We start from the raw sequence: 57,671 nt of genomic DNA, 5'->3' as shown, positions 1-57,671 counted from the left end.
ATATTATCGGCGTCTATTAAAACCGCAAGGCGGAGATCTTTTGTATTTTCCATCTGTTACTTGTTGATAATGTTTCAAAAGGTAGTTATAATGTGGGAATTTGAAAATTTGAAAATGTGGGAGTGTGGAATAGTGAGTAGTGAATTGCTTCGGGTTTTTTAGTTTACAGTTTATTGTTTGTGATTTACGGTTGGCATTTCCCTTCGAATTTCGAGCTTTAAGCTTCGGATTTAATATTTGAAATTTATTTGGTTCTTGTTATTTGCTATTTGTTGCTTTTGTATTCTCTTCGGATTTCCGGCTTCTGAATTTTTAATTTGCAGTTTATTGTTTGTGGTTTACGGTTGGCATTTCCCTTCGAATTTCGAGTTTTAAGCTTCGGATTTAATATTTGAAATTTATTTGGTTCTTGTTATTTGCTATTTGTTGCTTTTGTATTCTCTTCGGATTTCCGGCTTCTGAATTTTTAATTTGCAGTTTATTGTTTGTGGTTTACGGTTGGCATTTCCCTTCGAATTTCGAGTTTTAAGCTTCGGATTTAATATTTGAAATTTATTTGGTTCTTGTTATTTGCTATTTGTTGCTTTTGTATTCTCTTCGGATTTCCGGCTTCTGAATTTTTAATTTGCAGTTTATTGTTTGTGGTTTACGGTTGGCATTTCCCTTCGAATTTCGAGTTTTAAGCTTCGGATTTAATATTTGAAATTTATTTGGTTCTTGTTATTTGCTATTTGTTGCTTTTGTATTCTCTTCGGATTTCCGGCTTCTGAATTTTTAATTTGCAGTTTATTGTTTGTGGTTTACGGTTGGCATTTCCCTTCGAATTTCGAGTTTTAAGCTTCGGATTTAATATTTGAAATTTATTTGGTTCTTGTGATTTGCTATTTGGTGCTTTTGCATTCCCATGTATTTTCTTCTTTTTCTCCCTGATATACAATAATTTCTAACTTTAGGCATTGTTACAAAAACGGAAGGATTGAAAAACCGGCTGCTATTGATATTGTTGTGCTTACTGGGTATACAATTGGGAATTGCCCAACAAAATCCTTCGCTGTCGAACCTGCGTAAAAAAGTGCTGCCGCTTACGTCAGATACGCTTTATTTAGATACATTAAGCATTGTTCCGGGAACCTTCTCTGTTTCGGGTGTGGATAGCAGTGATTATATCCTGGATATTTTTAATGCATGGCTTCTGTGGAAGAAAAAGCCGGTAGCCGATAGTGTATCGCTTTCTTACAGGGTATTTCCGGGTAAATTAAATACCGTATACCGGCGTATGCGGTTCGATAGTATCAGCAATAACTTCCTGGCATCGCCGGCAACCATACAGGATGCCGGCGCCCTTCAAAATTCCATCTTTGATTTTGGTAACGTAACCTATAACGGAAGCTTTGGCAGAGGGCTCTCTTTCGGTAACCAGCAGGATGTGGTGCTTAACTCTACGCTTAACCTGCAAATGAACGGATACCTTGCAGACAGCATACAGATTGCCGCTGCCATAACCGACAGTAATATTCCTATTCAGCCGGATGGTAATACCCAAAATCTGAATGAGTTTGACAGGGTCTTTATCCAGTTTAAAAAAGGAGGCTGGCATTTTGATATCGGCGATATAGATATCCGGCAGCAGCAAAGCTATTTTCTCAACTATTACTCCCGTTTGCAGGGCGCGGCTTTTGAGCGGGAGAGCAGGATCAGCTCTTCGGTAACCAATCGCCTGTTGCTAAGCGGCGCCATTGCAAAAGGCAAGTACACCCGTAATATTTTTAATGGTATGGAAGGCAACCAGGGACCCTATCGTTTGCAGGGACCCAATAATGAGTTGTTCTTTATTGTGCTGGCCGGCACGGAGCGGGTATATATAGACGGGGAACTGATGCAGCGGGGAGAAGACCAGGATTATGTGATCAATTACAATACCGCAGAGCTAACGTTTACCCCTAAGCAAATGATCACCAAGGATAAGCGTATACAGGTAGAGTTTGGCTATGCCGACCGGAATTACCTCAATTCCCAATTGTATGTTTTTGATGAAGCCGCGATAGGCGAAAAATTAAAGGTAAGAGTGGCGGCCTATTCCAACGGCGATGCTAAAAACTCTCCCATCAATCAAACACTCGACCCGCGGCAGAAACAGTTTTTGGCCGATATCGGTGACAGTGTGCACCAGGCGTTGTATCCTTCGCAGGTATTGGATACCTTTTCGGTGAATAAAATATTGTATAAAAAGATTGATACCGTTTTTAATAGCACGATACATGATTCTGTGTATGTATATTCCGTTACACCGGATGATGCTCTTTATAACCTGGCATTTACGGAAGTAGGGCAGGGAATGGGTGATTACGTGCCGGATGAAACCAGTGCCGCCAATGGAAAGCTGTTTAAATGGGTGGCGCCCGATGCCAATAACAACAGGCAGGGCAGGTATGAGCCTGTACTCTTGCTGGTGGCGCCCAAAAAGCAGCAACTGTTAAGCATTGGCGCAGATTATATGATCTCTGCACATACGCAGGTGAGTACGGAAATGGCAGTGAGCAGCTATAATATCAACAGCTTTTCATCGAAAGATAAAAGCGACGACAAAGGCTTTGCCGCTAAACTGGTGGTAAACGACAACAGACCGTTGAAGAAAAGTGCAAAAGGGCTGACGTTGCTCAGCCGGTTAAGTTATGAATGGGTGCAGGACAGGTTCAAACCTGTTGAGCGATTGCGGAGCGTGGAGTTTTACCGGGGATGGGGCTTGCCTTTGAATAATGTGGCGGCTGCAACCGAAAATCTTTTTCATGCCGGCATTGAGCTTAACAGTAAAAAAGGGAACGCGCTGCGCTATCAGTTTGAAAATTACAACAGGGGTGATGGATATAACGGTGTGCGGAACAACATCCTGCACCGGGCTGATTATGGTAACTGGCATTTTAATAACCAGTTAGATGTTACTTACTTTAACCAGCCGGAACAAAAAGGCTATTATGTAAAACCCGTTTTTGATGTGGCAAGAGATTTTCCAAAAATGGGCAACTACCGGGTTGGAGGTGGGTATACGGCGGAGAGGAATGATGTGCGCTACAAACAGTTTGATTCCTTACATACGAATAGCTTTTCTTATGAAATATGGCAGGCCTATCTTAAATCTCCTGTAGATAAGCCTAATAAATGCGGGGTAACTTATTATACCCGGAGCGACAGGTACCCCTACCAGGCGAAACTGGTATCATCCGACAGAAGCAGCAATATTAATGCGTATACCGAACTGCTCAAAAATGAAAAGCACCAGTTAAAGGTAAACCTTACCTACAGGAAATTAGATGTAATTGACAGCAAGGTTACTTCGCAGAAACCGGAAGAAACGGTGCTGGGCAGGGCAGAATATTTTATCAATGAGTTTAAAGGGCTGATCAATGGTAGCACATTATACGAGATAGGAACAGGGCAGGAACAGAAAAGAGACTTTACCTATGTGGAAGTACCCCCCGGGCAGGGTGAATACACATGGAATGATTATAACAGCAATGGCATTCCGGAACTAAATGAATTTGAATTATCACAGTTTCGCGACCAGGCAAAATACATCCGCATATTTACGCCAACCAATGACTTCATTAAGGCCAACTACCTGCAGTTTAATTATAGCATTGTTGTTAACCCGCGTTCGGTGATTGATGCGGCCAAAGCAAACAGGTTTCAGAAATTTATAGCACGGTTCTATTTTCAGAGCTCATTGCAGATATATAAAAAAGAAAACTCGGGCAGGCTGCAATTCAATCCTTTTGCAGTGCCATTGTCCGATACTTCTTTAATTGTGCTGAACCAGGTATTCAGTAATTCTTTTTCGTTTAACCGTTTCAGCAGTGTATGGGGCATGGATGTTAATAATATCCGCAACAGCAATAAGGCCTTTCTTACCTATGGCTATGAAAGCCGTCAGGGGAACGACTGGAATATAAAAGGGCGGTGGAATATCACCCGGTCTTTTTTGCTGGAACTGTTTGGTAAGAAAGCGCAAAACAAGCTGGTAACGCCAAATTTCGATAACAGGAATTACCATATTGAATCGCAGGGGATAGAACCACGCCTGTCTTTTATACGAGGCACTAATTTCCGGATAGCTATGGGATACCGGTACGACGACAAGCGCAATACGGACTCAACACAGGCGGCAACGATCAACTCTTTAACCAGCGAAGTAAAGTACAATGTACTGTCTAACAGTTCCGTTACAGCCAAATTTACCTATAGCCAGATTAAATACACCGATCCCGGAAACGCCAATATACCCAATACCAGTGTTTCCTATATTATGCTGGATGCGTTGTTGCCCGGTAAAAATTTTTTATGGACCGTTGATTTTACCAAACGGCTTACTTCCTATCTCGAGCTTAACTTCCAGTATGAGGGTAGAAAGGCCGGCACTTCAAACACCGTGCATATCGGGCGGGCTTCATTAAGGGCCCTGTTTTAAACGAAAAACCGGAAGCATGGCTGCTCCCGGTTTTTTTATTTCGTTTACTAAGATTATTATCCGAAAATACCACCTTTTTTAAGTGTAACGGCGCCTTCGCCAATTTTGAAACCATTCTGGTATACTTCTACCTTATAGGTTCCCGGCTTGTATTTGTCGGCTTGCTTCAGATCAAAGCTTACGTTCTTACGTTTGCCCTGTTCGTAATCAATAGATACTTTATTGGTAAATTCTTTGTCACCGTCTTCCCTTGTTGTAACAGAGCCCGATCCCAGCCCGTCTTCCTTAACCACCTGTCCTTCGGGGTTGGAAACAATAATATAAAGATCTTTAGTCCCTGTAAGCGCCAGGCGGTTTTCTACATCAAAGGAAACCCTGAACTTATCGGCTTTTTTAGCTTTAGAGGTTTCAGATTCTTTACCGCTTTTCTTTTCGTTAATAGCGGCGAGATGGAAATTAGCAGCGTTTAATGTAGAGCCCACATCAACTTTGCCGCTCAGGTCTTTATTTTCAGTTAACGCGGTATTCAGTGTATCCGTTAACTGCTGTTTTTCAGTAGTCAGTTGTTGTTTGTCGGCTGTTAGCTGCTGGTTTTCACCCTGCAGCCGCTCAATCTCTAATACGTATTCTTCAATTTTACCGTTCAGCTGGTTGATCAGCTTACGCGCTTCAGCCAGGTCGGCAGCACTTGCGTTTTGTTTGTTGATCAATGTTTTGATCCTGCTTCGCATACTGGTTACATCCTTATCACGTGTTTTAACCAGGCTGTCGAGCTTTGTATTTTCGGAAGTCATCTTATCCAAGCGAATCTCGGCAGCCTGGTAATCCGTTAAAAGCTGGTTTCTTACCGAGTCTAAAGAAGCATATTGAACATCCTTTTGTTGAATTACTTCCTTGGTTTTACTTTTATCATAAATAATGTAGCCCCAGGTTCCTAATAAAGCGGCAATTAATACGCCGTATATTATACCGCGGTTATCTTTTTTAGGTGGTTGAGACTGGCTTGAAGCTGAGGGATAGTTTGACGCGCTCATAATGGTTTATTTTTTTTGATTTTAAACAAATTTAGAGATATGATACATCAGATAAACTTAACAAATTTACTGGTTATTGATATAGAAACGGTTCCCGGAGCTCCTGATTTTCAACTGTTACCGGAAAAATGGAAGGAGCTCTGGCAGGACAAGATTTCCAAAACCATGCCAGAAAATATTTTGCCCGGTGAATCTTACCTTCAAAAGGCGGGTATTCTGGCTGAATTTGGTAAAATAATTTGCATTTCCACGGGATTTTTTTATAACGATGCAAATGGTAATTTATGTTTTAAGCTGAAGTCTTTTAGCGGAGATGATGAAGCGGAGATACTACGCAATTTTGTAGATCTGCTGAACACCTTTCGCGATAAAAGAGGCAATTTTGCCATTGCAGGGCATAATCTCAAAGAATTTGACATTCCTTATATCTGCCGGCGGATGCTGATACTGAACATACCCCTGCCCGAATACCTGCAGTTGAGTGGTAAAAAGCCGTGGGAAACCAACATGGCCGATACCATGGAACTATGGAAATTTGGCGATTACAAAAATTATGTATCCCTTAAGTTACTTGCCGCTGTTTTGGGTATCGACACGCCCAAGGATGATATTGACGGCAGTATGGTAAAAGATGTATATTATGAAGAAAAGAACCTGCCGCGTATTGTAACTTATTGCCAGAAAGATGTGGTAACCGTTGCCAATATTATATTGCGGTTTAAACATCTGCCTTACCTGGAGAAAGAAAATATTATGATCGTAGAATAAACATCCGTATGGGCTTCCGGTTAGTGCGGCAGCTTATTAACTTACCACCATGAGTGTTGAAAAAATTATTACAGACTGGAAACAAAAAAAATTTGGACCGGTATACTGGTTAGAAGGAGAAGAGAGCTTTTATATTGATCAGTTGGTTGAATATGCGGAACATCATATACTGTCGGAAGCCGAAGCGGGATTTAATCTTTCTGTATTTTACGGCAGGGATGCCAACTGGGCCGACCTGATCAACGCCTGCCGGCGATACCCCATGTTTTCGGATAAGCAGGTGGTGATATTAAAAGAAGCCCAGCAGATGCGGGATATTGATAAGTTAGAAGGATATATTGAGCATCCATTATCATCTACCGTGCTGGTGGTAGCGCATAAAGAAAAGAAGCTGGATGGCCGAAGTAAGCTGTCGAGGCTGTTAAAGCAGCACGCGGTAGTGCTGAGCACTAAAAAGCTCTACGAAAACCAATTGCCGGAATGGGTCAATGAACAGGTACAGAAAAAAGGATTTACTATTTCACGTAAGGCAGTAATGCTGCTGGTGGAACATATTGGTAACGATATGAGCCGCATTAATAATGAGGTTGATAAATTACTGCTCAACCTGGGGAGCCGTAAATCCATTACCGAGGAAGATATTGAACAGTATGTAGGGGTAAGTAAAGAGTATAATGTTTTTGAATTACAGGAGGCACTGCAACGGAAAGACGCGGCAAAAGCCATCCGGATCATTCAGTATTTTGGATCCAATCCCAAAGCTGCTCCCATACAAATGATATTGCCTGCCCTGTACGGTTTTTTCAGTAAGGTATACCTGTTGTTTGGCGTGCCGTCGCAGGATGAAAAAACGGCAGCTGCGGCTACCGGCATCAACACTTATTTTATTAAGGATTACATGCTTACGGCAAAAAATTATGGTTATGCAGGCATTGAGCAGGCGTTGTTATTGCTGCATGAGTACAATCTCAGGAGCGTTGGCGTACATGATGCGGGCACAGAAGACGCTTCGCTGATGAAGGAAATGGTATGGAAGATCATGCAATAACGGAGCCGTCTCAAAAGTAGCTTTTTGCCGCAAAGTCACTAAGCCACGAAGAAAATAAAACGGGAAGATCGGGATTTTGAGTATCAGTGGCGTATCTTCTATGCCTGTCCCTTTTGAGACAGCCTCATTATTGAGGCTGCCGTGAATATCTGTAATGATTAATTTAACGTTCGGGCGGTGGCGGAGGCAGGGTTATTTTACTTTCTGGATGTGCTTTACCGTTATGGCAGGTGATGCAGGTCAATGCCGCTGCATGTCCATCTCCCCCGTAATCGAAGTATTTTTTATTGATCTTTGCGGTCATGCGCATCATATCGCGTGCAACATTTTTTTCGGGTTTATCGTCGCTGGAAAAGTCGAGCTTCTTTGCATCCGTTTTAGAGGGCGCGTGGCAATGGTTGCATTTAACGCCTAATGAAACATTAAACCCTTTCATGATCTTCTCCAGTTCTTCATGGCTGATGTCTTTGGGAAGCACTTTCAGGTTGGGTTTGGGCTTTTTATCCTGAACGGTTGTAGCGGCAACACCTACCAGAAGGATACAAATCAAAGATATGCCCGCTAAAAGTTTCTTTTTGTGCAATTGATACATAGCGATAGATTTTCCTGTTAAAGTAAAATTTTCTTTCTTATGTACCAATTTTATTTTTGTAGTTTGAAAACGTTGAGTTGATAGTTTATGGTTTGGAAGTTTATGGTTTATAGTTAAGTTGCAGGTTACACTTACTACCAACATTTCCTTTGCACATACTTAAATGTTAGTACAATGATGAAAGAAAAAATACTGGTTATAGGCGCATCGGGACAGATAGGTGTGGAGCTAACGCTGGCCTTGCGCAGGATATATGGCAATGCGCAGGTAGTTGCATCCGACCTGAGAGAAGAGAATGATTTGCTGAAGGGCACCGGGCCTTATGTTTCACTTGATGTAATGAATAAAGAAATGCTGCACGTGCAGGTGATCAGGCAAAATATTACCCAGATCTATTTGCTGGCCGCCATCCTGTCGGCAACCGGCGAAAAAAACCCGGGACTGGCCTGGCATTTGAATACGCAAAGCCTGCTGAACGTACTGGATATTGCACGGGAAGAGCAACTGCAAAAGGTATATTGGCCAAGCAGCATCGCCGTATTCGGGCCTACTTCCCCACGGCAAAACTGTCCGCAGCAAACCATAATAGAACCTATCACGGTATACGGTATAAGCAAATACGCGGGAGAGTTCTGGTGTAATTATTACAACCGGCGTTTTGGCGTAGACGTAAGAAGCCTGCGTTACCCGGGACTGATCAGCTACAAATCTTCACCGGGCGGTGGCACTACCGATTACGCCGTGGAAATTTTTAATGAAGCGCTGGAAGAAAAAAGGTATACCAGCTTTTTATCTGCCGGCACCTATCTTCCCATGATGTATATGCCTGATGCCATCAGGGCCACTATTGAATTAATGGAATCCCCTGCCGATAAAATTTCCATCCGTACCTCCTACAATCTTGCTGCCATAAGCTTTTCGCCTGCTGAAATTGCGGCGGAAATAAAAAAACATATACCCGGTTTTGCTATTACCTATAAACCGGATTACAGGCAGGCCATTGCCGATAGCTGGCCGCAAAGCATTGACGATAGTGTTGCCCGCAGGGATTGGGGCTGGAAGCACGAATATGACCTGCCGGGCATAACCGCCGATATGCTGCTTAGTCTGCAGCATAAGTAGTGATTTGGCTATCAGCTTCCGGCGATGGGCAGTCAGTCGGGTATGAGCCTCTGGTTTCATTGCTCATATACTAACAACAAACTTGTACCCTGCCCCCTGCAACTGAAAGCCTCTTAAAGTTTTGTATTTTTGTGTTTTATACAACCAACTTTATGAAACAAACAATATTGGCGCTAACCCTGTTAATAAGCGGTTTATATGCTGTGGCGCAACAAAAAAATAAGCTTTCCGCCGGGCAATGGCGCGGTGAACTGGAAAGGGCAGACGGCAATAATATTGTATTCAATTTTGAGGTAACCGGAAATGCGGGTAAGCAAATGCTGTATATCCGCAATGCTGCAGAACGGTTAGCCGTTAACGATATAACTATAGTAAAGGATTCTGTGTTTATTAAGCTTCCCTTTTTTGATTCACAATTCAGAGCTGTTTTTATTAATGATAACCAGATCAAAGGGGTTTGGATAAAACGGCTGGCAGACCGCAACACGGTAATGCCTTTTGTTGCGGTAAATGAAGGCAAAAAGGGTTACCGGTTTAAAACAGCCAGTAAAAAACCGGCTGCGGATATTACAGGGCGCTGGGCAACTGCTTTTTCTGATCCGGGTAATGAACGCGTGGTAAAAGCAGTAGGCGTTTTTAACCAGAAGGGAACGGTATTAACAGGTTCATTTCTTACCCCATCGGGCGATTACCGTTATCTTGAAGGTGTGGTAGATGGCGACTCGCTTAAGCTTTCCGGCTTCGATGGTGGGTATGCACTTTATTTTACGGCGAAGATTGATGATGCACAAACGATCAGCGGGGGTAAATATTTTTCCAGCGTGGGTGCTGTGCCCAGGATTTGGGAAGCGCAAAAAGATGCGGCAGCCCGGTTGCCGGACAACCTTTCCGCAACGCGGCTCAGGCCCGGTGCATCTCCCAAATTAAACTTCACTTTTAATGATGTGGATGGAAAGCCGGTGTCTGTTAATGAGCAAAGGTTTAAAGATAAGGTAGTGATCGTACAGATTTTGGGATCGTGGTGCCCCAACTGTATGGATGAAACTGTTTTTATGAATGAAATATATGAGAAGTATAAATCAAGGGGGGTAGAGATACTGGGGCTGGCTTACGAAAGAACAGCCGATTTTACCCGTTCGCAGCAAAGCGTACGAAATTTTGTGAAACGGTTGGAGGTGGAATACCCGGTACTTATTACTCCTGTTGCTGTAAGCGATCCGCAACGTGCCGAAAAGACATTGCCACAGTTAGAAAGCATACCCGCTTTTCCTACCACTATTTTTGTAGACAGGAAAGGGGAGATTCAAAAAATACATGCAGGGTTTAACGGTCCCGGAACAGGGGCTGATTATGAAAAGCAGAAAAAAGAATATATAGCGATCATTGAAGATTTGCTGGCACAACAGTAAAACCCGTGCTATTGGCTCACGCTGTATATAAGAATGCATATCACCATTGTGATGAGCAGCACAATAAGCGGATAATACTTTTCCCAGTAATGTTGCCGCCTGGCTGTTTTTACAAAATCCGTTATCCTTTTTATACTGGTATCATCTGTGCCGGCTATCATTTTTAAGGAAGCGGCAACTGTACCAATATGTTTAAAAGATAATGCCGAAGAAGCGGACAACAACTGAGTGGTCAGCTTTTGGTTTAAGATTTCGTCTTTATGATCCAGGAGCATGCTGATATTGGATTCAGAAAGTATTTTTTTTACCCGGAGGAATATGGCTTCCTTATTCATTCTGAATATATCCATAGCTGCAATCTGCTTGTTGAGCTGGATGCTTTCGTTTAAAATGGTTAAAGGCGTATGCTCCCAGGCAATATTGATATCGGTGTGCGGAAAATGTAATTTCCATTCATAATGATACTTTGCTCTTTTGGAAGGATGCGATAACGTTTCGTACGCTTCCTGCAGTTCCCGGAACCGCAGTGTGGCAAACTCATTGCCTGCATTCATATCGGGATGATACTGCAATGCAAGCTTTCTGAATTCTTTTTTAATAGCATCCAGGCCCGTATTGGGAGAAACACCTAAGGTTCTATAATGATTCTTAAAAGCCATGCCCGGGTGTGCAAATTTCCCAAAAACAAATTACAGTGCCTAAAAAAAATCGGACAGGTATTGTAATTCTCTGTACAACAAAAGCCCTCAAGGTTTTAATATGACACGAATACAAGAAATGAATGTACCAAAATACAGTAAATAGGGTTTTGGTGATTTTGCCACAAAGGCACAAGGTCACAAAGGAAAACTTCATTAAAAGCTATTGTGGGCAGCATACCCTGGCGCTTAGCATTTGCCGGTGTTACTTCGTGTACAACGGCAAGGGTGTACAAACCCCGTTGAGGCAAAATATGCAGCCCCGACCAGGAAATCTTTGCTCTACGGGTCGAAATTTTTTAATTTTGACAAATCATGTCAAAATACAATCGTTCTAAATGAACAGCTTAGGCGGCACAATACGGAAATTTAGAAAGGATGAAAAGCTTCCCTTGCGAACAGTTGCTGCTTCCCTTGGCATTGACCAGGCCGTACTGAGCAGAATTGAAAGAGGACAACGCAGGCTAACAAGGGAACAGGTAGTGAAACTGGCTGAGTATTTTAAGATTAAAGAAAATGATTTGCTGGTTGCCTGGCTTAGTGACAAATTGGTGTATGAAGTGGAGGACGAAGACATGGCCTTGAAGGCTTTACAGGTTGCAGAAGAAAAAGTAAATTATATAACAAAACCTAAAGTAAGCAAAAACAGTATTATTGGCGCAATAAGATCTGTTTTAAAAAAGGATGGGCGGGTAACCCGTGCGTGGCTGTTTGGTTCCTATGCACGGGGAGAAGAAAAGTTAAACAGCGATATAGACATTATGATAGAATTGAACAACAAAAAAAAATATTCCATGTTTGACATACTTGATATTTCTTTTTTGCTTGAAAACGAGATTAATAAAAAAGTAGATGTGGTAGAAAAAGGATATTTAAAGGACTTTGCTTTACAGACTGCAACCACTGACCTGATTAAGATTTATGGATAAGCCAACACCAGCAGAAAGAGTTGAGTACATACTGGAAGCCATAAAACTGATTAAAGAATTTGTGGCAGGCATGAATGAAACAGCTTTTTTAAATGACATTAAAATTCAAAGTGCTGTACAGTACCAGTTTTTAATTATTGGGGAAGCGATCAGGTATATTGACGATATCATTTTAGCAAAATATGCTTACCCCTGGCATATACCACGCTCATTCAGGAACTTTATCATACACGTATATCATGGGGTAAAAATGGAAAGGATTTATTTTGCCACGCAGGATTTGGATGAATTGGAGAAGCAAATCAATCTTATTTTAAAAAATGAATTTAAATAAACCAATATGAGTAAGTTAGGCACAAAGAACAAGCCGGCCGTTGTTAAAGTACAAACAGAAGAAAGGGCAATGGAAATTATGGCGCTCTGCAATGCAAAAGGGTGGCAGGTAGTTGTTGGTATTGAGCCTGATGAAGCTGAAAATATTAATGACATTAAAAAATTAGGGATGGACAAAAAAAAGGCATTTAGCTTTAGTTCATTGCCATCAAGAAATGCGCCCTGTCCGTGCGGTAGTAGTAAACAATATAAACGTTGTTGCGGAAATTAAACATTTAAATCATGCCGGGGATCTTTATTACAAGCCTTTGTGAGCAGCAGGCCCTGACGTCTGGCATTCCCCGGCCGGTTATCACAAACCCCGCACTTTAAAAAGAATGTAGTGTTGAGTTAATTGTACTATGTGATATTGTTCTTTCCGGGAGGTGAGAGGAGAGAAGTGAGAGTGGATGGTGAATAGTTTATTGTTTCACGAAGTGAGAGGTGAAAAGTTGAACCCTACATCTGAAGCCTGTGACCTGCAACTTCCAACCTGCAACCTTTCACAACCTGATACATCATATTATGGCTAACTTAACAGTAGTTTAAACAATTCACCACATTCAGTTTGTTTACAATTACTAAACAGCTATTTTTACGGCATGAAAGATGCATACAACCGTACGGAAGGCGATATTAATTTGTCTGCTTCCCGCAATGCCTGGTATAAGGTGATCGCGCATGCTGAAACACAAAACTACCTGGCCGAAGACGCGCAATATTTCCTGCACCAGGCTATGTCAACCCCCTGCTTAGACGTGCTGCGATCCTGCGAAGGGATTTATATTACCGATCTTACCGGCAAATCCTATATGGACTTTCATGGCAATAATGTGCACCAGGTAGGTTACCGCAATCCGTTTGTAACGGAAAGGGTAAAGGCACAGATGGATATATTGCCGTTTAGCCCCCGCCGTTATACCAATGTTCCGGCTATTGAGCTGGCTAAAAAGCTGGCCTCCCTTTTTCCCGGCGATCTGAACCGCGTGCTGCTGGCGCCGGGCGGCACTTCCGCCATTGGCATGGCGCTGAAATTAGCACGCATCGTTACCGGTAAACATAAGGTGGTATCGTTGTGGGATTCTTTTCATGGCGCTTCTTTAGACGCTATTTCCGCTGGCGGTGAGCAGGTATTCCGCAAGGGCATGGGGCCACTCATGCCGGGCGTGGAAAGAATACCGCCGCCTACTTCTTACCGCGGTGTTTTTAGCGACGACGGTAATGACCTGGTGTACGCCAATTATCTTGAATATGTAATAGAAAAAGAAGGCGATATCGGCGCTTTTATAGTGGAAACCATACGCAATACCGATGTGCAGATACCTTCAAAAGCCTATTGGAAAAAAGTAAGGGAAATATGCACCCGCCATGGTGTATTGCTTATTTTGGATGAAATACCCATTGCTTTTGGCCGAACGGGTACCATGTTCGCCTTTGAGCATTACGATATAGAACCGGATATTGTTTGTTTGGGAAAAGGGCTGGGAGCGGGTATTATGCCTTTAGCGGCTATGGTTACCCGTGATGCATACAATATTGCCACTGATGTGTCACTTGGTCATTACACACACGAAAAAAGCCCCCTGGGCAGCGTGGCCGCTACGGCCATGCTGGAGTTCATTGAAAAGGAAGGGATACTTGCCAAAGTAAATGCCGATGCTTTGTTTATGAAGGATGAATTAGAAGCGCTCAAGCAAAAGCATGCCTTAATAGGCGATGTACGGGGTATAGGATTGTTATGGGGCATAGAGCTGGTAAAGAACCGGCAAACCAAAGAAAAGGCGATGGAAGAAGCGGAAATGATTTTATATGAATGTTTGGCCAACGGGCTGAGCTTTAAGGTTTCCCAGGGCAATGTGCTGCAGCTTTCGCCCCCGTTAACCATAACGCGGCAGCAGCTTAAAACGGCTGTTGGTATTGTAGACGCGGCTATTGCAAAAGCGATGGGTAAATAAAATACAGGCAGCAGGTAATTTGCTTGAATATATAGGGGACTGCTCAATAACTGCCATATCTATTCAGTACAACAAAAGCTTGCAGGGTTTTAATAGTCACGAATTCACGAATGAATGTGCCAAAATATATTAAGTATTCGTGCATTAGTGGCTGGTTTATTGCCCTGGTACTTGTCTCACGTATCATCCAAAGTAGCGAAAGCGTATAGCAGCATTTTTGTATTTCCTGTTGCGATCCTGTGCTTCTGTTGTGCCTATGTGGTTTAATAACATAGTCGCGCCAGGGGATTCGGGTTGTTAAATGCTGTTATCAGGTATCCTGTTGTTTTTTCTTTCAATCTCAACCAGCAGGGCATTCTTCATTTCGTTGTTGCTGAATGTGCCGTCTTTTATTTGCCGCAGTTCCTTTCCTGAAAAGCTTTCTACCCGGTCCCTGTCAAAATCATCTAAAAATACATCGCTCACATTCCATGCGCTGAGCCTGCCGCGGTAAAAGAAAACAGTGCCGTCCTGCATGCGGGCTATTTTAAAATAACGAACAGCTTTGCTGCCCGCGCTGTTGGTATACCTGATCTTATAAATATCGCCCGTTTGCGGCTGGTTAAATAATAATTGTATGCCCAAAACTCTTTCCCGGTTAACCTGCCGGATATAAAAGAAAAGAAACAATACGATCAAACCTGTAGTTATCAGTATATTTTTTCCGTAACGCATGGTATATTGTTGAATAGAATGGATTGTTTTATTGACTGTTTGCGGCATTTCTATATAAAAACTTCGGCTATCATGCATCTGGCGCTTCCTCCGCCATGGGTTTCAATGCTATTTAACGGGGCATGCAAGATAGCATTGTATTTTTCAAGTTCCTTTATTTGCCCGGGAGATAAGGATTGGTATGCCTGCGATGACATCACTAAAAATGTTTTCCCCTTCCTGTTGGTTACCTGCAGCATATTACCCGCAAAATGTTTCATTTGCGTTATGGTAATGGGAATTGCCTTTTTTCCGGACATTTTAATAGCTGAAATTACGTTCTTTCTTTCTTTAGCATCCGCAATGCTTTCTAAGCAAAGAACAACATATTGTTTGGCCACGCACATCATTACATTGGTATGGTAAATGGGCCTCCCCTTATCATCAAATGCATTAAACGCCACCGGCATAAATTTCAGAGAACGGCAAAATGCATCCAGCACTTCAATAGTTGTTCTTGGGGAAAGACAGGCATACGCTATTTTAAAACGCCGGTCCAGCACCATGCTGCCTGTGCCTTCTAAAAATTGGTTATGCTTTTCGTGCTGCGTAAGGTCAACGATTTTGGCAACGTTGAATTTCTTTTTTAGTGTTGCTATCAGCTCCGGCTTCCGCTCCTGCCTGCGGTTAGGCGCAAACATCGGGTAAAGGCACATTACTCCTCCTTCATGGAAAGATATCCAGTTATTGGGAAATATAGAATCGGGCGTATAGGGCAGGGGCGTATCATTGATAACGGTAACATCCATGCCGTTAGTAGTAAGTAGCTGTACAAAATCTTCAAATTCCTTCAATACTTTTTCCTGTATATCCGCGTCTTCACCCGCAACCTGGAAAGCATTATTCACCGCAGTTTCCGGGTTAAAACTAAAATTAACCGGCCTTATCATTAAGAGTTGTGATGTAGTTTGCATTTTGTTGATGCTTAATTAATACACTTATGCCTCACACCTTATACCTATGCCTTCCACCTCACACCTTATACCCTATACCTCACACCTCAAACCCCCTACCTTCCACCCACCCCTCACTCCTCAATTTCATCCCTCAGCAGCGGCATGCTCATACAGTGAAATCCTCCTCTTGCCCTTGATAATTCTGCTGAAGGAATTAATATTAAAGTGTCTTTTACCTTATCCGGTATAATGGTGCCGTTTTCTAAAGCATCCACCATTTCCTTCGCTTCTGTTACGGCAAAGCCGTGCCGGCGGAAGGCTTCAGTGGTTTTATCGTTGCGGTCGTACCCCAGCACAACACCCTCTTTAAGCGCCAGCAGGTTACAGGAATCCGTCCACTGCTCGCGGCTGTCGTAAGGAAATTCATTATTGCCCGAATAAATGAACTGCACTTTATCCTTACATTTCAGGTCGTTGGTGCTGATATCGGTAAGCAGGTCTTCAAGGTTATCCATATAAACCGGTTTGCCGGTATTGTTTTTATGGAATTGTATAATGCGTAACAGATCATCTTTTTTAGACGCGTCGAGGATCCTTTGCACAGGATCAGCAGCTTCCCGGCGGATGGCTGCTTTTGAAAAGTTGCCCAGCAATACCCATACATTTCTTTTTACCTGGGTAAACACCGTATCAATATGCATGTAATCTCTTTTCCGCGGAATTTTTATTACGCTTATTTTATTTACTAATTGTTTATCAAATAAAATGCCGATCACCTGGTGTGCGGCTTCCATGCTGGTGCGTTCGCTAACGCCTACCAGCAGGTGGTTAGGGCTTACCACCATTACATCGCCACCTTCAAGCGTTACCTTTTTGTCTTCGCCATCGCGTGGCATCAGAAAATGACGGCGGGTATCGGCCAGCTCAATGATGTTTTGCCGGTAGCCCGAAAAAAGCGGGTGGTTATAAAAGATGTATTTTGCCAGCAGCGCTTCCCGTATCCGGGCCTTTTTGGCGGGCTTGTTCAGCAGTATATGATCTTTGATCACAATGCCGATATCTCTCGTAAAAATAAAATTGGGTATTGGTGGAAATATCATGGTTTTGCCGGGCAGGCTACCGGTGATGAATACTTTAGCCAGTGCAGCCGACGGCAGTTGCGCCAGTTCTTTTTGCAGGAGGTAAGAACAATTTTCAACTGCGCATACCGACGCCGTTAGCTTTTCTTTTATACCGGTATCATTAAGGATATCCGCCAGCAGGTTTTGTAATTCCACTACTTTTTCCGAACGAAAAAAATCCGGATGTTCGGGTTTATAAAAACTCCTGTTGTTTTGGGGGTCATCTGCCTGCTTTAATTTTCCTTTGATCTTCGCGGGATCAAGAAAATACAAAAGCAGCTTGGTATAATAATCATATTCCTTTCGCCGGATGGTATCTAAGTGCACGATGTCTTCAAAAAGCCAGTCCTGCGCTTTGGAAGGAACCACTTTCCCCAGCCCGCTGTCCGGCGTATGCACCAGTACGCTGCGCAGCGTGCCTATTTCGGAAGTTATCCTGAGCGGGTTAAAATGATGGGTATCCATAACACATGTAATTTACCTTTTTTAAGCGGAGCGTAAAAGCTGTATTATCTTTATTGGTAGGGTTGGGGTTTATTTAACGGATCGTTTAAACTAAGGGGAATAATATTTGTCATAGTTCCAACGGTAACAATACCCCGTATTCGTTCGTTCACTTAAAAAACTCGTTTATGAAAAGATTTTTTTTACTTTCAGCGCTACCGCTTCTTATTTTCTCTTCCTGTAAAAAAGAAGTTACGCAGGTGCAGCAGGTAGACCAGGCTTTTTCGGCCGTATATGATATTGCGCCGGGTGATTGGACGACTACCAATAGTGGTTTAAGCTATTCCGCGGAGCTGGATGTTCCCGAACTGGATAATGCTATTTACCAGGACGGGGCGGTATTGGTTTATCTTTCTTTTTCGGGTACTTCTTACTATGAAGCGCTGCCCCAGGTATTTGATGGTATTACGTATGGCGCCATTCATGGAAACGGGTATATCAGCATTGACATAAGCGCTTTATCCGGTAACCCTGTTGATCCGCCCGGGCAGTCAGTTTCGGCAAAAATCATTCTCATTGATGCCACCAGGCTGGCATTGCGCAGGGATGTAAACCTGAGCGATATGCAGGCGGTTGAAAAAGCCTTTAATATCCGTTAGGTTGCATCGTTGTTCCGTTGTTGCGGTAAAGAATCTTCTGCAGGGTTTGCCATTCATTATTGAGGTAAAATTCTGACTTTCTTTTCAGGTATTTTGTTTTTTGTTAAGATTTGCAATGTACCTTTGCAAAAAAATTAAATATCATGAAAATTATTAAGTATGCACTTATTGCCGGTGTGGTGAGCCTGGCAGCATGTGGCGGTGGAGACGAATCCTCAAAAGCAACTGATCAACCTGCTGCAGAAGAACAAAAAGCGGAAGCACCTGCTGCGGAAGGCGTAACGCTTGAAATTACAGGAGATGATGTAATGAAATTTGATAAAGCGGAGCTCAGAGCAAAAGCTGGTCAGAAAGTTACCCTTACCCTGCATCATTCCGGTAAATTAGCTAAAGAAGCGATGGGACATAATGTTGTAATTTTAAAAGCAGGTACAGACGTAGCAGCGTTTGCCGCTAAGGCCGTGGAAGCAAAAGCCAATGATTATTTCCCTGAATCGGAAGCTGCCAGTGTAATTGCGCACACCAAAATTATTGGCGGTGGCGAAAGTGTTACCATTGAGTTTACTGCTCCTGAAGCAGGAACCTATCCTTTTATCTGTAGTTTCCCCGGTCACTACGGATTTATGAAAGGCGATTTCATTGTAGAATAATTTTTCTGCAATTGATAATAACTTTATTGAAATGATCTTTAAACCCGGTCTCCGGGTGATACAAACCCACTGATACACGCAGTGGGTTTTGTTTTGCCCAATGGTTTACTTCTTCTTTTCACGTAATTTTGACCATCGGCGGCAATTTGAACTTTCTTACCGAAGGTAAATGCACCGCTACCGCACCTCGTTTATTCATAATTCTTATTCATATGTCAGATAAAACGTTTCCCTACACCGGCTTTAGTTCACTGGCTATACATGCAGGTCATCAGCAGGATCCCAATTACGCCCATCTTACCCCTATATATGCTACTTCTACTTTCGTATACGACGATGCGGAACAGGGTATGCGCCGTTTCAGCGGCAAAGAGCCGGGGTATATCTACACCCGCTGGGGAAACCCTACCTTTCGTGAAGCGGAGGAAAAGATCGCTGCAATGGAAACCTTCGGGCTTACAGATGAACATGGCGCTCCCATCGTTTTAAAAGCCTACCTGCAGTCGTCCGGGATGGCGGCCATCAGCACTTTAATGATGAGCACATTGAAAGCCGGAGATAAGGTATTGTCGCATTATTCGCTTTACGGGGGAACGCAGGAACAAATGAATACTTTATTGCCTGCTTTTGGTGTTGACGCTGTTATCGCCGATCTGCGCGACCTTAATATTGCAGAAGATATGCTGAAACAGCATCCTGCCATCAAATTGATATATCTTGAAACGCCCGCCAATCCTACCATTCAATGTGTAGATATTGAAGCATTAACCAGGCTGGGCAAACAATACGGAAAGATCATTGCCTGCGATAATACTTTTGCCACGCCCTACCTGCAGCAGCCTTTTAAGTATGGTGTTGATTTTGTGATTCATTCCACCACCAAATTCCTCAACGGGCATGGCACTGCCATTGGCGGCATATTCATGAGCCGGGATGTTTCTTTTATGAAAGGCAGGGCATACAAAATATATAAAGCGCTGGGGGGCAGCAGCAGTCCTTTCGACGCGTTTTTACTGGTGAACGGTATGAAAACCTTAGAAGTGCGGATGGAAAGGCATTGCAGCAATGCCGAAAAAGTGGCGGCGCTGCTGAATACACATAAAGCGGTGGCTTCGGTAAATTATAACGGGCTGGCATCACATCCCGACTATGCGGTAACCAAAAAGCAAATGCGTCATCCCGGCGCCATGATGAGCTTTGAGCTGAAAGGCGGGTTGCAGGCCGGTATCAATTTTATGAATAAGCTGCAGTTGTGTACCCGCACGGTGTCGCTCGGCACCTGCGATACCCTGTTATCGCATCCGGCCTCTATGACGCATTACAGTGTTCCCAAAGAACAAAGGGAACGGTATGGTATAACCGATGGTTTGATCCGCATGAGCGTGGGCATGGAAAATATAGCGGATATCCTTAGCGACCTGGATCAGGCTTTGAAATAATTTCCTTTTATATTTATTATTAAGTGTCGTAATTTATTGTTACAAAACCTCCTGCAATGAAAAAACTGGTATCGCTTTCTTTACTGCTGCTTTTTTCCGTATTTGCCTTTGCGCAAAAAAACAAAATACAGCCTGATAAACGGCTTGCCGGATTAGATACGGCGCTCGAAAAGCTGCTGAAAGACTGGAAGGCTGCGGGTTTTGCCGTGGCTGTTGTAGAAAAGAACAAAGTGATCTACAGCAGGGGATTTGGCTACCGCGATTATGCCGCTAAAAAGCCGGTAACGCCCAATACGCTTTTCGCCATAGGCTCCTGTACCAAGGCTTTTACCGCTTCATTGCTGGGTATGCTTGAGAAAGATGGAAAATTATCTCTTGATAAAAAGGCAACAGGATATTTACCGGCGCTGCATTTTTTTAATGCCGGCATGGATGAAAAGATCACCGTAAGGGATATGATGAGCCATCGTACGGGGTTACCCCGTCATGATTATTCGTGGTACCTGTTTCCAGCCGCTTCACGCGACAGTTTGTTACAGCGCATACAATACCAGGAGCCCAATACGGGCATAAGGGAAGCATGGCAGTACAATAACTTCATGTTTCTTACACAGGGTATGATCGCCGAAAAAATAAGCGGTAAATCGTGGGAAGAAAATATAAAAGAAAAAATATTTACACCCCTTGGTATGAGCCGCTCCAACCTGAGCACAAATGATATGGAGAAAGATGAAGATGCTTCCTTAGGATATGGACTGAAAAAGGACAGCAGCATTAAAAAGCTCAGCTATTTTAATATAGACGGCATGGGCCCCGCAGGCAGCATTAACAGCAGCGTTACGGAAATGGCCAACTGGGTAATGACATGGATAAACAACGGACAATTTAATGGTAAGGAAGTGCTGCCCGGGTCTTATATCAGAGAAGCCATCAGCGCTCAAATGGCTATGGGTGGAGGGATACCGGAAAAAGAAAGCCCGGACATTTATTTTTCGAATTACGGATTAGCATGGTTTCTCAGTTCCTATCGCGGACATTACCGCGTAGAACATGGAGGTAATATTGACGGGTTTTCTGCAAGCACCAGCTTCTTTCCTTCCGACAGTATCGGCATTATTGTGCTTACCAATCAAAATGCCTCTGCTATACCTTCCGCCGCACGTAACCTGATTGCAGACCGGATGCTGAAGTTGCCATACAGAAACTGGAGCAGCGAACTTAAGCTGGCAGTTGCCAAAGCGACCCTGCAGGCAAAGGAAGCGGAAAAGAATAAAACATCTAACCGTGTTCCGGGTACTCAACCTTCTCATACGCTTACGGGTTATGAAGGCATCTTTAATAACCCGGGTTATGGCGATATTGAAATATATTCAAAAAAAGATTCGCTGTTTGCCCGAACCAATAAAGACTCCATGTGGCTGAGACATTATCATTACGATGTATTTGAAGTAAAAGGCTTTGATAAGGAAGAGGGATTGGATACCTCTTCCGGCGGAACCGTGTTAAATTTCAGGACCGGTGACGATGGTAAGATCGGAAGCCTGGGCATAACCATGGAACCTTCCCTGAAACCAATAGAATTTGTATATAAGCCCAAACCCAAAGCGTTGAGCAAAGAAGAGCTGCAAAAGTATGTGGGTGAATATGAGCTGGGGGGTATGACAACAAAGGTTTACCTGAAGGGAGAAACCTTATTTGTATTTGTTCCCGGTCAGCCCGAATATGAAACCATTGCACTGGGCAATGATACTTTTAAGCTGAAAGCGCTGGAAGGGTTTAGTGTGCGGTTTGATGTAGCGAACGATAAAGTGACAGGCATAAATTTTATTCAGCCCAACGGTACTTTTAAAGCGAAGCGGAAATAGGGGGAGAGGTGAATAGTGAGAAAGGTTTGTCGTTTCACCTTTATCATTTCACGAAGTAAACGTGAAGAGAGCGGTAACTCAGGCAAGCTATTAATCTAATCAATTCAGAATGAGCATAACGATCAGGCCGGCCGTAAGAGAAGATTGTACCAGGCTGATGGAGCTGGTGCGTGAGCTGGCGGAATTTGAAAAGGCGCCACACGAAGTAACGGTTGACCCTGTGCATTTTGCTGAAAGCGGGTTTGGGGAAAATCCTGTATGGTGGGCATTTGTTGCTGAAGTTCCTTCAGGCACTAACGGGGCAAAAGAAATTGTAGCTTTTGCATTGTATTATATTCGGTACTCTACCTGGAAGGGCCAGCGCATGTACTTAGAAGATATTATTGTTACCAAAGCCTGGCGGGGCAGGGGAATTGGAAAATTATTGCTGGATCGCCTGGTAGAAGAAGCCCGTGCTAAAAAATTTACCGGCATGATGTGGCAGGTATTAGACTGGAACGAACCTGCTATACAGTTCTATAAAAAATACAATGCGCAGTTTGATGCGGGATGGGTAAACTGCAACGTTAATTTCTAAAGGTTAACCAACGTTAATTTTGGGAAAACAAATGTTAAGTGCGGGGTTTTGAGCAACCGGGTGTTCAGTAAATACGTAATTTCAGTATGTACTGTGCTGCTATACATTCGCTGTTTCAAACTTCAATAACAGAAATATGGAATTGAAAAACATTGCTTTGTTCTTTTTTTCAGCGGTTGTATTATCAACTGTTGGCTGTAAGAAGGAAAATAATAACGGTGATGCAGGTAATACAACGGAGAACAGGGTTAAAGATACTGCCTGGAGCTATGCAAAGGATCTCTACCTGTGGCATCAAAACCTTCCTTCTGATTTTAACGCAAGGTCTTACGCCGATCCCGACGCTATTATGAAAGCGCTCCGCCCCTATAGCGCAGAACCCGGTTTCGCTGATCCCGTAGACCGGTGGAGCTTTGCCATAAAAAAAGCAGAATGGGATGATGTAAGCTTGGGCATCAGCGGTGATTTTGGACTGGGTATATTTTTTATGTCGGAGAACGACCTGCGGGTTTCTTATGTAGAACCGGCATCTCCTGCAGCCGCCGCGGGTATAGAAAGGAGCTGGCAGATAATGTCGGTTAACAATAATACCACCGTTAACACTGATGATGCCACTATATCGCGTATTTCCACAGCCGTATTTAACAGCTCTTCCGCAAGCTTCACTTTTAAAAAGCCCGATGGAACAGACGTTGATATTACACTTACCGCTGCAACCCACCAGGATGACCCCATTATTTTAGATACGGTATACAGCAATGGCGGCAATAAAACAGGATACTTCGTTTTTAATTCTTTTTTGGGCAACATTGACAATATCAAAAGCCGCCTGGGGAATATTTTTAATGCATTTTCAGCCGCCGGTATTAACGATATGATCGTAGACCTGCGGTATAACGGAGGCGGGTATGTAGCGCTTCAGAATGAGCTGGCTAACTATTTAGTGCCTTCATCAGGCAATAACGGCATTATGCTGCAGGAAAAATTTAATAATAACTATAGCGCTCTTTTTGATACCACCATCAACTATCAAAAAAAGGGAGCGCTTAACCTTAACCGTATTTTTTTCATTATCACTAAAAACACAGCTTCTGCAAGCGAACTGTTGATTAACAGTCTTAAGCCCTATGTGGATGTGAAGCTGATCGGCAGGGCGAGTCACGGAAAGCCCGTAGGTTATTTTAATATCGGAGTAGGCGACTGGTATATTTTCCCGGTTTCCTTCAGGAGCGTAAATAAGAACGGTGAAGGAAATTATTTCAATGGACTGCAGCCCGACGTTACTGTAGATGACGGACTGGATAAACCATGGGGCGATATCAATGAAAGCTGCCTGGCAAGCGCCCTGCATTATATCAATGAGGGGGCCTTTTCGCGTATTTCGGCCCGGGCGCAACAGGATATCAGGCTGGAAAACGGAAATACCGCGCTGGATATAAAACGGTTTAAGGGAGCGGTGGAGGAGAGGAGTAGAACGTGGTAATTTGAAAATGTGAAAATGTGAAAATGTGGTAATGGGATGATGGGAAGAGAGACATGGGGAAAAGTTGTAGTAAATGAGTAGTCAATAGTGAATGCCTTATACCTTACTCCTCATACCCTATACCTTACCCCTCATACCTCATTTCATAAATGCAAAATACACGGCGCCCATCAGGCATATGAAGCTCAGCAGGTATTTCCAGTGCATGGGTTCGCGCAGGTATAATAAAGCGAAGGCAACGAATACTACCAGGGTAATGGCTTCCTGGATAATTTTTAGCTGGAAGGCGCTAAAGCCGCTAACATATCCCAAACGATTAGCCGGCACCTGCAGGCAATACTCAAAAAAAGCAATTCCCCAGCTCACTGCAATGGCTTTCCACAATGGAACATTTTGATGCTTTAAATGTCCGTACCATGCAATGGTCATGAAGATGTTAGAGAACAGCAACAATACAATGGTGCGCATATAACAAAATGCTTGTAAACGGGAATTGTGGTGCTGGTTAGTGCCCTTCAACCTCAACCTTGTAACCTGTAACCTGAAACCTGTAACCTCTATCTTACTCTACTTTTGAAATCTTAAGCAGGTTAGTAGGCAAATGAAGATGAACGGGCAGGCTGCCGGTATTTACTATAGTATCCCCGGTTTTTAAAAAGCCTCTTGTTTTTAAAATTTGTATCTGGTCAAAAATGATCTGGTCTATACTTTCTTCCTCATCATAAAAAAATGGTCTTACCCCCCAGCTCAGGCTAAGCTGGTTAAGCAATGTTTTTTCTTTGGTGAAGATGTATAATGGCGATTTCGGCCGGTAGCTGCTTACCACAAAAGCGGTGTACCCGCTTTGGGTCATTGCCAGCAGGGCGTCTGCATTTACATCCTTGGCAATTTTACAGGCGTTATAACAGATGGCATCGCTGTGAAAAGACGGCGAATGCGGCTGCGGCTTCAGATCTTCCTCGCGGTTATAGCGGTATTCTTTTTTTTCTACTTCCAGGATAATTTTACGCATGGTTTGCACTACCAGCACCGGGTGCTGTCCCATAGCCGTTTCACCGCTCAGCATTACCGCATCGGCGCCCTCCAGCACGGCATTGGCTACATCGGTAGCTTCGCTGCGGTTGGGTTTAATACGATCCATCATGCTTTCCATCATTTGCGTAGCCACAATAACCGGCTTTCCGCGGTGAAGGCATTTGCGGATAATATCTTTTTGGATAAGGGGAACCTGTTCAACGGGCATTTCAACACCCAGGTCGCCACGGGCGATCATAATGCCGTCCGATTCCAGAATGATCTCGCGCAGGTTAACAATGGCTTCAGGCATCTCAATTTTAGCCATCACCTTGCATTTGCTTTTGTTTTCCTGCAGTATATCTCTTAATATTTTAAGATCATCTACTTTTCTTACAAAGGAAAGCGCGATCCAGTCTACCGCATGCTCAATCATAAAATCCAGGTCGGCAAGGTCCTTTTCGGTAAGTGCCGGCAATGAAATTTTAGTGTCGGGCAGGTTAACGCCTTTTTTGGAAGATAAAATACCCGGCATGGTAACCACTACTTTCACATCTCCTTTTTCAGTAACCTCCGTTACCTGCACCTCTAATTTACCGTCGTCTATTAAAATTTTGTTACCCGCTTCCACATCATTGGCCAGGTTGGGGTAGGAAACGTAAATTTTTTCCCTGGTACCAATACATTTTTCGTTCGTGAAAGTAAGGATGTCGCCAACATTTACGGGCATAGAGCCGTTTTCAATTTCGCCTACCCTGAGCTTTGGACCCTGCAGGTCGCCAAGTATACAAATATTGTATGGTTCTTCTGTATTGATCCTTCGGATATAATTAATGATAGCCAGCTTGTCGGCATGCGCGCCATGCGAAAAATTCAGGCGAAATACATTTACGCCTGCCTTTACCAGATCCAGCAGCTTATCGTAGGTATCGCAGGCCGGTCCAACAGTGGCAACAATTTTTGTGCGGTGAAAAGTGTGTTCAATACCTGCCTGTTTGTCCATCTCTTCGTGCAGGTATTTGGTAATATTTTTTGACATACTATGGTAATGATTTTATTTTTGTTTAAGGTACGGGGTACAATATGATAAGACACAGGCCCGCAACCGTATAGCGCCTAAGGCATTTATCTTCAACCCGTGGCGCCTGCCGCTACGAAGCCAGTATCTTCACAATTTTAAGCCAGTCGTAATCTATGGTTTGTTCCGCTTTTACAGCCTGCTCTAAAGGGGTATAATGTAATTGATTGTTTATTATACCAATCATCGTGTTAATATCTTTGCCGGTCATCAAACACTCCACTGCTGCATAACCCATGCGGCTGGCAATCAGCCTGTCGAGACAGGAAGGCGAGCCGCCACGCTGGATATGTCCGAGTATACAAACTTTAATATCGGCGTTTGGCATTTTTTCTTTTAACACTTTGGCTATTTCATTGGCTCCTCCCAGTTCGCTGCCTTCTGCCACTACCAGCAGGTTTACTAATTTCTTTCTCTTTTCTTTTTCCTGGAGAGAGTCAATGACTTCATTGATGTCGGTTATCCGTTCGGGGATCAGGATGTTTTCGGCGCCGGTAGCAATACCGCTATGCAAAGCAATATAGCCCGAGTCTCTGCCCATTACTTCTATAATAAATAGCCGGTCGTGGGCATCGGCAGTATCCCGTATTTTGTCTATAGCTTCTACGGCGGTATTTACGGCGGTATCAAAACCTATGGTAAAATCGGTTCCGGCAATATCTTTATCTATGGTTCCGGGTAAACCGATACAGGGAATGTCAAATTCGCTGGAAAATATTTGTGCGCCCCTGAAAGAGCCGTCGCCGCCTATGATCACCAGTCCGTTAATGCCCAGATTTTTTAGATTTTCGTATGCTTTTTTTCTGCCTGCGGCTTCAAAAAATTCCTTACACCTTGCGGTTTTCAGGATGGTGCCCCCTCTTTGTATAATGTTGGCAACGCTGCGGGATTCCAGCTTAAAAATATCATTTTCTATCATCCCCGCAAACCCGCGCATAATGCCAAACATATCTAATCCGTAATATAAGCCGGTACGCACTACTGCCCGTATGGCTGCATTCATACCCGGGGCGTCTCCTCCTGAAGTCAGTACCCCGATTTTAGAAACTTTCTTTTCCATTCGTTTAAACCTTGTCTGAAATGATTAAGATCATTCAAAGGGCAAGTACAGTTATTAAAATTTTTTCTATATCTGTTTTATAGAAGCGTCAAAAGTACATAATTACAATCATTTCCCAATTTTAGATTGAAGGTTTAATGATTTTGTACATTCGGGGCTTATACGCCTTAAAATGAAGATTTTAGTTACCGGTGCCAACGGACTTTTAGGACAAAATGCAGTGCAGCAACTTACAACCGCAGGGCATGAAGTAACAGCTACCGGCAGGGGAGCATGCAGGCTGCCGGCGGCGGATAAGCCTTACCGGTATGCAGCTATTGATATTACAGACAAAGAAAGTGTGTTAACGCAGGTAGCCGCCATTCGGCCGGATGTGATCATTCATGCCGCGGCTATGGCACAACCCGATGCCTGCGAGCTTAATAAGGAAGCGTGCTATAACACGAATGTAAATGCAACCCGCTATTTTACAGATGCGGCAGCTGCCGTAAATGCAAAGCTGGTATATATTTCCACCGATTTTGTGTTCAGCGGTGATGATGGTCCTTATCGTGAAACAGATTTGCCTGCTCCTGTTAATTATTATGGAGAAACCAAATGGGAAGCGGAGCAAATTGTACAGCAAAGCGGCATCAGCCGGGCTATTGTGCGCACCGTGCTGGTATACGGAAACATATTAGCAGGCACAAGGAGCAATATCGTAACCTGGGTGAAAGAAAACCTCGAAAAAGGAAATCCGATAAAAGTGGTAAGCGACCAGGTACGTACGCCCACCTATATAGGCGACCTTGTTAGCGGTATACAATTGATCATAGAAAAAAATGCCGGCGGCATATATCATATCTCCGGCAGGGAAGTGCTTACCCCTTACGATATGGCGGTGCAGGTTGCCGGTTATTTTGGACTGAACAAGGCGCTGATGGAAAAGGTAGACGCCGCAGTATTTACGCAACCGGCGCGGCGTCCGTTAAAAACAGGTTTTATTATTCACAAAGCGGAAAAGGAACTGGGCTACAGCCCTATAAGCTTCATGGAGGGCATTCGCAATATGTTTCCCTAACTGTCAATACGCAAAAAGTCTCCGGCCATATTGAATTCCAGCTCTAACCCATTATCTAAGCTTACCTGTTGATTTTTGTTGTCGAGCTCCCAGCCGGTAATAACATTGCCGGAATAATTTGCTGAAACATAATCAATAATTTTGGAAGGAATGACGGAGTCGGGCAGCTTAGCAATGCCATCAATGTCGGTGATCTGTTTTTTTCTATTGAATTCCAGGCTGATGTTCCCTTCAAGTATAACATCGTAGGTTAATTCCAGTCCATCCCTGTCTTTTACAGATTGTATGATTGGGTTTGCAGGAAAATGCGTTGTAATAAACGTCTTTATTTCAGCAGGCAGGTCATTTTCCTTAACCATTGTTTCTTTTTCGCAGCTTGCAAAAGTGAAAATCGCCAGTATGATGGCAAGGTTTATTTTTCTCATCTATATTGATTTGTGCTTATCCCCGGTGTGTAGCATTTTCAGGAACAAACGCGTTTAATAAAATATTTTTAAGTAACTGCCGGTAAGCAGCAATGAACCGGCAGGCTGAAAGGGCATATTCCCCTTTTAATCTGCCTGCTGCTTCAATACCGTTCCTTTCTCATCAAAATGCACTTTCAATTCTTCTTTTAATGATTGTAATTCTACGCTATACTGTATTGTATTACCTGTTGTTATCTTTTTTACATCGTCAACCCGGTACCCGTTAAAATCATTTTTAATGACTGACCGGATAGCTGCGGGCAGTTTTCTTTTAGTAACATCCTCCTTATGTTTTAACAGCTTGCCCGAATTATCATAGCATGCCTCATGATCTTTAGACAACTTCATTTCAAACTCCGCGCAATACTGGTTGTTTTTTATTTCCCACTCCACATCGTAGGCTTTGGGAAATGTTTGTTTGAAATGGTTTAATACCACCGAGGGTACCTGGCTTTGCGGAATGTTTTGCGCGAAACCGGCGCCATGCGCCAGTAACAAACTGAAAGCAATAATGAATATGTTCCTTTTCATGTGCATCATTTTTATATTATTACACAAAGGAACAACCTGATTTTGGAAAGAATCGGGAATCTGTTAACGTGAAGATCCGGGATATGAAACATCACCCGTTCTTGAACCGGACCTCGAAGCAATGGTTGTTGTTATAATGGTAAGAAAGTCCGAAATCATATAATTTACAAATGGCTTTAACAACCGCTAAGCCAAGCCCTGTGCTGGTTTGTTCGGTGGCGTCTTTATAGAAACGGTTAAAGATCTTCTCGGGGTTCAATGCCTTTTCATTTCCCGTGTTGCTTATCTTACATGTTGTTTGCGTGATATCAATAGTAATAAGCCCATTCGGTATATTATGGAAGACGGCATTTTTGATAAGATTCGCGATAAGGATAGACGCCAGGGCCGAATCCATTTCAACTTCCGCCTGTCCGGCCTCGTGAAGGGATAGCTTGATATTTTTGTACGCAATAAAATCCTCCAGGTCGCTTATGCACTGGTGAACCGTTTGGTTAATGGAAATAGTTTGGTTACCCGCGTATTGCCTGTTTTCAATTTTGGTTAATAACAGCAATGATTTGTTAAGACGTGCCAGCCGCTCAATCATTTGAAGCACCTGCGCAATATCTGCAGCATGCGTATCTTTTATGTCATCTTTTTCAAGCAACAGCTCCAGCTTGCCGGCGGCAATGGCAAGCGGAGTTTGCAGTTCGTGCGCCGCGTTTTCTGTAAACTGCTTTTGATTAGCGTACGTTTCCAGTGAGTGCAGCGTCAAGGTGTTTACAGCGTTTTTCAGTTCTTTAAACTCTTTAATATTTGTTTTAATATCGGGGGGCTTTTCATTGCTGTCGAGCCGGAAACTTTTTAGCTGCAGCAATATTTCATAAAACGGTTTCCATAATTTCCGGAGTGCTATTTTATTAATGAGGATTATACCTGCGAGCATAATGAGGTAAAGCCATACTACCGACCAGAAGAGATCTTCTATCAGGTCATCTTCTTCCACCATGGAAGAAATAACCTGCAGCCGGTAAAACTTCCCGTTTAGCTCAAAAGCGGTGGAAAGCATACGTACGGGTTCCATGTCTTCTTCACCCTGCATATACAAAGCGGTGTCGGTATAGGTATCTTTTATGGTAATAGCAGATACTTTTGCCAATTCCTGTATGGCGTAATTGCTCTCGTTAAAGGTATTTTTTTGCAGTACAGTGGAATCTGCTGCTACCCTTTGAATAATCAATAATTTGGAATTGTCTAACCCGTCGTCTATGCTGTCGCTGATCTCGTCCAGCATATTGATATAGAAAACAACAGACCAGATACTCACGATAACAAGGAGTGGAACAGACAGGTAGATAAGCGATTGGTTGAGCAGCCTCATTGTTCAACCAGTTTATACCCGATACCATAAATGGATTGTATTTCTATTGCAGCGTTTGATGATTGCAGTTTTTTGCGGAGATTCTTGATCTGGTAGTAGATAAAATCTAAATTATCTGCCTGGTCGGTATTGTCTCCCCACACATGCTCTGCCAAAGCGGTTTTTGTGATCAGCCTGTTTTTGTTGGAAAGGAAATAAGTCAGAATGTCGAACTCTTTACGGTTCAGGGCAAACACGTTGCCGTTAACGGCAAACAGCCGCTCGTTCAGATCTAATGATACGTTAGCGGTTTCAATTATATTTTTTCCGCCCGGCGTCTTTCTTCTCAGCACTGCCTTTATGCGGGCATTGAGCTCCGTAATGTGAAAGGGCTTTGTAAGGTAATCATCCGCTCCTGCGGCCAAGCCTTTTACCTTGTCGTCCAAGGAATCTTTGGCGGAGATGATAATTACATTTTCTGTTTTGCCTGAAGCCTTTAGTTCTGCCAAAATATCCAGCCCGCTGCCGCCGGGCAGCATGATGTCTAATAGAATACAGTCGTATTCATACAATGAGATTTTCTCAAACGCGCTGTTAAAATTACCGGCAGACTCCACCAGGAAATGCTCCTTTTCTAATGAAAGGGTAATGGCTTCGAGCAATTCTTTTTCATCCTCGATGATCAAAATTTTCATTGTTACCAAAATTACAGATGAATTTTGGAAATAAACGGGAATAACAAGGTCTGCAGTTGCGCTATTGTTTATCTGAATGGGATCCTGTATAGTAGATTGTTAGTGACTAAGCCAGGGCGCTTTTGCTGGCGATTTGCGCGTTTTTTAAAAAGTGGGGAATGCAAAAAACTTCTGTTCCTGTGACGCTCTGGCGGAGACATATAAAAAAAATACAGCATTTCACTACAGAGCAAAAAAAATTGGCCCCTGTAAAAACAGGGGCCGCAACCAAAACTAACTGCTTATGAGAAAATTGACTGTAATAAAATGTTGTTATTATATAGACGCATGGGAGGCAAAATTGTACTACGTTATATTGTTAATTAATTATTAAAGCTTGCCGGTAGGGTGCGGATAGCGTGTTATAAAATTTCAAAAAACCTCTTAATAATGCCGCAGATGTGCAGATTTATTTGAGAAAAGAGTTTTGTTGTCAGATATGGTTCGCCAGGGTCACATTTATGCTACATCAATCCTGTCCGGCCATATATCAGGCAGTTCTCCGCTGAAACCCATTTCTGGAATTGTATCAATTTGTATCATTTCTTCTTCTGATAATTCAAAATCGAATAGGTTGATATTTTCTTTTATCCTTTTCAAAGTGGTTGATTTCGGAATTACAACCACGTTGTGCTGAATTACCCAACGCAGGCAAATTTGAGAAACAGATTTATTATGCTTTTCTGCAATTTTTTCTAAAAGTTCATTTCCAAACACTTTGCCCCTTGCCAGTGGCGACCATGATTCCACTGTAATACCTTGTTTTTTACAAAATTCGGCTAATTCGGGTTGCCAGTATCCAGGGTGGAACTCAATCTGATTAATAGCGGGAATTGTATTTGTTGTTTGAAGAAGTGCTTCAATATGTTCACGCCAAAAATTACTTACGCCAATAGACTTAATCAGTCCGTCTGCTTGTAATTCTTCCATTGCACGCCAGGTGTCAGCATTGGTTTTTTCCCAATTTTCATAATTTTTTGCATTCGCCGGCCAGTGTATTAAGTACAGATCAATATAATCCAGTCCAAGTTTGTTTAGAGATTTATAAAATGCTGCTTTTGTTTGATTGTAACCCAAATTTTCTCTCCATACTTTAGTGGTTACAATAATATCTTTACGGTCAACGTCACTCATTTTTATTCCTTTTCCAACAGATTCTTCATTTTCATATTTTGCTGCGGTATCAATTAGGCGGTAGCCATTAGCCAGGGCGTCCATAACAGATTGAACGCCATCTTGCTCATTTGATTTGTAGGTTCCAAAACCAATAATTGGAATCTTATTTCCGTCATTTAAAATCAGTTCTTTCATATATGGTTCATTTAGTTTTTCAAAATGTTTACTAACGGGGCATGGCTTTTTTACAGGCGGGGAAATAGCATTTTGTCTGCCCGGGCCGTGCAGCAGGTTTACTTTTTGTTGAATTTACATACAAAAGCTGATAGATTATTCATCAAGCCGGAGCTTAAGCCGATAGTGGAGAATAACCTGTTTCCCATTCATTGCTATATCCTTTAATTGGAGATTGATGGTGCTTTTTCTGTTGTGCTGGGGTTTGCGTAAAAAGCCATTGCGGGCAGCTATGCGACCCTGGCGCCTGGACTTCACTCTAAAGATGGGTGCTGATTTTTGTTCGTAAAAAAAGCCGCAGATGCGCAGATTTAATTTGAGAAAAAAACTTTGTTGTTAGATAGTAGTGTGCCGGGGCTCATAACATACGCAATAGCCCGACTGTGAAGACCCCATCGCGGCAAAAGCACTTTAGCTTCGCTTGTTCAAATGATTCTTTTTCTATTGTTTAAGTCGTCCAATTTTGATTAGCGCTTCTTCCAGTTCAACTGGCCTGTTCGTGCCAATTAGTAATTTTTTATTGTTGTCAAATTCTAATTGCAGCCCTTTATTACCTGAAACATTAAACGCGGCGCCTTTTCCCGGTAATCCTGTTCGTAAGCCCCAGCCACCATATTCGGTAATTGCCGAATATGACCTGATGTATGATTTATTCAATTTGTTCCAGACGTAATGTTTGAAAGACAAATGAAAAGGAAAAAACCTGACATAAATCCCATCTGTTTTAATTTGTGTTTTAAGCCGGAAATTGAGGAACAATAAAGTCAACAAAAAAGTTAGCCCGGTTACAATTAAAAGGCCGGTGTTACTCATGGGTTTGTTGCCAAATTGCTGTCCGCCAATTACCTGCTTACATACCCCCAAAATAAAAAGCCCGTTAATGCCAAACAAGATTAGCCAAAGCCACCACTGCTTAAAACGTTGCCTTTCAGAAAACAAGACTTCATTGTCCATACAAGTGCTATTTTGAATAGGCTAAACAATAGATATAAGCTACAGTAATTACTTAAAACACTCACCACTGACTACTCACTACTCACCACCTCATACCACTCTCCCCATAACCGGGTCCGTAATGCTTATCCTGCCTGTTTCCACCCTGCCGGCATATCTTTTTTCAAAATGGGTTTGCCCTTTTACCTTCACACTCAGGTCGTACCAGCCGGAGCTTTTCGAAAGATCAATGATAATGCTTGCCTGCGCACCCGGACTGATGATCTTCGTTTGTGCCTTGCCTTTATAAGCATTGTCTGTTATTGCTACGGTTAGTTTTTGTTTGCCTGTGTTCCTGAGCTTTATTTCAGCATTCCCGGTAAGCGTTTTTTTGGCGGCGGCTGCACGCTGGTATTCAAAGGCCACATCTAATGCCGGATCGTTGCCGTTGCCCGTAAACTCCCGGAAGAAGCCATTGGGTCCGTATACCTGCAGGTGATAGTTTTCATTGGCGGGCAATGTCCATGCGTCAATGAGCTGGTCGCCTGCTTTTACGGCATAGTTGCGGGGTGGAGCGTCTTTTCCGGGAATATATACATAAAATGGCGAGCCGGCAGCCGATGCGCCAAATACTTCGTTCCCCGCCTCAAATTTTATTTTGAAAGTTTGCCTGTCATCGCTGAGCTTCCCGTCTGCATACAACTGGTAGGGCAGGGGTGAAGCGGGCCTTGTTCCTTTTTCCTGCTGCGGCATCCAGGGTGAGGCGTAAGGATCTTTATTGATTTGTTCTATTTCGGAAGCGCTGAGATTTTTAAACCCGGAAGGCAGCGCTTTAAACTGCGCTTTATGAATGCTTTCTAAGAAAGGAATCCTTTCTACGGGCTTTGGCGCCGGTATAGCTTCTCCGTTGTAGGGTCTGAATACGGAGGTAATATCTCCGCATACCGTACGGCGCCATTCGGTAAGATTGCTGGTTTCTATTTTCTTACCGGTTTTTTTAGTCAGAAAATGTTCCAGGAACTGTATGGGCGATGTAAGATCAAATACTTCCGAATTCACGAACCCGCCCCGGCTCCAGGGCGAGGCCACTACCATGGGTACGCGAAAACCCAAACCAATAGGACCTTCGCGGTCGCCCTTGCTTTTGGCTTTGTCTTTCATCCATTGCTGGCTTTCGTTGAGGTATTCGGTCTTGGGATCTATGCCTTTGGATACCAGCCCGCTGTTTTCTTTATAGGGATCGGGCGCCGCAAATGGCGGCACGTGATCAAAATAGCCGTCATTCTCATCATAGTTAAGAATGAAGATGGTTTTTTTCCATACTTCCGGGTTTTGGGTCAGAATGTCTATCACCTCGCTTAAATACCAGGCGCCATACCAGGGCGCGCCGGGATGATCGGAAAAATTGCAGGGAGCTACCACCCACGATACCATCGGAAGATTACCAGACTGAACATCCTTTCTGAACTGATGCAGCACATCGCTTTTGGGTATTTGCATTTTCCTTTCTGTGCCGCCGTCGCTATAGGTAATGCTGGTGAGCTTACGGTAGTCAGGATCAGTTCTGTTATCGGTGAATGCTTTTTCATGCAGGTGCTTATGCCATTGCGATAGTTTGTTGTATTCCTCAAGATTATATTTCTCCCTGTCTTTTTTTACCGATGTAAAGAGTTCCTGCTTCTTCGTAAGTTCTTTTTCCAGGTCCGTTTTTTCTTTGCTTCCTTCGGTTAGGCCTTTCAGTTGCACTTCCATTTCCTTTAGGATGCCCGGCAGCGTTTTCTCCATTTTTTCGAGGTAACGCATATGTCCAAACGAAAACTTCACATTATACTGGCTGAACCACTCAATAGGGTTGTTGGTAAAATTTGCCAGCCAGTCGTCTTCCTCTCCTTCAAACCCCGTTTGAATACTGATCTCGTTCTGGTATATTCTCCACGGGATATTATTTTCTTCCAGGTACTCAGGAAAGGTTTTCCATGACGCTTCCCTTCCATAAGTGATATCCGAATTGTATACATGTGCCTTTACGTTTTCGTCGTGCTTCTCCCTTATGGTACCCGTCCAGAAATACGTCCGGTTGGGTGTGGTACCCGTTAATGACGAACAAAAATGCTGATCGCAAACGGTAAAGGCATCGGCAAGAGCATAATAGAAGGGGATATCTTCACGGGTAAAATGTCCCATGGTTAATGGCATGTGCATAACTGCTTTACGTCCCGATTTTTTTGAGTCAAGCCATTTGTCGTGTTTTCCTTCATTGCGGGCGTCGGTCATATCGCTCCAGCCGTGAGGCAGTGAGCCCAGCCAGGTGATGCTGCTTTCTTTGAGGTTTAAACGAAAGGGCGCGTAGGTTTCACCGGCTGCATTAGATTGCAGCCAGACTTTATTTTTGTTGGGCAATGGAACAGCGCGGGGATCATTAAAGCCCCGAACACCCTGCAGCGTTCCGTAGCAGTGGTCAAAGGAGCGGTTCTCCTGCATCAGGAAAACAACATGTTCCGCATCAAGATAAGTAGATCCTGCCTCGGGATTAATAGCGAATGCTTTTTGAATGGAAGGCGGTAACCCGCTGAATACGCCGGCGCCGCCGGATAATAATGCCGCTTTTTTAATAAAATCTCTCCTGGTATCCATGATGTAGAAGGGTTTAAAATTTGAAGGATAAATATAGGAAATACGGAGGGAATGCAAAGCATCAAAAACCAAATCGCAAGAACCAAACTTGCCTACCGGCCGGCAGGCCTGTCCGCCAGGGCGGATAAATTTCAAATATTAAATCCGAAGGGAGAAAGTTCGAAATTCGAAATGAAATCCCAACGTTAAACCACAAATAACAAAATTCGAAGACGGAATTTCGAAATTCGAAGCGGAGTAATAGCCCATTCGGGGGAATATAATCCGTCTCCGTTATTGGGAGATTACTTCGACCCTTAAAAAATATTACGCATCATTCAAATCAGTTTAGGGCCTCGTAATGACGTTCAAGTCCGAAGCCAGAAACCCGAAATTCGAAATGAAATCCCAACAGTAAACCACAAATAACAAAATTCGAAGACGGAATTTCGAAATTCGAAGCGGAGTAATAGCCCATTCGGGGGAATATAATCCGTCTCCGTTATTGGGAGATTACTTCGACCCTTAAAAAATATTACGCATCATTCAAATCAGTTTAGGGTCTCGTAATGACGTTCAAGTCCGAAGCCAGAAACCCGAAATTCGAAGCGCAATGCAACCATAAACTACAAACCATAAACCACAAATCATAAAATCCGGGAGGAGCACTCAGCCCATCGTTATATACTCACACCTCACACCTTCTCTACCATATCTTCGCTCTTACACTATCTGCCCGGTACATTTTATCGCCGGGTTGCACATCAAATGCAGCATAAAATTCCGGCATACTGGAAACGGAGCCATTTGCCCTGAACCTTTCAGGAGAATGCGGATCAAGCAGTAACCGCTCCTTCACGGATTCATCCCTGTATTTTGAACGCCACACATTGGCGAAAGATAAAAAGAAACGCTGATCCGGGGTAAGCCCGTCAACTTTTTCATCACTTTTACCCTGTGGTGTATTTTTAAACGCTTCATACGCGATCATCACTCCACCTATATCAGCAATATTTTCACCCAGGGTTAATTCACCGTTTACGTGTAAACTATCCAGTACAGTGTATGCGTTATACTGGTCAACCACCACTTTCGCCTTACGTTTAAATTGTTCGGCATCATTTTTCGTCCACCAGTCGTGCAGGTTGCCATCTGCATCATACTGCCTGCCCTGGTCATCAAAGCCATGCGTCATTTCATGCCCTATAACCGCACCTATAGCGCCATAGTTAATAGCATCATCGGCCGCATTATTAAAAAAGGGCGGTTGAAGGATTCCTGCGGGGAATACAATTTCATTAAACGATGGATTATAGTACGCGTTAACTTCGGAAGCATTCATAAACCATTCGGTTTTGTCAACAGGTTTATCCACCTTGGCCAATTCCTGTTGAAAGGCATATGTTTTTAACTGCCTGATATTATTAAAATGATCGGCTCTTTCAATCTGCACGCCGGCATAATCTTTCCACTTATCAGGATAGCCTATCTTTTTTACAAAACTATTCAGCTTAAGCAACGCCTTCTGCCTGGTGCTGTCGCTCATCCAGTCTAAGTGCTTTATCCTGCTTTCATATACGTGCTGCAGATTGTTCACTAAGCTGAGCATCCTTTCTTTAGCTTCGGCCGGAAAATACTTCTGCACATATACCCGGCCCAGGAGATCGCCCGCCAGGTTACTTACTATGCCCGTGGCTTTTTTCCAGCGTACGGGTTTTTCCTGTATACCTCTTAAGGTTTTAGCGTAAAACGAAAATTTCAGGTCTTCGAAAGGAGCGCCTAACGGGGCTTCTTCTATAACTTTCAGCTTCAGTTTATTTTTCCACACCTGCAGTGGCGTAGCTTTCAATTGCCGGCTCAGTTCCCTGAAGTAGCCGGGCTGTCCTACCAGTACCGTATCCGTATTGGCGCCAAGGTCTGCAATAAATACCGTCCAGTTAATTTCAGGTGTTAATGCACTGAGCTCTTTTACTGCAAACTTGTTATAGTTTTTTACAGGATCCCTCAATTCAACCGGTGTAGCGTGTGCATTTGCCAGCGCGGTTTCGAGCGCAAGAATGGCGGAAGCATCTTTTGCTGCAGATACGCTATCCGCACCTATAGCTTTAAACATATCAGCCACATAACGCACAAATTCATTGCGGATTTGTTTGCTTCCCTCATCATCTTTCAAATAATAATCCCTGCCCGGAAGCGATAAGCCATCCTGGTGAAACTGCAATTTATTAACCGCTGCATCCCTGTCATCCGCCGCCACATAAACGCCAAAGATATTTTCATCCCCCAGGGTATATTCATACGCACATTCCTTAACCAGTGCGGCTATAGAAGCTATTCCGTCAATACGCTTCAAATCATCCCCAACAGGCACATACCCCTTCTGATCTATAGCTGCCGAGTCCATGGCGCCGGCATATAAATCACCCATCATTTGTTCGGGCGATCCTTTTTCAAAACCATTGCCTGCAGCAAGCTCCTCCAGCATGGCCTGTAGCTTTTTCCTATTGTCTTCATATAACACATGCGGGGTGCTCCATCCGGACTGGTCTGCCGGGATAACCGTATTTTGATACCACTTGCCATTCGCATACGAAAAGAAATCCTCGCCCGGCTTTATCATAGAATCCATTCCGGCAAAATCAATAAACGGACCGCCTTTTACCGGTGAGGTATTGTTTTTGCATGATGATAAACTCATCATGATCAACAGGGACGAAATGCCCCATGACAGTTGTTTGGAAATACGCATATAAATTGATTTGTTTTTTTATGGAAGCACTTAAAGAAAAGACAATTATATTATAAATGCAATACCATGCGTTACAAAATTATACAACAAATTAATCAACGCTCCAGGCTCCTGGAGCCAAACAGCAGGCTCCCGATCCTGACCATATTGCTACCTTCTTCTATTGCGATATGATAATCACCACTCATGCCCATGGAAAGAGTAGTAAGTGGTAAGTGGTAAGTGGCAAGTGAGCACAATTGATCGTATAGTGATCTCAGGTAGTTAAATTCCGTTCTGATAGTTTCCCTGTCATCTGTTAATGATGCCATGCCCATCAATCCTTTTACCGCTATATTGTTTAATCCCGAAAGGTTACCTGTAATTTCTTTCAGTTCAGCTTCATCCAGCCCGAATTTTGTTTCCTCGCGGGCGATGTGCACCTGCAGCAATACGGGAATGGTTCTGCCGTATTTAAACCCTTGTTTGCTAATCTCCACCAGGAGCTTCCGGCTGTCTGCACCATGTATCAAATGAACAAAGGGCGCGATCTCCTTTACTTTATTGCGCTGGAGGTGACCGATAAAATGCCAGCGGATATCAGCGGGTAGTTGCTTTTGCTTTTCCACGAGCTCCTGCACATAATTTTCGCCAAAATCGCGCTGCCCCAGGTTGTATAAAGTTTGTATATCGCTAACGGGTTTGGTTTTAGATACAGCAACCAGCGTTACTTTTTTACTATCCAGCTCCTGTTGTATACTTTGATATGCTTCAATATTTACCGCCATGACTTTCTTATTGCTTTATCCCTTAATCCTTGTACCCTGCAACCTCACACCCCATACCTTACACCTCATCCCTCATACCTCACACCTCATCCCTTACACCTTACACCTCATCCCTCACACCCCACCCTCCCTCACTTCAATATCCCTCTTCCTATTACTATTCTTTGCACTTCGCTGGTGCCTTCGTATATCTGAGTAATTTTAGCATCCCGCATCAGGCGTTCCACGTGATACTCCTTTACATAACCATAGCCTCCATGAATTTGCACGGCCTCTGTAGTAACCCACATGGCTGTTTCAGAGGCAAACACTTTAGCCATGGAACTGCTAAGCGTATAATCATCGCCGTTATCCTTTTCCCATGCGGCCCGTAAACACAATAACCTGGCGGCTTCAATACGCGTAGCCATATCTGCCAGTTTAAACTGTATGGCCTGGTGCTGCGCTATTTCTTTTCCAAAGGCTTTCCGTTGTTTGGAATACTCAACTGCCCGTTCATAAGCGCCGGAAGCTATACCCAGTGCCTGGGCCGCAATACCAATACGTCCGCCGGCAAGTGTTTTCATAGCAAAGCTAAATCCAAGGCCGTCATCGCCTATACGGTTTTCTTTGAGCACTTTCACATCCTGGAACATAATGCTGTGTGTGTCGCTTCCCCTGATCCCCAGTTTATTTTCTTTTGGGCCAATGGTTATACCGGCTGTATTTTTTTCAACAATAAAGGTATTAATGCCTTTGCTGCCTTTCGCCGCATCCGTTTGCGCCATAACCAGGTACACACTTGCCGTTCCACCGTTGGTTATCCAGTTTTTGGTTCCGTTGATGATGTAATGATCTCCTTTATCTTCCGCTATCGTGTGTTGCGAAGTGGCATCGCTGCCTGCTTCCGGCTCGCTCAGTAAGAAAGCGCCGATATACAACTCTCCGTTTTTACGTCCCTGCGCCAGCGGAACAAGGTATTGCTGCTTTTGTTCCTCACTCCCATATTTTTCCAGTCCCCAGCACACCAGGCTGTTATTTACACTCATGCATACACTAACGCTCGCGTCTACCTTACTGATCTCTTCCATAGCCAGAACATAGCTGATGGTATCCATGCCCGCACCACCATATCCGGGTGCAGCCATCATTCCCATAAAACCAAGCTCGGCTAATTTCAAAACCTGCTCTTTGGGAAACTGCTGTTTTTCATCTCTTTCAATTACACCCGGCAAACATTCATTTTGTGCAAAATCGCGTGCCGCTTGCTGAATCATCAATTGTTCTTCATTCAACTGGAATTGCATAGTGCTTACGTTTAAAAGAAACAAAAATAAGCCAATTGAGGCATCTAACTAACAACCGTTCATGTTTGGCTTACCGCTATTCAAATAAATAATTACTTTTTGCTGCTTCTGCCTGCCCTTACCATTGTAAAGTAATAGTTAATACAAGCGCATTAACAACCGGTTATAGCTTCCGGCAATTTTTTGGAACTAATTATGCAGTACATACGCTCATAAAAAATACAATTATGAAAAAGATCATTTTTGCCTGCTTCATTATGCTGTTCACAGGAAGCGCCCTGTTCGCACAGCAAACCCAACCTGCCCAACCGGCACAGGAAAAAACAAAGACCGTTAAAAAAGATGTTGCACATGCCAAAACACATGCGGTAAAAACAGCAGACCATCAGAAACAAACAACGGCCGCAGTTAAAGAATCCTCCGCTACGGCAACCGCTGCCCCTTTAAAAAAAGATGGTACGCCGGATAAAAGGTATAAGAAACACAGCCAGCATGTAAAAAAAGACGGCACGGCAGATAAAAGATTTAAAGAAAACAAGCAATAGCCGGGATTAGGGATAGTATAGCAGCATAAAGGCTTGCTGAATACAATTTCAGCGAGCCTTTTTTTGTTTCCGGAAGTTCACTGCTGATAGGGAGATAAAAAATACCTTTACCTGAAAATACACACTATTGCATACTGCCCGGATTAATTTACGACTGCAAAAAATAGTAACCGTTATAGCAGTGGTTTTATTTATCATTAAAATCATTGCATGGTATCTTACCAGGTCTGTATCCGTACTTACAGATGCATTGGAAAGCACCGTAAATATAACAGCAGGATTTATCAGTCTTTTTGGATTATATATTGCAGCCAAACCACGTGATGCCAATCATCCTTACGGCCATGGCAAAGCCGAATTCCTTTCTGCTGCCGCAGAAGGCGGGCTGATGATGATAGCAGGTGTTTTTATTATTTATGAATCCATTAATCATTTTATCTATCCGCAGGAGTTAAAAAAATTAGACTATGGCATTCTGCTCATCGCTATTACAGCGGCTATCAATTATATAACCGGAAGCTATTGTGTAAAAACAGGAAAACAAAACAATTCCCTGGCATTGGTTGCGAGCGGTAAGCATTTGCAAAGCGATACATGGTCTACGTTGGGAATTATAGCAGGATTGACGCTCATATGGTTTACCCACCTTCAATGGATAGACAGCGCCGTTGCTGCCGGATTCGCATTTTTTATTATTTATACCGGTTACCAAATTGTAAGAAGCTCTGTTGCAGGCATCATGGATGAAGCCGATAAGGCCCTGCTGCAAAGAATGGTGGCATTGCTAAATGCCAACAGGCGCGTAAACTGGATTGACCTGCACAATCTCCGTATTATTAAATACGGCAATGTGCTGCATATGGACTGCCATCTTACCGTTCCCTGGTATCTTAATGTAAAGGAAGCACATACCGAAATGGATGCACTTTCATTGCTAATACAAAAAGAATTTGGAGAATCGGTAGAGCTTTTCATACATGCAGATGCCTGCCTCGATTTCTCCTGCAACATATGCCATAAGATGGAATGTACCGTGCGGCAACATCCATTTGAAAAAAAAATAGCATGGACGATAGATAATATCTCACGCAACACCCGCCATACGCACGAAGATGATGCAGAGACACAATAGCCAATTTTATGAAAGGCTTATGAAGGCATAATCACCAGCGGCAGGGAACCGTCATGAACGAGCTGGTTAATCAGGAATTTCCGGAAAAGCTGGTCGGTAAGCGACCTGGAGCCTTTTTGAACCACCAGAATGGTATCACTGTTTATCTGAACATTCTTCCTGACCTCATTAAAAACGTTTGTTCCTTTGAAAATGCTGTAGCTTGAAGGTACCTTTCCGTTATATCTTTCCTGAAGCGTTTTCAGATAAGATTCGATTTCGGCTGCAGCGTCTTCCGTGTGAATAACCGACATAAATTGGATCTGCCCGATACTGCCCCTGAACGTGTCAAGAAAGTTGTTAAAGGCCGGTTCATTAAGCGCATACCTGTCGTTAATGGTAACAACTATATGTTTGGGAACGAGGTTACATAATTTGCTCGATGCCGTGCAAAGCTTGTCGGGAACAGCTACCGTTATTGCATTCAATTCGTTTATAATTTTCGTGGCAGTGCTTCCCATTAATATCTTTTTTAACATCCCCGTTCCCTTAATGCCAAGGATCACATAATCATTAAAACCCTGTTTCATCAGGTCAGATATTTCAAGCAGCAGGTTTCTATCTGTAACGTGAAATTTTACGTTTATGTCTTCCGGAAATTTTCCCTCAGCCAGTTTCATCAATTTCAGAAGCGCCTCCTCTTTTTCACTTTTAATGATCTCAAGCCTTGTTTCTCCGTCAGCCATGCCAGGTACTATTCCCGGAACTTTATGCAATAATAACAGATCAGCATCTGCAATTTTACACCACCTGTTTCCCAGTTCTGCAATCGCGTGGGCATACAATGAAAAATCAATAAGCGCTATCAATCTTGTTCGTTTCGTCATTAGGTTTATATTGTGTTTTCTGTATATTATTCTCTTTGTTGCTAAATTAACGATATTTGAATTCATTGACAATACAAACGGTATAAACACCGCATGCTTATGGAGCTTCACCCTGCTATCAGCTTTCTTGGCGGTCTTGTAATCATTTTGTTAGGGGCCGAACTCGTTTTACGGGGTGCAGCACGGATTGCAGTCATGCTGGGCGTAAAACCAATGATTATAGGATTAACCGTAGTTTCGGTAGGCACCAGCATGCCGGAACTGGCCGTGGGTATTACGGCGGTTTCCGATAACATAGGATCACTCGCCGTAGGAAACATTGCCGGAACAAACATCCTTAATATTCTTTTTATTCTTGGTTTAAGCGCGGCTATAAAACCCCTGCCCCTGCAGCTTTTAAGTATTCGTTTCGATGTGCCGGTAATGATTGCCTCAGCAGTTGCCTTAATCATTATGGCGCTGGATGGCGTATTGAGCCGTCTTGAAGGGATCTTACTTGTGCTGGCTGCCGTGGTTTATACAATCGCACTGGTCAGGCTGAGCAAACGTGAAACCGCCGCCATGCGTAAGGAGTATGAAGAAGAGTTCAGTTCCAAAGCACTACTGGAAAAAAACGGCGGGCGCTCTTCCATTATCAACAACACGATCATTTTAATAGCAGGAATAGGGTTTTCAATACTTGGAGCCAATTTACTGGTGGCGGGATCTGTAGAGATCGCACTTAATTTAGGCGTTTCGGATGCAGTGATCGGGTTAACCATCGTTGCCATCGGCACTTCTGCGCCTGAGCTGGCCACAACCCTTGTAGCCACTGCAAAAAACGACCGGGACGTGGCAGTTGGCAATCTCATCGGAAGCAGCATTGCCAACATCCTGGTGATTCTTGGCATAACCTGCATTGCCTCTCCCAATGGTATTGATGTAAGCCGTGAGATACTGTGGTTCGATCTTCCGCTGGCTGCAGCTGTAGCTATCGTTTGTTATCCTGTTTTCAGAAGCGGCCGCATGGTATCCCGCCGGGAAGGCATAGGGTTCGTTATCGCTTACCTGATATACTTAAGCACTTTAATATTCCTGCGTGCATAAGCCGCACGGCAAACTGAAAATATTATTTTACATTAGCACAAAAAAAATTCATGACTGGACAAAAAAAAGGGATCAGCATTACAGAAGACTGGACAGTGGTGATACTGGGCTTTGCGCTAATTTTCCTGGCTATCGCAGGATTATATTTTCCTGTACCCGCTTTCAAATGGAGCAATACGGAACAATTATTCAGCAACGTTTTTTCCGGGCATAATCTGTCGGAGATCGGTGTGCAATTTTTAATTACGTTTGCTATAGCGCTCGCAGGTACCTGGCTAACAGGCAGGTCTATACGAAACCTTCTGCTCGTATTTCCCGTGGTTTTCCTGCTTACGGTTATCGCGCTGGTAATAACAGGTAATAAAACAATGCACGAACTGAACCTGGAATCCGTGATCTTCAGCCTGGCTATCGGATTACTGATTGGCAATACCATGAAACTACCCAACTGGTTCAGGGAAACGCTTACTACCGAAATGTTCGTAAAGATCGGGCTGGTGCTGCTGGGCACTTCCATTATTTTTTCGGATGTATTAAAAGCTGGTTCAAAGGGCCTGCTGCAAGCGGTTTTAGTAGTATTAGCCGTATGGTATTTCGCTTACTGGGTTTGTAAAAAAATGAAGATTGATGATGAATTAGGGATGATGCTGTCCAGCGCTGTGTCTATTTGCGGTGTATCGGCAGCCATTGCCACTTCCGGAGCCATAAAAGGTGATCCTAAAAAGTTGTCGTACGTTGTTTCCCTGGTATTGATTACCGCCATTCCCATGATGATCTTTATGCCCTACATAGCGCTTTATTTTGGCTTCCCGGAAGCGGTAACCGGCGCATGGCTGGGCGGCACTATTGATACTACCGGCGCCGTAGTAGCATCCGGGACACTGGTTGGGGAAGAAGCGCTGAAGATCAGCACCATTGTAAAATTTTCTCAGAATGTATTATTAGGGTTAGCGGCATTCGCTATATCTGTATATTGGACCTATTCTAAAAAAAGTGATATACCCGGCGTAGACCAGAAGCCTACATTAGGTTTGATATGGGAACGATTTCCCAAATTTGTAGTAGGATTCGTGGCCGCATCATTGCTTTTTTCATTCCTGTTGAACGCATCGGTAGTGTCGGAAGTAAAAGCGCCTCTAAAGAATATTCAAACGCTTTGGTTTTCCCTGGCCTTTACCAGCATAGGGCTTGAAACCAATTTCAGGGACCTCTTTCAAACCAATAACCGTAAACCGCTTTACGCGTTCCTTATCGCACAGTTTTTTAATATTATTTTTACTTTAATTATTGCCATGATATTGTTTGGGTAAGGTAGCAGTCAGGAGCCGTCAGCTATGAGGTGATAGGAGGGGCGTGTCCTGATCAATCAGGTCGCCGGTAATTTGGAATGCATCCTAATTTGCCAGGCCCGCGGAAGTTTTAAATGGTAAATAGGCTTTCATAGCAACAGCGTAAATATTTCCTTTTATGAATCATCAGGTTTCAAAAGAACAGGGCGACACGAATACTGGTAGCTTAAGATCAGCGTATGTAGAAAAGCTGAGTGAAACAACCCGGCATTGGCTGGAAGAAGATGCAAAATACTTTTTACACCAGGCTTTATCTACACCGGTAATGAATGTGCTGGTAAAAACCGAAGGAGCCTGGATTGAGGATATGCAGGGCAGGCGTTATCTGGACCTGCACGGCAACGGGGTACATAACGCAGGGTTTTCCAACCCGGAGGTGATAGCGGCGGTACAACAACAATTGCGGCACCATTTGGCGTTTACCCCGCGGCGTTATACCAATATTCCCGCTGTTGAGCTGGCAAAAAAATTAGTTGCAATAATACCGGACGAACTTACCCGTGTATTATTTTGTCCCGGCGGGTCTGAAGCCATTGAAATGGCTGTTGCTTTGGCTAAGCATGTAACAGGGAGGTGGAAAACGGTTTCTTACTGGGATTCTTATCATGGTAATGGATTCCAGTCGTCGAGCATCGGTGGGGAAGAGCATTTTTCTGTTGGTATGGGCCCCATGATGCCCGGCGCATTGCATATTGAATTTCCAAACTATTACCGGAACCCGTGGGCACTGGAAGAGGAGGAGGCGATTGATGAGCAATACCTGCGCCAACTGAAGATCATCCTGCAAAGGAATCCCGACATAGCCGCTATTGTTGCCGAACCCATTTCTGCTACGCCGGTAGTGCCATCGCAATCATACTGGCAACAGATCAGGGAAATTTGCGATGCCCATGGCATATTCCTCATTTTTGATGAAATTATTGAGGGACTGGGAAGAACGGGCAAATGGTTTGCCTGTGAGCATTATGTAACACCCGATGTGCTGGTGCTGGGTAAATCGCTTGGCGGAGGATTGCTGCCCCTTGCCGGCATTGTAACCAAAGAAAAGTATAATGTTTTGCAGCACCGTTCCATAGGACATTTTACACACGAAAAAAATCCTTTGTCGGCCACGGCAGGGCTTGCAGCTATTCATTATATTGAATCGCATGAACTGGTAAAAAATGCGGCAACGCTTGGCGATTATTTACTGGAGCAGCTTCTTGAATTACAAAATCGCTTCCCTGTTATGGGTAATGTGGCGGGCAAAGGGATGCATCTCGGTATTGATCTTGTTAAAGATCCGGCTACAAAGGAGCGGGCAACTGAATATGCGGAACAGATCATGTACGATTGCCTTGAACAGGGTGTTGCATTTAAAGTAATCGAAGGCAATGTATTAACCCTGCGTCCTTCATTGGTTATTACAAAAGATGACTGCGACTTCATCGTTCATTCACTTGAAACCGCGTTTGCGCGGAATAAAGTGTACTAATGTCAGGCTAACCATAATAGGCTTCATGTTCTTTGTGAGCGGGCAAAGGTTAGCATTTCTTTTACCCAAACTCCGGCCCGCATATAGCATACAGCCTGCTACAGGTTCCGGGGAAGGGATTTTCTGTTTTGTACATTCTTGTAAAATGGCGTTGCGTGCTGAACCCGATAGCAGTTAATGAATGCATCAGCTCTTCTTTATCACACAACACATCCACAACAACCGGTTGGCCATTAAGCTTATCCAGCGCGTGCAGCATAAGTATACCGGCATCTGACGGCGCTGATGCTGTTACAGGACCTATGTGATGATATTTGCTTCCGTTTCTTCCCAGTGCAAATCCTGTAATGCGGCTATCCCGTACTAATACCCATGCTTTATGAGGATAGGTTTTTATCAGCATTTCAATAAGCGGAGCCCGGTTAACGCCAAAAACAACTTCGTCCAGGGCAATGATCCCGGGAATATGTTCTGACCCGATTTGCTCAGGCAAAACATCAGTGTCGGGAATGGCTATTTTTTTTGCGGTGGTATTCACCATTCTTGCAATGTGGTACTCATCCCGGAAACCAAATTTTTTATACACCTGCTGCCCATGGGCTGTAGCATCAAGCTTAACCGAAGGAAAGGATTCCAGTTTTTTGAAAACGTGGTTAAGCATTAATTTGCTTATTCCCTTTCCCCTGTATACTTTATTTACCAGTACCATTCCAATCCATGCCAGTTGGCCGGAATAGTTAATGGCAGTGGTTGTTGCAATGATCTCTTTTGCGCATACAGCGGCGATACAAATATTCCGGGGATCTGCTATTAAAAAATTCCAGTCGTTTGCCGTTTGGTTCCAGCCTTCTGCGGCACACAGCTTCATTGCAGCCGGGGTATCATCCGTCTGCAGGGTTCTCAATGTGATCGTAGTTGTTTTCATTACCATAAAGGCGGTGCCTGCATCTTATTCCTCTTCATTATAATTCATGTCTTTTTTAAACGTTTCTTCAAGATAAAAAAGCGCCACTATCGCCAAAGCATAAGCGATCAATCCTACGATTAATGCACCGTAAATAATTCCTGCATAGCTTTTCATCAATATAAAAAGTGCGGTTAACGGTATAACGGTAGCTCTTACAAAGTTGGGTATGGTGGTGGCAACCGTTGCCCTCAGGTTAGATCCGAAAAGCTCTGCCGCAACGGTTATAAAAAGCGTCCAGTAGCCACTGGAGAAGCCAAGGCATGCGCAAATGATATAAAACCATGCAGCGGTATGAAAAGGCGCCAGTAAATAAATCAGCACCAAGGAAACAGAAATCAGTATGAAGAGTAAAATAGCTTTTTTACGGCTCTGCAAATACTGGCTTAAAAAGCCGCTGGCGAGGTTGCCTGCCACCTGTCCTGAAAAAGCAAGCATCACTGCTTTGCCGGCATTGATGGGCTGGTCGAGCCCCAGTGCCTGTCCGAATTCGGGTGAAAAGGTAATTAATATACCCACCACAAACCATATCGGCATCCCGATAATAATGCCATTGATGTATTTGAATAACCGCTTTTTGTTCCTGAGCAGCATGAACACGTTGCCTCTTTTAATTTTTTGCGCTTTCAGTTTCAGGAAAATACCCGATTCAAAAACCCTGATCCGCATAACCATCAGTAACAACCCGAGACCGCCGCCAATGAAGTAGGATATCCGCCAGTCGAAAAAGTAAGATACCAGGTAGGCAAGCAAAGCGCCCATCACACCCATGGTGGCTACTAACGTTGCACCATAACCGCGGATTCTGTTGGGTAATATTTCGGATACCAGTGTAATACCTGCCCCCAGCTCACCTGCAAGCCCGAAGCCCGCAATGAAACGCAGCACGGCATACGCGCCTACAGATGTTACCAGCCCGTTGCCGATATTAGCCAGCGAATAAATTAAAATAGACCCGAACAAAACTGATAATCTCCCTTTCCGGTCGCCCATTATGCCCCAAACTATTCCGCCAATGAGCATGCCTGCCATTTGCAGGTTCAGCAGCATGAGCCCGTCTTTCAAAATGCTTTCGTCTGAAAGGTTCAGCGATCTCAGGCTGGGTACCCGAACAATGCTGAAGAGAAACAGGTCGTACATATCCACCATGTATCCAAGCGCCGCCACCAAAACAGGAAGCCGTAAAAGGTGCCCAACGGTAGTTCTGTTATCTGTGAGTGTGGCCGCAGTTGCCGAAGGATCTTTTATTATCATATTTAATGGTTGCTTTTAGAGAGGTATCAGGTTACAGGTTACAGGTTTCAGGTTACAGGATGCGCCCCTGAAACTTGCAACTTGTAACCAGCACATCTGTAACTTATAAACCATAAACTTCCAAACTATAAACTTTTTATCCGTTTGTTTGTTCAGCGCCTGTTAGCTTATATAGTTTTCCGTCTGCTTTGGTTAATATATATAATTCGCCCTGCGCATCCCTGCCAAAATGCAGGTCAACACGGTTGCTTCCGCAGGCTTCAATAAGTGTGGTTGAGACCCCGTTTATTGCGATGCGCCACTCCTTAATGGTTGCCTGTTTTCCCTGCTGAATATCCGCCGTGTTTAAACAATACAATCTGCCGGAAGGAATATCACCAAAAAAGTATTTCCCTTTTAGTTGGGGAATAGCATCTCCCCAGTATTCCAGTCCCCCTGAAATGGCCACCCCTTCATCATGATCAAATTCTGCAACAGGATAAGTGATCTTATATACGCTGTCATCTGCCGGCAGCGGGTATACGTTATTGATATCTCCATGGGGGTCTATCACGAAACGGCCTTCCCTGATGGGCCAGCCATAATTGTTGCCAGGACGAACAAGGTTTACAGATTCAATATGATGCTGACCGATATTGCAGACCAGCATATCGCCATTTTTTGACCACGTAATACGGTGCGGGTTCCTGAAACCATAAGCGTAAATTTCTCCGGGTGTTTTATTTTTTGAGTTATGAAGCAATGGATTACTTGCGGGAATGCGGTATTTTCCATTGGTGCTGTTCCTGCCCAGCGGATCTATGCGAAGAATGGTGCCCCATATTTTTTCTTTGCTTTGCGCTAAAAAAGGATAGCCGTTTTCAACAGAGCCGCCATCTCCCACACCAATATACAATAGCCCGTAATCTTCATCGCCTGGTTTGGCAAGCGGGTTAAAGGTAATTTCCTGTACGCCGTGAATGCCGCCCACCATATCCGCTCTGAACAACTCACGGCTGGTTCCTGTAAAGCGATCAGCAGCAGGATCATTTACTTTCCATTCTGTTAGCACCCATTGTACTGTTGCTTTAATGGAATCGTTAAAGCCAAATTCCGCTTTCGTTATGCCGGGAGGTTCGGTATGCGTGGTATAAAAGAGACCGTTTTTTGTAAAGTTGGGATGAAAAGCGAAGCTGCCTAACCCGGTGGCTAATCCCGGCTGATGAATGAATTTTGGTTTCAGCTTAATCATATCCATATACAGCACAGGCTGCCCGTTTTTTATTTTATATAGCTTGCCGTTGAGGTCATCAACAAATAAATCACCGGTATCGGGCTGAAAGTCGAGCTTGGTAATTCTTGCCAGCGGTTTTTTACCATCACCCGAGGTAACCGGAAATTGTGTAATCCCGGTAAGCGTTACCACCAGTCCGTCGAATTTTATTCGTTCAGGAATAGGGTCTGCCAGTCCTTTATTGGTTTCCTTTTTGGCGGATGGCTGATGCACATTCAAAAAAGCTATTAATGCATTTACATCGTTATCTTTCAATGTGGTAAATGAGGGCATCATGGTTTTGTATTCTTTAAATAGTGCGTTTGCCCTTTCATCGCCCGATGCAATGGTTTGTTCAGGATCAAGGATGAAATGACGTAGCCATTCTACGGGAACCTCGCTGGTTATACCGGCCAGCTTTGGGCCAATACCATTTTGCTGCATATTATGGCAACCGGCACAATATTGATTAAACAGGGTTTTGCCGGACGCAATTACAGCAGAGTCCGACGGAATTGCATCCCCATGCGATGATGAGCCCGGATGACAGGAACAGAAAAAAAACAGCAAAGGCAGGAGCACAATCTGTATGATCTGTATTCTTTTTTGCATTGTAGAAGAATATAGTAGTATATGATTTTAATTTTTTTTCAACACAAAGGGTCATAGGCACATAGGTTCACATAGGATTGGGTTTCTTATATTTTTTAAGTAAATCGTTTTTCTATTGCGTTTCTATATTCCTCCTGTGGCTAATGTGTTTAGTTGTATTTTTTAACACATAGGATCATAGGGCACATAGGTTCACATAGAATTGGTTTTCTGATATTTTTTTAGTAGGTAGCTTTTTCCCTATTGTGTTCCTATGATTCTAGTGTGCCTATGTGTTTAGTTGTATTTTTTAACACATAGGATCATAGGGCATATAGGTTCACATAGGATTGGTTTTCTGATATTCTTTTAGTAAATCGTTTTTCTATTGTGTTCCTATGATTCTAGTGTGCCTATGTGTTTAGTTGTATTTTAAAACACATAGGGTCATAGGCACATAGGCTCACATAGGGCTTAGTCTTCTCCTGGTTTCTTTCTATTGTGCTTCTATGTTCCTATTGTGTCTATGTGTTTAGTATATTTTTTAACACATAGGATCATAAGGCACATAGGCTCACATAGAATTGGTTTTCTGATATTTTTTTAGTAGGTAGCTTTTTCCTTATTGTGTTCCTATGATTCTAGTGTGCCTATGTGTTTAGTTGTATTTTAAAACACATAGGGTCATAGGCACATAGGCTCACATAGGGCTTAGTCTTCTCCTGGTTTCTTTCTATTGTGCTTCTATGTTCCTATTGTGTCTATATGTTTAGTATATTTTTTAACACATAGGATCATAGGGCACATAGGTTCACATAGGGCTTAGTCTTCTCCTGGTTTCTTTCTATTGTGCTTCTATGTTCCTATTGTGTCTATGTGTTTAGTATATTTTTAACACATAGGATCAAAAGTTCACATCATTCTTTTATTCTCATTTATAATCTCGGGATCGTTAATCCCCCGTCTACCATAATTACCTGCCCGGTCGAATACAGGAAATCTCCTTTTGCAAGCACTGCCACTACCTTACCCACGTCCTCCGGTTCACCCCAGCGCTGTTGCACGCATAAGCCTTCTTCAATCATTTTGTCGTATTTTTCTTTCACACCCGCTGTCATATCGCTACGGATGATGCCGGGTCTTACTTCAAAAACGGGAATGTTAAATGCGCCCAGCCTTACGGCAAACAACCGGGTGGCCATACTAAGCCCGGCTTTGGAAAGACAATACTCGCCACGGTTTACAGAAGCTACTGTGGCCGACATAGAAGAAATGTTGATGATGCATCCACTGAATGCTGGGTCATTTTTCTTTTGTTCAATCATCCAGTTCGCGGCTTTTTGCATCAAAAAATAGCTGCCTTTTAAATTGGTGTTCATCACCTCGTCATAGCTTTCCTCCGTTGCTTCCAGGATGTCGTTGCGCTGCCTTGGCGCTATGCCGGCGTTGTTTACCAGCACATCAAGTTTTTGGTAGTGCTTTCTTACTTCGCTGATCATATTTTCCCTGCCGGCAGTAGAAGCAATGCTTCCCCGGCAATAGATCACATCGTTGCCATAGCTTTTTAAGTGCTTTATTACATTCTCCACATCTTCTGCTGCGCGCATGCCATTAATGGCCAGATCAAAACCATTTACCGCCAGTTGAGTGGCAATGCCCAGGCCAATACCCCTGCTGCCTCCTGTTATTAATGCTACCTTTTTCATTGTAATGAACAATTAAAGTTCCGGAATAGTTACCCAGCATCTTTTGCTCCAGCTCTCCAGACCTTTTTCTGCAAGCTGCACGCCTTTCACTCCTTCACCTAAATCCCAGGGAAAAGGCTCATCTTTTACAACATGCTTTAAAAACAGTTCCCACTGTATCTTAAACGCATTATCATATACTTCCTGTTCGGGTACTTTTGACCAGCCCTCAAAAAAGTTAATCGGTTGCGCAATGTCGGGGTTCCATACGGGTTTGGGTGTGTTGCCATAATGCTGAATATAACATTCACGCAATCCTGCAACGGCCGATCCTTTAGTGCCATCTACCTGTAGCGTCAGCAGGTCATCACGTCTTACCCTCACCGTCCACGACGAGTTGAATTGTGCAATGATGCCGTTCTCAAGCTCAAAGGTGGCGTAGGCCGCATCGTCTGCCGTGCATTTGTACGCTTTACCCTGTTCATCAATTCTTTCCGGAATATGCGTGGCGCCAAGGCAGGATACCGCTTTCACTTTTCCAAATACATTGTCGAGCACATAACGCCAGTGACAAAGCATGTCAACAATAATACCGCCGTCATCTTCCTTCCTGTAATTCCATGAGGGGCGTTGTGCCGGAATAGTATCACCCTCAAATACCCAGTAGCCGAATTCGCCGCGTACGGAAAGTATTTTTCCGAAGAACCCCTGCTGGATCAGGCGTTTAAGTTTTACGATGCCGGGCAGCCACAGCTTATCCTGCACTACACCATTTTTTACGCCGGCATGTTTACACAGCTCATACAATTCCATCGCTTCTTTCGTGTTTACTGCTATGGGTTTTTCGCAGTAAATATGTTTCCCTGCTTTTACCGCTTTACGCACCGCGTCTGCACGCCGGCCGGTAGTTTGCGCATCAAAGTAAATAATGTTGCCTGTATCTTCAAGAACCTCGTCTAAGTTGGTGCTCATTTTACGGATACCGGTTAAGGCACAAAGCTTTTGTAATTTGTTTTCATCACGGCCAACCAGCACCGGGTCGGGCATAATGGTTTCGCCAGGGCCAATTTTTACGCCGCCCTGCTTTATGATTTCCGCAATGGAGCGCAGCAAATGCTGGTTAGTACCCATGCGCCCGGTAACGCCGTTCATGATGATGCCTATGTTATGCGCTTTCATGTTTTAGTTTTATCTGTTGTGTTTCTATTGTATTTATATGAGGGATTATGCTATTTAACACATAGGAACATAGGTTCACATAGGTTGGGTAAGGTAGTTGATTCAACTTTTCACCTCTCACTTTTCTCTTTTCACCTCTCACTTTTCACAATTGACTATTCACTACTCACTTTAAGCATGTTCCTTGTATGCCTTAATGATCTTCTTTAAAAATTGCGCCTGGTCTTGTTTCCAGAAAGTATTGGAAAAAATTTCTACTTCGTTAAAACCGTTAAATCCCGTGGCTTCCACCCATGTCCTGATCTGTTTCACCGGGATGCAGCCTTCGCCCATCAGGCCCCTGTCGAACAGCATATCTGTTGTAGGTGTTTTCCAGTCGCAGATATGAAATGCCAGCAGGTGTTCATTCTGCCCGCAACGTTTTATTTCCTGCTCAAGCTCCGGATCCCACCACAGGTGATATACATCAACCGCTACGCCCACCCAGGGAGAATGCAACGCTTCCGCCATATCATTTGCCTGGGCCAAAGTATTAATAGCAGACCGGGTATCGGCGTACATAGGATGAAGCGGCTCAATGGCCAGCTTTACACCGGCGGCTGATGCATCGGGAATTACAGCGGCTATGCCATCCCGGATCTGTTTCCTCGATTCTTCCAAAGATTGGGATGGGTGGGCTCCGCAAACCAGCACAATGAGCTGTGTGCCTAATTCTGCAGCTTCCGCTATCGCTTTCCTGTTATCGTCTATCGCCAGCTTTCTTTTTTCAGCGTTTGTATCGGCAAAAAATCCTCCCCTGCAAAGTGACACAACGGATAAGCCATCCCCGCGAAGCATATTACCTGTTTGCCTGATATTTCTTCCTTCCAGCGCGTCACGCCAAACGGTAATGCCTTTAACGCCGACAGCAGCATAATGCTTTGCTGCTTCCTCTATAGGCCAGGGTTTGGTAGTAATAGTGTGTATGCACAAACGGGAAAGACCGGTATGTTCCTGTATACTCATTGAATATTAAAAAAAGTATGGTAGGTTTCGTTATTGATCACTCTTTGTAAATAAAGCGCGACTTCACGGATATGATAATCGCCCCACATGCTTGATTCGCCGTATGGAATTTTGCTGCCTGCAGGTATATGATCCCACCCGTTAGGACGGTGATAAATGGAATGCAGGATCAATCCCTGGTGATCTGGATTTCTGCTGAGATAGGGTTCATCAAGCAGGGTATCCAGCACTGTTAGTCCTGCCTGCCAGTAGCGGTTACCGTTTGACGTATCTTCCTTACCCTGCAGGTATTTGCCCAGCCTTAACAATCCCTGTGCTGCAATAGCTGCGGCCGAACTGTCTACCGGTTCAAAATCATTAAAAGGATCTGCAGGTTTGTTTAAATAGTCTCCCATTTTATTCAAACCGGGAGCTCCTGTATCCCAATAGGGAATTCCATCAGCGGGAGTATGGTTAATATAAAAATCGCAGGTTGCTTTAGCACCTTTAAGCAGCATTGCCACAATATTTTGTTTTTCGGGAAGCTCCGCTTTATCTAAAGTATCAAACCATTCCAGTTCTTCCGCAAATCCGCACATGGCCCAGGCCAGGCCTCTTGTCCAGGTGCTGAAGCCGGTATAACCCTGTTGCGAATTGGGGCAGCGGAAATTACCGTCTTTTATATTGAAAACGCTTTCATGGGCCGTGCGTCCCCAAACGTCATATATATCACGCCCCTCATTATAGAATATAGAATATTTGGCGGTGGCTGCAAGATGCTGAATGGCGCGATCCAGCAAGCTGATCTTTTGATCGCCTTCAGCCTGCAAAAAATGAGCCAGACAATGACTGATCACCAGTGCCCGCACAGAACGGATAGTATCTACAAAAAGAGAATGTGGCCCGTTGAAGGAATGAATGAATCCACCATCTTTAATAACCGTCCACCGGCCCGCCTGCACCGCACCGGAAATTTTGAGCGCCAGTGTGTAGAAGTTTTTTTCCCATTCATTGTAGGGTATTTTGCCTTCGTGCATCAGGCGCAGTAAATTGCCGTAGGTGCTTATATTATTAAAGCCGTGATCGTGCACGCCGGTATGACTGATATGCGGCGCCATTATCGCTACTGTTTTATTTCGCGCCAGTTGCAGCGCCTGCTGTTCCCCGGTAGCATCATATTGTAATATAGCGGAGCCATATTGAAAGCCCTGCGTCCATTCGGTCCATCCCCTGGTAGTGTAGCTGCCTCTAATGGTGAAGACCGGTGAGCCTTTGGATGCGTCGTAATTTTTTTCAATAAGGGCGATCTTCTGTCCCGAAATTTCCCAGAATTTTTTTAGTTTACCGCTTAGTTCCGATGCCTGTACGCCTGTTTGTATTTTCATGAGTGGTAATCGCTGATGTTTTATTTTTCTTATCCTTAAGAGCAGCAGTTGCTGCCGGACTCATTGTTTTTTAGTATTTATTTATCTTGAAAAGGTATAATTTTTATGCCGGAAATACAAAATGAGTTGGAATACCAAGACCAAATAAAATACAGATGGTTCGTTCCTCACCATGACAGACCAAATCCGAAGCATAAAATCTGAAATCCGAAGAGAATACAATGAGGAATGCAAAGCACCAAGAAACAAAAAGCAAGGACCAAATAAATGTCAAATATTAAATCCGAAGCCTGCAATCCGAAATACGAAGGGAATACAAAAGCACTAAATAGCAAAAAACAAGAACCAAAGAAAATTCAAATCCGAAGCAAAAAGTTCAAAATCCGAAGCGAAATCCCAACAGTAAACCACAAACAATAAACCAATAATAAGATGATTCGTCTCCACCATTGGGGGATTACTTCGATCCTTAAAATTTATTACGCATTATTCAGATCAGTTTAGGATCTCGTAATGACGTTCCGTGTGGTTGCCTTATTTATCAGGGGAACGCTGTTGAAATTCGTCATGGCAGGTAAATAAACGATAAGCTCAGATTGAACACGATATTCCCTGTGCGTGCCTAAAATAGGTTGACATTTTTATAAATGTTCAAAAAGATCGAG

At 43.6% G+C, this 57,671-nt stretch carries 49 protein-coding genes (1 of these 49 running past the window's edge); 21 read left to right on the top strand and 28 right to left on the bottom strand.

Annotated features, from left to right (window positions below; translation table 11 throughout):
- Positions 1-53: the 5' portion of an NYN domain-containing protein gene (locus PLE34_RS14335; protein WP_324558054.1), read on the bottom strand. 694 nt of this gene lie to the left of the window's left edge; only the first 53 of its 747 coding nucleotides appear in the window; it begins with the start codon at positions 51-53; its stop codon lies off the left edge, out of view.
- 923 nt (positions 54-976) lie between these two features.
- Here PLE34_RS14335 and PLE34_RS14330 point away from each other — a divergent pair.
- Positions 977-4,462, top strand: coding sequence for a DUF8818 domain-containing protein (locus PLE34_RS14330; protein ID WP_324558053.1), 3,486 nt, complete (start codon positions 977-979; stop codon positions 4,460-4,462).
- Positions 4,463-4,518: 56 nt separating this feature from the next.
- Here the strand turns inward: PLE34_RS14330 and PLE34_RS14325 are convergent, their stop codons facing one another.
- The gene (locus PLE34_RS14325; protein WP_324558052.1) at positions 4,519-5,496 is read right to left on the bottom strand and encodes a DUF8428 domain-containing protein; all 978 of its coding nucleotides are present in this window, start codon (positions 5,494-5,496) and stop codon (positions 4,519-4,521) included.
- A gap of 39 nt (positions 5,497-5,535) precedes the next feature.
- On the opposite strand from PLE34_RS14325, the gene PLE34_RS14320 reads away from it, so the two are divergent.
- Together PLE34_RS14320 and holA are read left to right on the top strand one after the other, a co-directional pair.
- Complete coding sequence (locus PLE34_RS14320; protein ID WP_324558051.1) at positions 5,536-6,264, top strand: 3'-5' exonuclease; 729 nt, start codon at positions 5,536-5,538, stop codon at positions 6,262-6,264.
- A gap of 49 nt (positions 6,265-6,313) precedes the next feature.
- Entirely contained in the window at positions 6,314-7,312 is a 999-nt protein-coding gene (gene holA / locus PLE34_RS14315) for a DNA polymerase III subunit delta (protein WP_324558049.1), read from the top strand.
- Positions 7,313-7,475: 163 nt separating this feature from the next.
- Here the strand turns inward: holA and PLE34_RS14310 are convergent, their stop codons facing one another.
- Positions 7,476-7,904: a c-type cytochrome gene (locus PLE34_RS14310; protein ID WP_324558048.1), complete on the bottom strand. Its 429-nt coding sequence runs from the start codon at positions 7,902-7,904 to the stop codon at positions 7,476-7,478.
- 174 nt (positions 7,905-8,078) lie between these two features.
- Here PLE34_RS14310 and PLE34_RS14305 point away from each other — a divergent pair, with 174 nt between their 5' ends.
- The gene (locus tag PLE34_RS14305) at positions 8,079-9,026 is read left to right on the top strand and encodes an NAD-dependent epimerase/dehydratase family protein (RefSeq protein ID WP_324558046.1); all 948 of its coding nucleotides are present in this window, start codon (positions 8,079-8,081) and stop codon (positions 9,024-9,026) included.
- A 152-nt stretch (positions 9,027-9,178) separates the two neighbouring features.
- A complete protein-coding gene (locus PLE34_RS14300) occupies positions 9,179-10,435 on the top strand; it encodes a peroxiredoxin family protein (protein WP_324558045.1) in 1,257 nt (418 codons plus the stop codon).
- Positions 10,436-10,443: 8 nt separating this feature from the next.
- Here PLE34_RS14300 and PLE34_RS14295 read toward each other — a convergent pair whose 3' ends face one another.
- Positions 10,444-11,094 (bottom strand): DnaJ domain-containing protein, encoded by a 651-nt coding sequence (locus PLE34_RS14295; RefSeq protein WP_324558044.1) that lies wholly within the window; start codon positions 11,092-11,094, stop codon positions 10,444-10,446.
- A 377-nt stretch (positions 11,095-11,471) separates the two neighbouring features.
- Here PLE34_RS14295 and PLE34_RS14290 point away from each other — a divergent pair, with 377 nt between their 5' ends.
- From PLE34_RS14290 to PLE34_RS14275, 4 genes are all read left to right on the top strand, one after another.
- Positions 11,472-12,062, top strand: coding sequence for a nucleotidyltransferase domain-containing protein (locus PLE34_RS14290; RefSeq protein WP_324558043.1), 591 nt, complete (start codon positions 11,472-11,474; stop codon positions 12,060-12,062).
- Positions 12,055-12,396 (top strand): HepT-like ribonuclease domain-containing protein, encoded by a 342-nt coding sequence (locus PLE34_RS14285; RefSeq protein WP_324558041.1) that lies wholly within the window; start codon positions 12,055-12,057, stop codon positions 12,394-12,396. The genes PLE34_RS14290 and PLE34_RS14285 overlap by 8 nt, the downstream gene beginning before the upstream one ends.
- Positions 12,397-12,402: 6 nt before the next feature.
- On the top strand, positions 12,403-12,666 hold the full coding sequence (locus PLE34_RS14280) for a PBPRA1643 family SWIM/SEC-C metal-binding motif protein (RefSeq protein ID WP_324558039.1): 264 nt from the start codon (positions 12,403-12,405) through the stop codon (positions 12,664-12,666).
- A gap of 370 nt (positions 12,667-13,036) precedes the next feature.
- A complete protein-coding gene (locus PLE34_RS14275; RefSeq protein ID WP_324558038.1) occupies positions 13,037-14,389 on the top strand; it encodes an aspartate aminotransferase family protein in 1,353 nt (450 codons plus the stop codon).
- 297 nt (positions 14,390-14,686) lie between these two features.
- On the opposite strand, the gene PLE34_RS14270 is transcribed toward PLE34_RS14275, so the two are convergent.
- From PLE34_RS14270 to PLE34_RS14260, 3 genes are all read right to left on the bottom strand, one after another.
- The gene (locus tag PLE34_RS14270; RefSeq protein ID WP_324558036.1) at positions 14,687-15,103 is read right to left on the bottom strand and encodes a hypothetical protein; all 417 of its coding nucleotides are present in this window, start codon (positions 15,101-15,103) and stop codon (positions 14,687-14,689) included.
- Positions 15,104-15,153: 50 nt separating this feature from the next.
- Positions 15,154-16,056 carry a citrulline utilization hydrolase CtlX gene (gene ctlX / locus PLE34_RS14265; RefSeq protein WP_324558034.1) on the bottom strand — a complete coding sequence of 301 codons (903 nt, stop codon included), beginning with the start codon at positions 16,054-16,056 and terminating at the stop codon, positions 15,154-15,156.
- 113 nt (positions 16,057-16,169) lie between these two features.
- The gene (locus tag PLE34_RS14260) at positions 16,170-17,624 is read right to left on the bottom strand and encodes an arginine deiminase family protein (protein WP_324558032.1); all 1,455 of its coding nucleotides are present in this window, start codon (positions 17,622-17,624) and stop codon (positions 16,170-16,172) included.
- Positions 17,625-17,791: 167 nt separating this feature from the next.
- Here PLE34_RS14260 and PLE34_RS14255 point away from each other — a divergent pair, with 167 nt between their 5' ends.
- The 6 genes from PLE34_RS14255 to PLE34_RS14230 all read left to right on the top strand — a co-directional run bounded on the left by PLE34_RS14255 (position 17,792) and on the right by PLE34_RS14230 (position 24,276).
- Entirely contained in the window at positions 17,792-18,262 is a 471-nt protein-coding gene (locus tag PLE34_RS14255; RefSeq protein ID WP_324558031.1) for a hypothetical protein, read from the top strand.
- Between the two features lie 143 nt (positions 18,263-18,405).
- Positions 18,406-18,912, top strand: a complete 507-nt coding sequence (gene azu / locus PLE34_RS14250) for an azurin (protein ID WP_324558029.1) — start codon at positions 18,406-18,408, stop codon at positions 18,910-18,912.
- A gap of 212 nt (positions 18,913-19,124) precedes the next feature.
- Positions 19,125-20,351 carry a trans-sulfuration enzyme family protein gene (locus PLE34_RS14245; protein WP_324558028.1) on the top strand — a complete coding sequence of 409 codons (1,227 nt, stop codon included), beginning with the start codon at positions 19,125-19,127 and terminating at the stop codon, positions 20,349-20,351.
- A gap of 56 nt (positions 20,352-20,407) precedes the next feature.
- Positions 20,408-22,216, top strand: coding sequence for a serine hydrolase (locus PLE34_RS14240; protein WP_324558027.1), 1,809 nt, complete (start codon positions 20,408-20,410; stop codon positions 22,214-22,216).
- 109 nt (positions 22,217-22,325) lie between these two features.
- A complete protein-coding gene (locus PLE34_RS14235; RefSeq protein WP_324558025.1) occupies positions 22,326-22,793 on the top strand; it encodes a GNAT family N-acetyltransferase in 468 nt (155 codons plus the stop codon).
- Between the two features lie 136 nt (positions 22,794-22,929).
- Positions 22,930-24,276 carry a S41 family peptidase gene (locus PLE34_RS14230; RefSeq protein ID WP_324558024.1) on the top strand — a complete coding sequence of 449 codons (1,347 nt, stop codon included), beginning with the start codon at positions 22,930-22,932 and terminating at the stop codon, positions 24,274-24,276.
- A 138-nt stretch (positions 24,277-24,414) separates the two neighbouring features.
- On the opposite strand, the gene PLE34_RS14225 is transcribed toward PLE34_RS14230, so the two are convergent.
- The 3 genes from PLE34_RS14225 to pfkA all read right to left on the bottom strand — a co-directional run bounded on the left by PLE34_RS14225 (position 24,415) and on the right by pfkA (position 27,428).
- A complete protein-coding gene (locus tag PLE34_RS14225; protein ID WP_324558023.1) occupies positions 24,415-24,744 on the bottom strand; it encodes a DMT family protein in 330 nt (109 codons plus the stop codon).
- 94 nt (positions 24,745-24,838) lie between these two features.
- Complete coding sequence (pyk, locus tag PLE34_RS14220) at positions 24,839-26,329, bottom strand: pyruvate kinase (RefSeq protein WP_324558022.1); 1,491 nt, start codon at positions 26,327-26,329, stop codon at positions 24,839-24,841.
- A gap of 112 nt (positions 26,330-26,441) precedes the next feature.
- Entirely contained in the window at positions 26,442-27,428 is a 987-nt protein-coding gene (gene pfkA, locus PLE34_RS14215; protein WP_324558020.1) for a 6-phosphofructokinase, read from the bottom strand.
- 172 nt (positions 27,429-27,600) lie between these two features.
- On the opposite strand from pfkA, the gene PLE34_RS14210 reads away from it, so the two are divergent.
- A complete protein-coding gene (locus tag PLE34_RS14210; RefSeq protein WP_324558019.1) occupies positions 27,601-28,488 on the top strand; it encodes an SDR family oxidoreductase in 888 nt (295 codons plus the stop codon).
- Here PLE34_RS14210 and PLE34_RS14205 read toward each other — a convergent pair.
- The 10 genes from PLE34_RS14205 to PLE34_RS14160 all read right to left on the bottom strand — a co-directional run bounded on the left by PLE34_RS14205 (position 28,485) and on the right by PLE34_RS14160 (position 41,260).
- Positions 28,485-28,913: a PepSY-like domain-containing protein gene (locus PLE34_RS14205; RefSeq protein WP_324558018.1), complete on the bottom strand. Its 429-nt coding sequence runs from the start codon at positions 28,911-28,913 to the stop codon at positions 28,485-28,487. The two genes, PLE34_RS14210 and PLE34_RS14205, sit on opposite strands and share 4 nt — an antisense overlap.
- A gap of 126 nt (positions 28,914-29,039) precedes the next feature.
- Positions 29,040-29,486, bottom strand: a complete 447-nt coding sequence (locus tag PLE34_RS14200) for a PepSY-like domain-containing protein (RefSeq protein ID WP_324558016.1) — start codon at positions 29,484-29,486, stop codon at positions 29,040-29,042.
- A gap of 91 nt (positions 29,487-29,577) precedes the next feature.
- Positions 29,578-30,849 carry a sensor histidine kinase gene (locus PLE34_RS14195; RefSeq protein ID WP_324558014.1) on the bottom strand — a complete coding sequence of 424 codons (1,272 nt, stop codon included), beginning with the start codon at positions 30,847-30,849 and terminating at the stop codon, positions 29,578-29,580.
- Positions 30,846-31,523: a response regulator transcription factor gene (locus PLE34_RS14190; RefSeq protein WP_324558012.1), complete on the bottom strand. Its 678-nt coding sequence runs from the start codon at positions 31,521-31,523 to the stop codon at positions 30,846-30,848. Before PLE34_RS14190 ends, PLE34_RS14195 begins: the two co-directional genes overlap by 4 nt.
- Positions 31,524-32,021: 498 nt before the next feature.
- Positions 32,022-32,873, bottom strand: a complete 852-nt coding sequence (locus PLE34_RS14185) for an aldo/keto reductase (RefSeq protein ID WP_324558010.1) — start codon at positions 32,871-32,873, stop codon at positions 32,022-32,024.
- Positions 32,874-33,353: 480 nt separating this feature from the next.
- Positions 33,354-33,866 carry a hypothetical protein gene (locus PLE34_RS14180; RefSeq protein WP_324558008.1) on the bottom strand — a complete coding sequence of 171 codons (513 nt, stop codon included), beginning with the start codon at positions 33,864-33,866 and terminating at the stop codon, positions 33,354-33,356.
- Positions 33,867-33,956: 90 nt separating this feature from the next.
- The gene (locus PLE34_RS14175) at positions 33,957-36,479 is read right to left on the bottom strand and encodes a phosphocholine-specific phospholipase C (protein ID WP_324558007.1); all 2,523 of its coding nucleotides are present in this window, start codon (positions 36,477-36,479) and stop codon (positions 33,957-33,959) included.
- A gap of 685 nt (positions 36,480-37,164) precedes the next feature.
- A complete protein-coding gene (locus tag PLE34_RS14170; protein ID WP_324558005.1) occupies positions 37,165-39,207 on the bottom strand; it encodes a M13 family metallopeptidase in 2,043 nt (680 codons plus the stop codon).
- 95 nt (positions 39,208-39,302) lie between these two features.
- Positions 39,303-39,974 (bottom strand): YggS family pyridoxal phosphate-dependent enzyme, encoded by a 672-nt coding sequence (locus PLE34_RS14165; protein ID WP_324558004.1) that lies wholly within the window; start codon positions 39,972-39,974, stop codon positions 39,303-39,305.
- 131 nt (positions 39,975-40,105) lie between these two features.
- Complete coding sequence (locus tag PLE34_RS14160) at positions 40,106-41,260, bottom strand: acyl-CoA dehydrogenase (protein WP_324558002.1); 1,155 nt, start codon at positions 41,258-41,260, stop codon at positions 40,106-40,108.
- A 227-nt stretch (positions 41,261-41,487) separates the two neighbouring features.
- Here PLE34_RS14160 and PLE34_RS14155 point away from each other — a divergent pair, with 227 nt between their 5' ends.
- Both PLE34_RS14155 and PLE34_RS14150 read left to right on the top strand, forming a co-directional pair.
- On the top strand, positions 41,488-41,805 hold the full coding sequence (locus PLE34_RS14155; protein WP_324558000.1) for a hypothetical protein: 318 nt from the start codon (positions 41,488-41,490) through the stop codon (positions 41,803-41,805).
- 127 nt (positions 41,806-41,932) lie between these two features.
- Complete coding sequence (locus tag PLE34_RS14150) at positions 41,933-42,937, top strand: cation diffusion facilitator family transporter (protein WP_324557999.1); 1,005 nt, start codon at positions 41,933-41,935, stop codon at positions 42,935-42,937.
- A gap of 17 nt (positions 42,938-42,954) precedes the next feature.
- Here the strand turns inward: PLE34_RS14150 and PLE34_RS14145 are convergent, their stop codons facing one another.
- Positions 42,955-43,803 (bottom strand): universal stress protein, encoded by an 849-nt coding sequence (locus tag PLE34_RS14145; RefSeq protein ID WP_324557997.1) that lies wholly within the window; start codon positions 43,801-43,803, stop codon positions 42,955-42,957.
- A 99-nt stretch (positions 43,804-43,902) separates the two neighbouring features.
- Here PLE34_RS14145 and PLE34_RS14140 point away from each other — a divergent pair, with 99 nt between their 5' ends.
- The 3 genes from PLE34_RS14140 to pbfA all read left to right on the top strand — a co-directional run bounded on the left by PLE34_RS14140 (position 43,903) and on the right by pbfA (position 47,712).
- The gene (locus PLE34_RS14140; RefSeq protein WP_324557995.1) at positions 43,903-44,889 is read left to right on the top strand and encodes a calcium/sodium antiporter; all 987 of its coding nucleotides are present in this window, start codon (positions 43,903-43,905) and stop codon (positions 44,887-44,889) included.
- 50 nt (positions 44,890-44,939) lie between these two features.
- Entirely contained in the window at positions 44,940-46,199 is a 1,260-nt protein-coding gene (locus PLE34_RS14135; protein ID WP_324557993.1) for a YeiH family protein, read from the top strand.
- Positions 46,200-46,356: 157 nt separating this feature from the next.
- The gene (gene pbfA, locus PLE34_RS14130; protein ID WP_324557991.1) at positions 46,357-47,712 is read left to right on the top strand and encodes a (R)-1-hydroxy-2-aminoethylphosphonate ammonia-lyase; all 1,356 of its coding nucleotides are present in this window, start codon (positions 46,357-46,359) and stop codon (positions 47,710-47,712) included.
- A gap of 61 nt (positions 47,713-47,773) precedes the next feature.
- On the opposite strand, the gene PLE34_RS14125 is transcribed toward pbfA, so the two are convergent.
- From PLE34_RS14125 to PLE34_RS14095, 7 genes are all read right to left on the bottom strand, one after another.
- Positions 47,774-48,616, bottom strand: a complete 843-nt coding sequence (locus PLE34_RS14125; protein WP_324557990.1) for a GNAT family N-acetyltransferase — start codon at positions 48,614-48,616, stop codon at positions 47,774-47,776.
- 45 nt (positions 48,617-48,661) lie between these two features.
- Entirely contained in the window at positions 48,662-49,930 is a 1,269-nt protein-coding gene (locus PLE34_RS14120) for an MFS transporter (protein WP_324557989.1), read from the bottom strand.
- 136 nt (positions 49,931-50,066) lie between these two features.
- The gene (locus PLE34_RS14115) at positions 50,067-51,794 is read right to left on the bottom strand and encodes a PQQ-dependent sugar dehydrogenase (protein ID WP_324557987.1); all 1,728 of its coding nucleotides are present in this window, start codon (positions 51,792-51,794) and stop codon (positions 50,067-50,069) included.
- Positions 51,795-52,708: 914 nt separating this feature from the next.
- Positions 52,709-53,479, bottom strand: a complete 771-nt coding sequence (locus PLE34_RS14110; protein WP_324557985.1) for a 3-ketoacyl-ACP reductase — start codon at positions 53,477-53,479, stop codon at positions 52,709-52,711.
- 12 nt (positions 53,480-53,491) lie between these two features.
- Positions 53,492-54,637, bottom strand: coding sequence for a Gfo/Idh/MocA family protein (locus PLE34_RS14105; RefSeq protein WP_324557984.1), 1,146 nt, complete (start codon positions 54,635-54,637; stop codon positions 53,492-53,494).
- A 171-nt stretch (positions 54,638-54,808) separates the two neighbouring features.
- A complete protein-coding gene (locus PLE34_RS14100) occupies positions 54,809-55,642 on the bottom strand; it encodes a sugar phosphate isomerase/epimerase family protein (RefSeq protein ID WP_324557983.1) in 834 nt (277 codons plus the stop codon).
- A complete protein-coding gene (locus tag PLE34_RS14095) occupies positions 55,639-57,006 on the bottom strand; it encodes a glycoside hydrolase family 88 protein (RefSeq protein WP_324557982.1) in 1,368 nt (455 codons plus the stop codon). Before PLE34_RS14095 ends, PLE34_RS14100 begins: the two co-directional genes overlap by 4 nt.
- Between the last annotated feature and the right edge of the window lie 665 nt (positions 57,007-57,671).

It is taken from the genome of Agriterribacter sp. (assembly GCF_035445465.1).
GTDB lineage: Bacteria > Bacteroidota > Bacteroidia > Chitinophagales > Chitinophagaceae > Agriterribacter.
The sequence above is the reverse complement of the archived record's forward strand: the minus strand, read 5'-3'. Positions and strand labels throughout refer to the sequence as shown.

What these genes read in the sequence shown, in the direction of transcription:
- PLE34_RS14325 (WP_324558052.1), bottom strand. Translation starts at nt 5,496, where the DNA reads ATGAGCGCGTCAAACTATCCCTCAGCTTCAAGCCAGTCTCAACCACCT.
- PLE34_RS14320 (WP_324558051.1), top strand. Translation starts at nt 5,536, where the DNA reads ATGATACATCAGATAAACTTAACAAATTTACTGGTTATTGATATAGAA.
- holA (WP_324558049.1), top strand. Translation starts at nt 6,314, where the DNA reads ATGAGTGTTGAAAAAATTATTACAGACTGGAAACAAAAAAAATTTGGA.
- PLE34_RS14310 (WP_324558048.1), bottom strand. Translation starts at nt 7,904, where the DNA reads ATGTATCAATTGCACAAAAAGAAACTTTTAGCGGGCATATCTTTGATT.
- PLE34_RS14305 (WP_324558046.1), top strand. Translation starts at nt 8,079, where the DNA reads ATGATGAAAGAAAAAATACTGGTTATAGGCGCATCGGGACAGATAGGT.
- PLE34_RS14300 (WP_324558045.1), top strand. Translation starts at nt 9,179, where the DNA reads ATGAAACAAACAATATTGGCGCTAACCCTGTTAATAAGCGGTTTATAT.
- PLE34_RS14295 (WP_324558044.1), bottom strand. Translation starts at nt 11,094, where the DNA reads ATGGCTTTTAAGAATCATTATAGAACCTTAGGTGTTTCTCCCAATACG.
- PLE34_RS14290 (WP_324558043.1), top strand. Translation starts at nt 11,472, where the DNA reads ATGAACAGCTTAGGCGGCACAATACGGAAATTTAGAAAGGATGAAAAG.
- PLE34_RS14285 (WP_324558041.1), top strand. Translation starts at nt 12,055, where the DNA reads ATGGATAAGCCAACACCAGCAGAAAGAGTTGAGTACATACTGGAAGCC.
- PLE34_RS14280 (WP_324558039.1), top strand. Translation starts at nt 12,403, where the DNA reads ATGAGTAAGTTAGGCACAAAGAACAAGCCGGCCGTTGTTAAAGTACAA.
- PLE34_RS14275 (WP_324558038.1), top strand. Translation starts at nt 13,037, where the DNA reads ATGAAAGATGCATACAACCGTACGGAAGGCGATATTAATTTGTCTGCT.
- PLE34_RS14270 (WP_324558036.1), bottom strand. Translation starts at nt 15,103, where the DNA reads ATGCGTTACGGAAAAAATATACTGATAACTACAGGTTTGATCGTATTG.
- ctlX (WP_324558034.1), bottom strand. Translation starts at nt 16,056, where the DNA reads ATGCAAACTACATCACAACTCTTAATGATAAGGCCGGTTAATTTTAGT.
- PLE34_RS14260 (WP_324558032.1), bottom strand. Translation starts at nt 17,624, where the DNA reads ATGGATACCCATCATTTTAACCCGCTCAGGATAACTTCCGAAATAGGC.
- PLE34_RS14255 (WP_324558031.1), top strand. Translation starts at nt 17,792, where the DNA reads ATGAAAAGATTTTTTTTACTTTCAGCGCTACCGCTTCTTATTTTCTCT.
- azu (WP_324558029.1), top strand. Translation starts at nt 18,406, where the DNA reads ATGAAAATTATTAAGTATGCACTTATTGCCGGTGTGGTGAGCCTGGCA.
- PLE34_RS14245 (WP_324558028.1), top strand. Translation starts at nt 19,125, where the DNA reads ATGTCAGATAAAACGTTTCCCTACACCGGCTTTAGTTCACTGGCTATA.
- PLE34_RS14240 (WP_324558027.1), top strand. Translation starts at nt 20,408, where the DNA reads ATGAAAAAACTGGTATCGCTTTCTTTACTGCTGCTTTTTTCCGTATTT.
- PLE34_RS14235 (WP_324558025.1), top strand. Translation starts at nt 22,326, where the DNA reads ATGAGCATAACGATCAGGCCGGCCGTAAGAGAAGATTGTACCAGGCTG.
- PLE34_RS14230 (WP_324558024.1), top strand. Translation starts at nt 22,930, where the DNA reads ATGGAATTGAAAAACATTGCTTTGTTCTTTTTTTCAGCGGTTGTATTA.
- PLE34_RS14225 (WP_324558023.1), bottom strand. Translation starts at nt 24,744, where the DNA reads ATGCGCACCATTGTATTGTTGCTGTTCTCTAACATCTTCATGACCATT.
- pyk (WP_324558022.1), bottom strand. Translation starts at nt 26,329, where the DNA reads ATGTCAAAAAATATTACCAAATACCTGCACGAAGAGATGGACAAACAG.
- pfkA (WP_324558020.1), bottom strand. Translation starts at nt 27,428, where the DNA reads ATGGAAAAGAAAGTTTCTAAAATCGGGGTACTGACTTCAGGAGGAGAC.
- PLE34_RS14210 (WP_324558019.1), top strand. Translation starts at nt 27,601, where the DNA reads ATGAAGATTTTAGTTACCGGTGCCAACGGACTTTTAGGACAAAATGCA.
- PLE34_RS14205 (WP_324558018.1), bottom strand. Translation starts at nt 28,913, where the DNA reads ATGAGAAAAATAAACCTTGCCATCATACTGGCGATTTTCACTTTTGCA.
- PLE34_RS14200 (WP_324558016.1), bottom strand. Translation starts at nt 29,486, where the DNA reads ATGAAAAGGAACATATTCATTATTGCTTTCAGTTTGTTACTGGCGCAT.
- PLE34_RS14195 (WP_324558014.1), bottom strand. Translation starts at nt 30,849, where the DNA reads ATGAGGCTGCTCAACCAATCGCTTATCTACCTGTCTGTTCCACTCCTT.
- PLE34_RS14190 (WP_324558012.1), bottom strand. Translation starts at nt 31,523, where the DNA reads ATGAAAATTTTGATCATCGAGGATGAAAAAGAATTGCTCGAAGCCATT.
- PLE34_RS14185 (WP_324558010.1), bottom strand. Translation starts at nt 32,873, where the DNA reads ATGAAAGAACTGATTTTAAATGACGGAAATAAGATTCCAATTATTGGT.
- PLE34_RS14180 (WP_324558008.1), bottom strand. Translation starts at nt 33,866, where the DNA reads ATGGACAATGAAGTCTTGTTTTCTGAAAGGCAACGTTTTAAGCAGTGG.
- PLE34_RS14175 (WP_324558007.1), bottom strand. Translation starts at nt 36,479, where the DNA reads ATGGATACCAGGAGAGATTTTATTAAAAAAGCGGCATTATTATCCGGC.
- PLE34_RS14170 (WP_324558005.1), bottom strand. Translation starts at nt 39,207, where the DNA reads ATGCGTATTTCCAAACAACTGTCATGGGGCATTTCGTCCCTGTTGATC.
- PLE34_RS14165 (WP_324558004.1), bottom strand. Translation starts at nt 39,974, where the DNA reads ATGGCGGTAAATATTGAAGCATATCAAAGTATACAACAGGAGCTGGAT.
- PLE34_RS14160 (WP_324558002.1), bottom strand. Translation starts at nt 41,260, where the DNA reads ATGCAATTCCAGTTGAATGAAGAACAATTGATGATTCAGCAAGCGGCA.
- PLE34_RS14155 (WP_324558000.1), top strand. Translation starts at nt 41,488, where the DNA reads ATGAAAAAGATCATTTTTGCCTGCTTCATTATGCTGTTCACAGGAAGC.
- PLE34_RS14145 (WP_324557997.1), bottom strand. Translation starts at nt 43,803, where the DNA reads ATGACGAAACGAACAAGATTGATAGCGCTTATTGATTTTTCATTGTAT.
- PLE34_RS14140 (WP_324557995.1), top strand. Translation starts at nt 43,903, where the DNA reads ATGGAGCTTCACCCTGCTATCAGCTTTCTTGGCGGTCTTGTAATCATT.
- PLE34_RS14135 (WP_324557993.1), top strand. Translation starts at nt 44,940, where the DNA reads ATGACTGGACAAAAAAAAGGGATCAGCATTACAGAAGACTGGACAGTG.
- pbfA (WP_324557991.1), top strand. Translation starts at nt 46,357, where the DNA reads ATGAATCATCAGGTTTCAAAAGAACAGGGCGACACGAATACTGGTAGC.
- PLE34_RS14120 (WP_324557989.1), bottom strand. Translation starts at nt 49,930, where the DNA reads ATGATAATAAAAGATCCTTCGGCAACTGCGGCCACACTCACAGATAAC.
- PLE34_RS14115 (WP_324557987.1), bottom strand. Translation starts at nt 51,794, where the DNA reads ATGCAAAAAAGAATACAGATCATACAGATTGTGCTCCTGCCTTTGCTG.
- PLE34_RS14110 (WP_324557985.1), bottom strand. Translation starts at nt 53,479, where the DNA reads ATGAAAAAGGTAGCATTAATAACAGGAGGCAGCAGGGGTATTGGCCTG.
- PLE34_RS14105 (WP_324557984.1), bottom strand. Translation starts at nt 54,637, where the DNA reads ATGAAAGCGCATAACATAGGCATCATCATGAACGGCGTTACCGGGCGC.
- PLE34_RS14100 (WP_324557983.1), bottom strand. Translation starts at nt 55,642, where the DNA reads ATGAGTATACAGGAACATACCGGTCTTTCCCGTTTGTGCATACACACT.
- PLE34_RS14095 (WP_324557982.1), bottom strand. Translation starts at nt 57,006, where the DNA reads ATGAAAATACAAACAGGCGTACAGGCATCGGAACTAAGCGGTAAACTA.